Genomic DNA, 57,671 nt, shown 5'->3' with positions numbered 1-57,671 from the left:
GATTTAACACTTTCTTGTAGAGCATTAGATAATTTAATGTATGTAGTAGCTTGTAATCAATGTGGAGTAACAGGAGATGAAAATGATATGTATGCAGGAAAATCTCAAATAGTAAATCCATTAGGACAAGTTTTGGGAACATTGGGAATTGAAGAAGAAACTATTTTATATCAAGATATTCATTTAGATAGAGTTAAATCTGATAGAGCATTTAATACAGTATTGACTGATAGAAATATTGAATCATATCACCAATTAACTGAAAATATAAAAAATATAGAAAGTATGGAAAAATTAGGAGGTTTTTAAAATGGAAGATAGAGGAAAGAATCTAAAATTACGTAAAATGACATTTTTTCCACCATTTATAATTTTATTGGTGTTTGTATTATTAGGAATAGTTAGTGAAGATAAATTTATTAATGCTATTAATACTATTAACAATGGAATTATTAACAATTTTGGATGGTTGGAAAGTATTCTAGCTTTAGCTGTAACAATAGTAGGAATTGTAGCAATGTTTTCAAAATTTGGAGATGTTCGTATTGGAGGAGAAGATGCTAAACCAGAATTATCTGATTTTTCTTGGTTTACAATAGCTCTTACAACAACAATGGCTGCAGGAGTATTATTCTGGGGACCAGCAGAACCAATAGCTCACTTATTAAATCCAGCTACAGATATCACAGGAATAGAACCATTATCAAAAGATGCATTAAAATTTTCTATGGAAACAATGTTTTTACATTGGACTGTAGTTCCATATGCAATCTATACAGTTCCAGCTGTAGTTTTTGCTTTTATGTATTATAATGGTAAAAAGCCATTTTCTATTGCTAGTGAGATGGCACCAGTATTAGGAAAATATGCAGATAATCAAAAAACAGTAAATATAATAGATGCTATTACATTATTCTCAATTTCAGCAGGAATGGCTGGTTCAGTAGCTCAAGGATTTATGAATGTAGCTGGAGGAGTTTCTAAAATGATGGGAATTCCAAGTAATCCAAAATTATGGTTAATTATAGGAATAATAATAGGGATTACTGTAGTTGCCACTTCAATATCTGGAATTCAAAAAGGATTAAAATATGTAGCTGATATAAATGTTTATGGTTATATAGTTTTCTTAGTATTTTTAATTATTTTCTCAAATGCTCCTTTCTTGTTTAATTTAGCAACAGAAGCAATGGGAGGATTTATTGGAGGATTTTTTGAAAAAATGTTAGTTACAGGAGCAGCCCATGAAACTCAATGGCCACAATGGTGGACAACTTTCTATTGGTTCAGTTGGATGTCTTGGGCGCCAACTTCAGGAGCATTTATGGGAAGAATTGCTTATGGACGTAAAATAAAACATGTTTTAGGTTTATATATAGGAATATGTGCTACTGTAAGTGCTTTATGGATGACTCTTGTAAGTGGGACTTCATTATGGTTACATAAAAGTGGGGCTGTTGACTTAGTAGATTCTTACAATAGAGGTGTTGAAAATGTTCCATATGATATGTTAGCAGCGATGCCTTTAGGAAAAATCATAATACCTTTATTTGTTATTTTAATTTTCTTATCAATAGTTACTGCATGTAACTCTAATACAATTGCAATGGCAGGAATATCTACTCATGGAATTGATCCTGATAATCCAGAGGCACCAAATAGATTAAAACTTATTTGGGGAGCTATAACAATGTCCTTAGGATATATTATGATTTCTTTATTTGGAGTAAATGGAGTAAAAGTAATTGCTAACTTTGGAGGAATGTTTGCAGCACTTATTATGATAGGAGCAACAGCAAGTTTGATAATGTTAATAGTAAATCATAAAAAATATGATAAAGTTTCTAAGTGTAATGATTGTTGTGAATAAAATGAGTTGCAGATAGTGAATAATTGAATAAAAATAAAAAGGAACTAAAAAATAGTTCCTTTTTTTATTATTAATATGTAAAAAAACAAAAAAAGATATTTATTTTGTTTTTTAATTTAAAAATAAAAATAAATTATTATAAAAAAGAATTTAAATTCTTTTTTAGAAAAAACAATTGACAACATTTCTTTTTTGATGTATACTTATACTATAAAATTATTGTCTTAATTTTGTACAAAAAAGACTTATTATGTTTTTTAAAATTTAAACTAAAACTTTTAAAAGGAAAAATAAGGAGGGCGAAAATATGCAGTTTACAGCATGGTCAATGTTATTAGATTTTTGTATTATGTCAGGTTTATTATTTATAGCTCAAATGATGAGAAGTAAAATTAAATTTTTACAAAACTATTATATACCTTCATCTTTAGTTGCTGGTTTTTTAGGATTATTTGGGGGACCACAATTTTTAGATATTTTACCTTTTAGTAATCAGACAGGGTCTTATGCTTATTTATTAGTTTGTGTATTATTTGCAGGAATATTTTTAGGAAAACAAGAAAAATTTAATTTAAAAGAAACTGTAAATAAAGTTGGAGATACATTTTTAATAAATATGTCAAGTGAATTTATGTGCTTTGGATTGGCATGTTTATTAGGTGGTATTTTAGTAAAAATATTTTTTCCAAATGTGTTTGTGGAAATATCTGTTCTTTTACCATCAGGATTTATGGGAGGACATGGTTATGCTGCTGCTATTGGAGGAACATTAAACACATTATTGAATAGAACAGACGGAGTAGTAATAGGTCAAACATTTGCTACAATAGGACTATTAGTTGGTATATTTGGAGGTATAATTTGTATAAATTATGCTACTAGAAAAAGAGCAACAAAATTAATAGAGAGTATTGGTTCTCTTCCTGAAGAGTGTAAAACAGGAATGATTCCAGTAGAAAAAAGACAAACAATGGGAGATGAAACAGTTCATCCAATGGCAATGGACCCATTAGCTTGGCATATAGGACTTATACTTATGACAACAGGAATAGGATTTGCTATTTATAGTTTCTATAAACAATATTTTCCAAATATAGAAGTTCCTTTAATGTGTGTGGCTATGTTAGTTGGAGTTGTTATTCAAGGAATATTAAATAAAATAGGTTATGGTTCATATGTAGATAAAAGGGTTATTGATAGAATTGGAAGTGGAGTAACAGATTATTTAGTTGCTTTTGGGGTTGCAACTATTCAAGTATCAGTAGTTTTAGATTTTATAGGCCCTATATTAGTTTTATGTATAATAGGAACAGCTTGGCCAGTAATATTAGTATTTTATGTTGCTAGAAAATTATTTAGAAACTTTTGGTTTGAAAGATCAATATTTATTTTTGGATATATAACAGGAGTTGTGGCAGTAGGAGTTACGTTATTAAGAATAGTAGACCCTGAAATGAAGAGTGGTACATTAGATGATTTTGGAACAGCATATACTTTACAATCAATTATTGAATTATTTTTAATAACAATGGTTCCAGTATTTTGTGTATCTATAGGTGTTATACCTATAGGAGCAGTATTAACAACAATAGCATTAGGAATGTTATTATTATGTAAAATTAAATATGGTTCATATAGTTTACCAATGGATGCTTTAAGACCTGGTGAAGCAGAAATAATAGGAAGAAAATAATCGTATTGTGAAACTTGTATTTATGATAATCCTCTAATTAATTTTAGAGGATTATTTTTTTAGGAGGTTTTAATGGATTTTAATTTAAATATTTTTATTTTTCTAAGTATTTCATGCTTTTTAGCTGCTTTTATAGATGCTATAGCAGGAGGGGGAGGAGTTATAAGTTTACCAGCTTATATATTATCAGGAATGCCAATGCATTATGCTTTAGGTTCAAATAAATTTGCTGTAACTTTTGGTTGTTTAGGGAGTAGTCTAAAATATATATTATCAGGAAAAATTAATCTTAAAGTTTTAAAATATCCTATAATAGTTTCTTTTATTGGGGGAATATTAGGAGCTAAAAGTGCAACATTAATAAAAGAAGATATTTTAGAATATATTGTAATATTTTTATTAATCTTTACATTAATTTATACTTTATTAAATAAAAACTTAGGGGTAAAAAATGAGTTTATAGAAATTACTAAAAAAATAAATTTTTTAGGAACAGCATGGTCTCTTATATTAGGATTTTATTCTGGATTTTTTGGTCCTGGAAGTGGTGGATTAATGATGCTTATGTTTATAAAAATTTATAAGTATGATTTTGTTACTGCTTCGGGAAATGCTAAAATTATTAGTTTTACATCTACATTTGCTGGGTTATTATCATTTATATATTTAGGAAAAATAGATTATTTATATTCTGTTCCAATGGGAATATTTATGTTTTTAGGAGGACAACTAGGAGCAAAATATGCTATAACAAAAGGAGTAAGATTTGTAAAAATAATTTTTTTAATAATTTGTTTTTTTACAATAATAAGTATGGGTATTAGTATTTTTATAAAATAAAATTAAAAAATAAATATTTTCAAATTATAAATAATTAAAAAAGATTGTTTTTTTATAAAAAAAAGAACAAATAAACTTTTTTTAAAAAAAGAGTTGACAGAAAGAATAAAAAAGAGTATAATCATATCATAAAGATAAAAGATAAAAAATAAAACAAAATAAAAATAAAATCAAACAGGAGGAAGTAAAATGAAACAAAGAGAAGTTGTATTTTACAGTGAAGGAGATAAATTAGTAGGAACTATTTATCTACCAGATGATTACAAAGAAGGAGAAAAAAGACCTACAATAATCGCTAACTCAGGATGGACAGGATTAAATATAGTATACCCAGCAATGTTCGCTAGAGACTTAACTAAAAGAGGATATGTATGTATGGGATTCGATTACAGAGGATTCAAACCATCTGAAGGACTAACTAAATATACAACTCTAGAAAGAGAAGTAGAGGATGTATGTGCTGCTATTAACTTCTTAAAAGCTCAACCTGAAGTAGATAGAAATAAAATAGGATTAATCGGATGGGGAGTTGGAGGAGCTGTATGTATTGAAGCAGCTAGAAGAGAAAAAGAAACTGTAAAAGTTGTAGCTACTTTAAACTCTTTTGTTGACGGAGATCGTTGGATGAGAATGGGAATGGGAAATGACAAATACCATAGATCATTAGAATTATTAGAGCAAGATAAAATAACTAGAGCTACTACTGGAGATATCGTATTAAGACATCCATATGTAGTATACCCAAATATTGAAGAATCAGGAGATTTCTATATAGACAGTACATTGAAAAAATTAAATGGAGGAGTTGGAGGAAAAGCTGATGAAGATGCTGGAGAATCATTCCCAACACCAATGTCAACAGCAATAGGAGACTCTTTCTTCAGATTTAATGTTGAATATGCACTATCTAAATTAGAGTGTGGAGTATTTGTAGGACATGGAAGATATAATGAATTACATGATAAAATAGAAGCTGAAGAAGCTTATAGATTAGCAAAAGGACCAAAAGAATTATACTTTGTAGAAGGAAAACACAATGAATGGATGTTTGACAATGATCCAAAACTAGTTGGATTAATGGATGCATTATCAGCTTTCTTTGCTAAATTTATCTAATAGCTATCTAATCCAAATTTGATATAAAAGCTAATTATAAATACCCTAAAAAAACTGCCTCTTTATTTATAAAGAGGTAGTTTTTTTATTATAAAACTATAATTTTTTAATAAAAATTTAAAGAAAAATATAAAAATTGTAGTATAATGTAAAATATAAAATTTTTTATATTATTTTGACTAAAAAATAAAATTTTGTTATACTTTAAAATATAATTATTTGATAGGTGGGAGTATGGAAAAAAATATAGTAGAAGAAATAATGAGAATAAAGGATGTATTACCCAAAAAACAGAGAATGTTGTGTGATTTTATAGTTTTGAAATATACAGAAGTAGGGATGATGACAGTAGCAGAATTAGCTGAGGCTTCTGGAGTTGGAACTACAACAGTAATGAGATTAATGAAGTTACTAAATTATGAAAATTATAGTGATTTTAAACATGATTTATTAGATTATTCTTTAAAAAATAAAACAACATCATATAGTAATATAAAAGAAGGATTTAAAAATATAGTAAATAGTCCAAATACCGATATACTTACTAAAACTTGTTATGAAGCTATTCATACTATAGAAAATTTTATTACACCTAAAAATATTGAAGAAATTTCAAAAGCTGTAGAATTAATGATTAATAGTCAAACTATAAACGTTCTAGGATTACGTTCTTCAAAAGCTGTAGCTTTATATTTTGAATATATGATAGAAAGATTTTATCCAAAAGTTAGACAATTAAGCAATGAATCAGATTTTTTATATGATAGAGCTTTAAGAGCGAAGGCAGAAGATGTTTTAGTTGTTTTTTCTGTATGGCCATGTACAAAAAGAACAATAGAAATTGCTAGAATATTTAAAGAAAGAAATGTTCCTATAATATTAATAACAAATACAACTTTAAATCCTATAGCTAGATATGCAGATGTTGTTATAGATACTAACTCAGTTAATAGTACTTTAGCTAATTTACCATCTATGTTTATTGTTGAAGCAATAGCTAATGAATTAGGAAAAGCTATAGTAAATGAAGCTACAGAAAATATAGAAACTTTAGAAAAAAATCTTGATAATTATGATGTATTCATTTGGGATGCTAAAGTATAATTTAAAAAATTATGATAAATAATTTTTTTAGAAATATTAAAATAAAAAAAGTTAAAGAGAAATTTTCTCTTTAACTTTTTTATCTTAAAAAAATAATTTTTATTAAAAGTTTAATCTTTTAATTTATTTAGCTTTCTTTTTACAAGTTCTTTTTTTCTTAGGTTCTTCTTTTTTTACATTTAATCTATCAGATAAATCTTTACCAACTTTAAATTTTATATAGTTTTTAGGAGTTATTTTAATAGGTTCCCCAGTTCTAGGGTTAATTCCTTCTGCTCTTTTTGTAGTTTTTCTTTCAAAAGTTCCTAGCCCTCTAAAAACTAAAACTTCTTCTTTTGCAAGTGCTTCTTTTAATACTTCTACAAAAACTTCTACTTGTCTTTTTGCTTCTTCTTTACTAGGCAAATTAGCCTTTTTCATGAACAATTCTGCAAATTCTACTTTTTTCATGATTCCTCCCTTTAAAAATATAAATAAATATTAAAGTATATTAAGTTATTATATAAGACTCAAAAAAAAGATAATTTGTTTAATTTTTTTTATTTTTTTTTAATTTATTATTTTAAATTTCTTTTACTTATGAATAATTTTATATCCACGAGGTGTTATTATCTTATTTTTTAAAATGAAACTATTAGAATTCCCTATAATAACTGTAGAAAACATATCTATTTCATAGTCTAACATTTTTTCTAAAGTGGTTATAACAAAATCTTCTCCTTCTCTTCCAACATTTCTAGCTATCAATACAGGAGTATTTTTAGATTTATATTTTAACATTATATCTCTAGCTTCATTTATAAGAAATTCTCTTCCTTTACTTTTAGGATTATAAAGAGTGATTACAAAATCTCCTTGAGAAGCTAAATCAATTCTTTTTTTTATGACTTCCCAATCTGTTAAAAGATTACTAAGAGAAATATTAACACTATCATGGACAATAGGAGCACCCCCTAAACTAGCTGAAGCATTAGAGGAAGTTATTCCAGGAATTATTTCTATATCTATATCACTATTTTTGGCAACTTCTAACATAAGTCCAGCCATTCCATAAACTCCAGGGTCACCAGAACTGATTAAAGATACAATTTTTCCCTCTTCTGCTAGTTTTAAAGATTCTTCACATCTTTCTATTTCCTTTTTCATAAAAGATTTTATCAATATTTTTTCTGGAAATAAATCTTCTATAAGAGAAATATAAGTTTTATATCCTATTATTATATCTGAATTTTTTAGAGTATCATAAGCTCTAAAAGTCATATTTTCTTTATTTCCTGGTCCTATTCCAACCACATAAATTTTACCCATCTTTTCTTGTTTCCTCCTGAAATATAGATATAGTGATTCCATCATATTTTATTTTTTCTGCTATAATTTCTCCTTTTTTTCTAGAAGCTAACATAGCACAAGGACCTGAAACAGCTCCTATACCTAGAGTTTTTTCTACAAATTCTGATTTTTGAAATTTACCTTCTATTTTTTTTATTTCATTTTTTGAAATAATTTTTAAATCAACATTAAAATATTTAGAGGCTTCTATTATTCCAATTTCATCTTTTTTTATATCAACAGTTCCTATAACTTTTAAAGATTTTTCAGAAAGATTATATTTTTCTAAAGAATTTTTTATTGCAGAAATTATTTTTTCTTTAGAAGTTCCTCTTTTACAACCTACTCCAATAGAGATATTTTTAGGAAAAATTTGAGTTATTTCAATATTTTTTTGATTTGAAATAATAATAATTCCCTTAGGATTTTCATTTGAAATGTTTTCTGGAACTTTTATTTCAATTTTTTCTCCTGCTACTATAAGACTTGTAACTTTTTTTGCACTCTCTAAAGATTCTAATTTTCCATTTATCTTCATAGCAATAGTATCAACAGCAATTTTTCCTGAAATATCTGAAGATGTTGTTAAAATAGGAATTGAATTTAAAAGAGAGCCTATCTCTTTTGTTAAATTATTTCCACCACCTAAATGTCCTGAAAGGATAGGAATTACAAAATTTCCATTTTCATCTACCACTAAAACACAAGGGTCAATATCTTTAGATTCTATAAAAGAAGCTATACTTCTCACAGCTATTCCTGTGGCTGTTATAAAAATAAATCCAAAATATTTTTGGAAAATATCTTTTAAAGTATCTTTAATTGAAATTTCTATTATTTCAGTTTCTTTATCAGAGAATTTTTCTAGTGTAAAAATAACAATATCTTTATTATACTTTTCTAGATAAAGTTTTTTTATTTTCTTTCCTAATTCAATACCTTTTTTAGTGACAGTAATAATTCCAATTTTATTTTTAGACATTTTCTTTTCCTTTTCTGTATTCATGAGTAAAGGTTTTATCATATAATTTTGATTTTGAATAATTATTCCCTAAAAAATTTCCAACAAGAATTTGAGCAGTCTTGTTAATATTTTCTTTTTTTACTAATTGAGATATATTTTTTAAAGTTCCTATAACTTTCTTTTCATCTTTCCAACTAGCTCTTTGAACAACAGCTATTGGAGTATCTTCTGGATAATGAATAGAAAGTTTTTTTACAACTTCATCTATCATTTGAACAGATAAAAATATTGCCATTGATGACTGATGAGAAGCTAAACTTTCTAAAGATTCTCTTTGAGGAACGGAAGTTCTTCCAGAAAGTCTTGTACATATAACAGTTTGACTTACATCAGGTAAAGTATATTCTTTTTTTAGAGAAGCTGCTGCTGCTAAAAAAGAACTTACTCCAGGGATAACTTCATACTCTATATTATTTTCATCTAATATATCCATTTGTTCTCTATGAGCTCCAAAAATACTTGGGTCTCCTGTATGAACTCTAGCTACTTTTTTTCCTGATTTAATACCATTTATTGTTATATTCATAACTTCTTCTAAAGTCATTGTTGCAGAATTATAAATTAAAGCCCCATCTTTATGGCATTCTATAACTTCTCTTGGAACTAAAGAACCAGCATATATAATTATATCAGCTTCTTTTATAATTCTTTGTCCTTTAACAGTTATAAGTTCTGGGTCACCAGGTCCAGCTCCTATGAAATAAACTTTTTCCATTTTTCAATTCCTCCTTTTTTTAATATAAGAGTTGAAAAATAAGGAATATCCTCTTTTGTTAAATTCTCTAAATCAAAATAAATTTTTTGTTCAGCTTTTCCTGATTCACATACAAGAGCAATATTCTTCTCATTTCCTGTGATTTTTAAAGCTTCTTTTAATTCATCAAATCTCAATGAAACTTTCATAACAACTATATTATCACTACTTTGAATTTCTTCAGCTATATGTTTTGATGTACATTTTCTTGAAAGAGATATGACTTTTAAAGTTTCATCTCCTACAACTAAAGGAATATTTATTCTTGAAGAAATATCTACAAAAGATGATATACCTGGGATTGTTTCTACTTGATATTTTTCATTAATGTTTTCTAAAAGATAAACATAAGTACTATAAGTCATAGGGTCTCCTATAGTTATAAAACCTACATCTAAATTTTTTTCTAAATATTCTTCAATAATTTTACTATTTTTTATTCTCTCTTCTTTTCTTTTTTCTATATTGGGATTCATAGAAATTTCCATATCTACAAATTTTATATCACTTTTTAAATATTCTCTCACAATCTTGTAAGCAGTACTCTCTATATCTCTTCCAGCATTTGGTAAGATTAAAATATCTAGTTTTTTTAGAATATTAATAGCTTTTAAAGTTATCATTTCTGGGTCTCCAACACCAACCCCTATTCCATAAAATTTACTCATTTATTTTTTAGTCCTTTCTTCCACTTATTATATATATTGGATTTTCTCCAATCATCATATTATAATTTCCTATTTTTTTATTTCTTGATATATTAACATTTATAATCTCTATATCTAGTAATTTTTTTTCTTTTAATAAATCTATAACTTTTCCTAAATTTTCAAGAGTTATTAAATTTATTACAAATCTACTATTTTTTTTAGATTTTTTTATAAAAAAATCTAAGATATTTTCCATATTATTAGAACTTCCACCTATAAAAATTCTATCAAAAGAATTTTCTTCTAAAAAATCTAAATCTTTTGGAGCTAAACCATAAATTAATTTGTAATTTTTTATATTAAATTTTTCTAAATTTTTTTCAATAAGTTCAACAGCTTCTATATTTTTTTCTATACCATAAACGAAACCACTTTTTAAATATGTAGCTCCTTCAATTCCTATACTACCTGTACCTGCTCCAATATCTATTAATATAGAATCTTCAGCAAGTTCTAATTTAGAAATAGAAATAGCACGAACTTCATCTTTTGTCATAGGAACATTTCCTCTTATAAATTCACTGTCTTTTATATGCATTTTTTTATCACCATTACATTTATAGAAAATTCTCTATTATATTTTTCTATATCACTAAGAAAAAATCTACTTATTTTTTCATCATCATAAGATAAATTTTCTCCAACTATAATTTCAATATTTTCTATTTTATTTTCTAATAATTTTTTTCCAATCATGTAGGGATTATTTTTTTTATCTGTAAGTAAAATAACTCCTCTTTTACTATTTTTTAAGATTTCTATTATATCTGACTCTCTTCCATGTAAACTACAAAGAGAATAATCTTCCCATGTATCACAAAGTTTTCCAAATAAATATTGAAAAGAGGAAAGACCAGGGATAACTCTTATTAAATTTTCTGAAAAATTTTTTTTAATAAAAGAAAGTAAACTATAATATCCTGTATCTCCAGAAACTATTATAGAAATTTCTCTATTTATATTTTTGTCTATATACATTTTCATATCATCTAATTTACTTAGATAATATTTTTCTATATTACTATTTAAAAGAATTTCTATATCTTCTAATTGTCTTTTACCACCTATTATAATTTCAGAAGTTTTTAAAAGCTTTTTTCCAGCCTCTGAAAAATAATCTAAATTTCCAACTCCTAATCCAATAACATTTATCATAAATCTTTCACCATTTTATAAAAATTTTCACTTATTCCTATATGGTTTTTAAAAGAAAATATTAAAGCTTCAATTTTTATACTTTCATCTTTTATATATTCATTTGATTTTTTTACAACTTTATTAGCTATCAAATTAAAAAATTCTTTGTTTTCTATATACTCACAAGCTTCTTCAACTGTATTAGAAGAGAGAATTTTATAAAGAATCTCTTTTTTCTCTCCAATTTCAAAAGCATTAGCCAACATTATCTCTATTCTAGCATCGGCAATTTTACTATGAGTATTATATATTCCACCAGCTATTTTTATAGCCTTTCCTATGTGTCCTACAAGAAATATTTTCTTATAACCAATCTCTATAGCACAATCTAACATATATCCAATATAATTACTTATAACAATAAGATTACTAGTGTCTAATCCAAAATCTTCACAATATTTTTTTCCATAGTTTCCAAAAGAAAATATTATCCAATCTTTATTACTATTTTCATGTAAAACTTTTAACTCTAATTTTAGAGAATCTTTTAGAGCTTCTTCGCTCATTGGTTTTAAAATTCCTGTTGTACCAAGAATAGAAATTCCATTTATTATTCCTAATTTCTCATTAAAAGTTTTTTTGGCAATCTCTCTTCCTTTTGGAATATATATTAAAACTTCTATTTTTTCATTTATATTATATTTTCCTAAAAAATTTTTTATATTTTTTATTAAAATTTCCAATGGTTTCGGATTAATGGCATATTTTCCAATAGGTTGTTGTAATCCTTTTTTGGTGATAACTCCAACTCCTCTACCACCTCTTATAAAAATATTTTCATCTTTATATCCTTTACTATCTTCTGTAAAAGATTTAACAATTTTTATTTTAGTAAAAATTTCTATTCCATTGGTTACATCAGGGTCATCACCTGAATATTTAATAACAGATGTGGTTACAAAATTTTTTCTTTTTTTAATTCTATTTATAGGAATTATTAAATTTTTATCATAAGGGAGAGAAATTTCTATATTTTTTAAAAATTCATTATTAAAAATACAATAAAGTCCAGCTAATGTACTAGCTACAACACAACTTCCTGTAGTATATCCTGATTTTAATTCTTTCATCTAAAATCCCTCTCTTTTATATAACTGATATAAAATTCCATGTAATATAGCTACAGTTACTGTACTTCCTCCCTTTCTTCCATTTATTGTAATATATGGAATATCTAAACTTTTAAAAACTTCTTTAGATTCTTTTGCTCCTACAAAACCAACAGGAGCCCCAACAACTAAATATGGTTTTTCAATTTCTTTTGTTTCAATTAATTCTTTTAATCTATAAAGAGCTGTAGGAGCATTACCTATAAGAAAAATTTTAGTATTTTTATCTTTACTAGCTTTTTCAATACCGATTATAGACCTTGTAATTCCCCTTTCCTTACTTTTTTTTGCAACTTCCTCATCAGATATTAATGTATAAGCTTCACAAGAAAATTTTTTTAAGATATTTTTATTAAGTCCATTCAATATCATATTAGTATCGCAATAAATTTTACAACCATTTTTTATGGCAGTTTTACCATTTTCTATGGGATTATTAAGAAATTCTATAATATCAGCATACTGAAAATCAGCTGTTGTATGAATAATTCTTTTTACAATAGGTAATTCTTCCTCTGTAAAATTATTTATTTTTTCTCCAAGTTCTTCTGTTATAATTTCAAAACTTCTTTTTTCTATTGATTGAGGTTCTTTTATATATTCCATTATCTCTTTCCTTTTCTAAAATTAAAAAAATTCATAAAATTAAATCTATTTCTTTTGTCGTGATATTCTTTAGCTTTATCTAATAAGCTATAAACAAAATCTTGACTTGAAAAAAAGTGAATATGAGGATAACCACAGAAAAGATTTTTTTCTGAATATCCACATTCCCATGTTCTTCCATCTTTTTTTGAAATTTTAAATATATTTTCTCCAGATTTTTCTATTATTTCAGAGTAATGAAATTCATGAGCTGGAAAATTTAAAGATTTTTCTTTTTTTAAAGCACAATTTACATTAATATATCCAAATTTTCCAATATTTAATCTCTCTTTCATTTGAAATTTATTATTTGTCAGTCCTACAAATTTAAAAGTTTCATCATTTAAAGTTTTTAATTTTTTAGAAAGATAAATATATCCGCCACATTCACCATAAATAACTCCCCCATCATTATAGAAACTTTTAATACTTTCTATCATAGATTTATTATTTTCCAATTCTTTTCCATAAAGTTCAGGATATCCTCCACCAAAATATAATCCATCAATATCTTCTGGGATTTTTTCATCATTTATAGGGGAGAAATATTTTAATTCAATTCCTAATTTTTCTAAAAAATCTAAATTATCATTATAATAAAAAGAAAAAGCATTATCTTTGGCTATTCCAATTTTTATATCTTTATATTTTTCCTTATCGATAAATTTAAATATTCTTTTTTCTATTTTTAATATTTCTTCATTCATTAAAATATCACTTTTTAGAAGTTTATCACTTATATTATTTTTGGATATTGGAGTATCTATGTTAGAAATTTCTAAGATTTTTTCTATATTAATAGTTTCTTTTATTTTTTCTGTTAAAACTTCTATTTTTTTATCTAACTCTTTAATTTCATCAGCTTGTATAAGCCCTAGATGTCTACTTTCTAAAGAAATTTCATCTACTTTTGGAAGATAACCTACACAAGGAATTTCAGTATATTTTTCTATAGCTTTAGAAAGTATTTCATAAGATTTTTTTGAAGAAACTCTATTTAAAATAATTCCTTTTATTTTTACTCTTTCATCAAAAAGTTTATATCCTAAGATTTCAGCACATATACTTGTACTTCTTTTATCTCCATCAACTACAAGAATAACAGGAATATTTAAAATTCTTGATATATGAGCAGTACTTCCATTGTCTAAGTCATCACCTAAACCATCATAGAGTCCCATAACTCCTTCTATCACTGAAAAATTTTTTTTATTTTTAAAAAAACTATAATATACCCCTTTTTCACCCATTAAAAAATAATCTAAATTATAACTTTTATTTTTTGTTACATACTCATGAAATTTTCCATCTATATAATCTGGACCAATTTTAAAAGGAGAGACATTTTTTAAAACTTTCATAAGTCCGATAGTTATTGTTGTTTTTCCAATTCCACTTTTAGTACTAGCTATAATAATACCTTGCATAAAATATCCTCCTTATATTAATTTTTTTTTCGTTATATAACTAATTTTGAATTTTATCTATATTATACAATATTTTTATAAAAATTTTCCAATATTTCTTTTCTATGGTATAATAATAGCATTAAAAAGAAAAAAGGACTGATATAATGGATTGGATTATAGGTGGTACAAAAGATTCTAGAAATTTTATAGAAAAAATTTTAAAATCAGAAAATTTTTCAAAAGATTTTATTGTAACTGTTGTTACTGATTATGGAAAAAAATTATTAGAAGATTATGGTATAAATATTTTAGTAAAATCTATGGATAAAAATCAGATGGAAAAATTTATTATTTCTAATTCAATAACTAGAGTTTTTGATTTTAGTCATCCCTATGCAATAAATGTATCTGAAAATATAATTGAAGTTTCTAAGAAGTTTAATATTGAGTATTATAGATTTCAGAGAGAAGATATAGAAAAAACTAATATTCAAAATAATTTTTTATATTTTTCAAATATTCAAGAAATAATAGATTATATAAAAAATATTTCAGAAAATATTTTAGTAACTTTAGGAAGTAATCAAATAGAAAATTTTTCCTCTCTTCCAAATTTAAAAAATATATATTTTAGAATTTTGCCAACTAAAGTTTCTGTTGAAAAATTAGAAAACTCTAATATAATGGCAAAAAATATAATTGCATTACAAGGACCTTTCTCAAAAGAGTTTAATAAAGCTATTTTTAAAAATTATAATATTAAATATCTTATCACTAAAGAAAGTGGAAATATTGGTGGAGAACTAGAGAAATTAGAAAGTGCCATTGAAGAAAATATAAAAGTTCTTATATTAAAAAGACCTCTTTTGAATTATCCTTGGATAACTTCAGATATGAGTCAAATAATAAAGGTTTATCAAGAAAGGAAAAATATGAAAAAAAATTTTGTAATAGGAACTAGAGGAAGTATATTAGCTCTTGCTCAAACAGAAATAGTAAAAAATATTCTTGAAAATAAATATCCAAATTATACTTTTGAAATAAAAAAAATAGTTACAACAGGAGATAAAGATTTAACAACTAATTGGGGAAGTGGTGGAACTTCTATAAAAAGTTTTTTTACAAAAGAGATTGAAAAAGAGTTACTTGAAAATACAATAGATTTTGCTGTTCATTCAATGAAGGACATGCCAAGTGAAAATCCAAAAGGACTTGTATTTAGCGGAGTACCTCAAAGAGAGGACAACAGAGATGTTTTTATTTCAAAATCTGGTTTAAAGTTAAGTGAGTTACCAAAAAATCCAATTATTGGAACAAGTTCTTTAAGAAGAGGGGAGTGTATAAAAGTTTTAAGACCAGATGCAATAATAAAACCTCTTCGTGGAAATATTCATACTAGACTTAGAAAATTAGAAGAAGAAAATTATGATGGAATAGTTTTAGCAGGTGCTGGACTTATTAGGACAGGGTTAGAAAATAGAATTACAGAATTTTTTAATATAGAAGATGTTATTCCAGCTCCAGCTCAAGGAGCTTTGTGTATTCAATATAAAGAAGAGAATACAGAAGTAAAAGAGATATTAGATAGTATATCTTGTAAAACTACTACTGAAATCATAAAACTTGAAAGACAATTTTCTAAAATATTTGATGGTGGTTGTCATACTCCAATAGGTTGTAGTATAAAACTTATAACAGATAATGATTGTGAAAAATTTATTGAAGTTATTGGAATGTATTGTTTTAATAATAAAGTTTTAAAGAAAAAAATCAGAGGACCTTTAAGATGTGGAGATATTTTAATTAATAATCTTGCTGAAAGCTTAAAAGGTGATATTGATGAATAAAGGAAAAGTTTTTTTTATAGGAGCAGGTCCTGGAGATTTTGAACTTCTTACTTTAAAAGGAAAAAGATATTTAGAAATGGCTGATTGTGTCATTTATGATAGATTAGTAAATAAAAGAATTTTATCCTTTGTAAATAATGATGCTGAACTTATATATTTGGGAAAAGAAAATACAGAGGGGGGAACTTTACAAAAAATTATAAATGATACTTTAGTTGAAAAAGCTCTTTCTGGAAATTTCAAAAATATAGTGAGATTAAAGGGTGGAGATTCCTTTGTTTTTGGTAGAGGTGGAGAAGAAATTGAAGCTCTTAATAAATATAATATAGAATTTGAACTTGTACCAGGAATAACATCAGCTATAAGTGTTCCTGAATATAGTGGAATTCCTGTTACACATAGAAATATAGCTAGGTCTTTTCATGTATTTACAGGTTCTACTGCTGATGGAGAGGGAATACAAAACTTTGAAATAATCAGTAAATTAGAAGGAACTTTAATATTTTTAATGGGAGTTAAAAATTTAGAAAATATTTGTGATGGACTTATAAAAAATGGAAAAAATCCTAATACTCCCATAGGAATTATTGAAAAAGGAACTACCACAAATCAAAAAACTTATACAACTATTTTAAAAGATATAGATAAGATTGTAGACAAAGTAACTCCTCCAGCTATTGTTATAGTAGGAGAGGTTGTTAATAAAAGAGAAATGTATAATTGGTTTGAGAAGAAACCTCTTTTTGGAAAAAAAATAATTGTTACTAGAGAGAAAACTCAAGGAGAAATTTTTTCAAGGGAAATTGAAAAAAAAGGTGGAGAAAGTATACTTCTTCCTACAATAAAACTAACTGACTCAATGGATAAATTTGATTATTCTACTTTAAAAAATTATCAAGGAATTATGTTTAATTCTCCTAATGGAGTGGATTTCTTTTTTAAACATATTCCAGATATAAGAATTATTTCAAATATAAAAATAGGAGCTATTGGAAGTAAAACAGCAAGTCAATTAAAAAAATATAAAATAATACCAAATATAGTTCCAGAAGAATATTTAAGTGAAAATTTAGCAAAGTCTATGACAGAGATAACAGAGGAAAATGATAATATTTTAATAATTACTTCTGATGTTTCACCTATATCAGAAAAAGAATTATCAGAAAAATATAAAAGAAATTTTAAAAAATTTATAGGATATTTCAATTCTAAAATTGAAATGAAAAGAGAAATATTAGAGAGAAATTTAAAAAATGCTACTCATATTACTTTTTTTAGTGGTTCTGCTGTAGAGAATTTCTTTTCTAATTTAGAAGAGATATCTTTATTACCTAATGAAATAAAAATTATTTCATTAGGACCATCTACAACAAAAGTAATAAAAAAATATATAGATAAAAATATTATTCAATGCGAAGTTTATACAAGTGAAGAAGTTTTAAAAGTTTTAGAAAGTAATTAAAATTAAAAATAGGAAGTGAGGTATTTAGAATGGTTAATGATGTTACTTTAGAAATGATTAAAGAAGCAGCTTACACGATTAAAGATTCAATTAAAAGAACTCAATTAATGGAATGTCCTACTCTTTTTGAAATGACAGGAAATAGAATATTCTTTAAACTGGAAAATTTACAAAAAACAGGTTCTTTTAAAATAAGAGGAGCTATGAATAAGATTATGAATCTTACAGAGGAAGAAAAAGCAAGAGGAGTAATAGCTTCTTCAGCTGGAAATCATGCTCAAGGAGTAGCTTTAGGAGCTACAAGTCTTGGAATAAAATCAACTATTGTTATGCCGGGTACAGCTCCTTTATCAAAAGTAGCAGCTACAAAAAATTATGGAGCTGAAGTAGTTCAAGTAGGAACTGTTTATGATGATGCTTATCAAAAAGCTTGTGAAATACAAAAAGAAACAGGAGCTACATTCTTACATCCTTTTGATGACCCATATGTTATAGCTGGACAAGGAACTATAGGTTTAGAAATTTTAGAAGATTTAGAAAATGTAGATATAGTTATTGTTCCTATTGGTGGAGGAGGAATAATATCTGGTATTGCTAAAGCTATAAAATCCATTAAGAAAAATGTAAAAATTATAGGAGTAGAACCAGCTAATGCTCCATCAATGAAAGAGGCTATAAAATTAGGACACCCTACAACAGTAAAAGTTACTCCTACTATAGCTGATGGGATAGCTGTTGCTAGAGCTGGAGAACTTACTTATAAACTTATTTCTGAATATGTTGATGAGATAGTAACTGTTACAGAAGATGAGTTAGCAAAAAGTTTATTATTTTTATTAGAAAAAAGTAAAGTATTGGCTGAGGGAGCTGGAGCTTCTCCATTGGCTGCTGTTTTGGCTGGAAAAATTCAAGAAAAAGGGAAAAATATTTGTTGTGTAGTTTCTGGTGGAAATGCTGATATAACAGCTGTTGAAAGAATTATAAATAAAGCTTTAGTTCTAGCTGGAAGAAAAGTAGAACTTAATGTTGTTGTGGAAGATAGATTTGGAGAATTAAATAAACTTTTATCTATCTTAGCCCATGAAAAAGCAAGTGTTTTAAGTATAAATCAAACTATGTATAGTTCAAATCTTCCTATAAATTCTCAATTAGCTACAGTGGCTATAGAATGTATGGACGCTGACCATAGAGATAGAATAATAAAAACTATAAAAGAAGCTGGATTCCAAATGAGATAAAAAATAAAAACTGTACAAAATACTTTTATTGTATTTTGTACAGTTTTTTTATCCTATTCTTTTTTTCAAATAAGTTATAGATTTTTTCATTAAATAGAAAGAAACTAAAAGGCAAAGAAATTCAGCTATAGGTGTTGTCATCCAAATTCCTTTTGGACCTATAATATTAGGAAGTATAAAAAGTGGAATAGCTACAAATATTATAGACCTACATAAAGAAACAATAACAGACTCTAAAGGTCTTTCTATTGCTGTTAAAAAAGAAGATGAAACTATATTTAAAAATTCTATTAAATAAGCAAAACTTATAAAAAATAAAGCTTCATTAGCTAGTATAATTAAATCTTGATTATTTTTAGCAAAAATTTTAATTATTTCAATTCCAAAAATATGACTTCCAATATATACAATAACTCCTAAAGTCCCTCCAGAAATAAAAGAAATTTTTAATACTTTTTTTATTTTTTCAAAGTTTTTAGCTCCTACATTGTAAGCTACTATTGGTTGAAGAGCTTGAGATAAACCATAAAGAGAAATATTTAAAATTTGGTTGATATAAAAAACAATAGTAAGAGCAGAAACTCCAAGAACTCCAATTTTTTTCATAATAACTCTATTAAATAGATAATTTGCTACAGTTGAAGCTACAACAGTTAACATCTCTGAACTTCCATTATAGAAAATATTTTTTATATCAGTTTTATATTCTTTTAAATTCTTGGGTTTTTTAAATTTAATATTAGGTATAAGAGCTAAGAAAGAACAGCTAGAAGCCATTATTGTAGCTAAAGCTCCACCTTTCATTCCTAAATTTAATTTAACAATAAATAAATAATCTAAAGAAACATTTACAAGAAGTCCTATTAAGCCACTTAAAAAAACATAATTAGGTTTTTCTTCTATTCTAATAAAAGTTTCTGTAAAAATAGGTGATGTAAAAAAGAAAGTTCCTAATATCATAATTAATAAATAATCTTTTACATAATTATAAATTTCTTTATTGGCTCCTAAAAATTTTATAAAAAAATCTAAATTTAAAATTATAATTATTGATAAAACTTCTAATACAGTAAATAATAATGAAAGAGTAATAGTAGCAATTTCTTTAGAATTATTTAATTTTTTATTTCCCCTATATATACTAGCAATAACTCCCCCACCTATACAAATCATAAGACCAACACTCATTAAAAAATTAACAAGAGGCATTGATAAATTTACACCAGCAAGTCCTAAAGGTCCAAGAGCCCTACCTAAAAAAATTCCATCAATCATAGTTTGAGCTGAAACAATTAACATACCTAATATACCCGGTATAGCGAATTTAAAAAATAAAGTAGTGATATTTTCTGTTTCAAAGTTTGTTTTCATTAAAGTAAATCCTCCAAAAAAATAATGCTTTTTTTATATTTCTATGATATTATAAACTATATACTATAATATATAGTCAAGGAGAATTTATGAAAAATAAATATAAAATTTCAGAATTAGCTAAAATTTTTAATATATCTAGGCAAACTCTTTTGTTTTATCATAAAAAAGATATTTTAGTTCCTAATATTATTGATAAAAGTAACGGATATAGATATTATACTATTGAGCAGATTTGGGATTTATTACTTATTTTAACATTAAAAAAAGCTGGATTTTCTTTAGATGAAATTAAAAAATTTGGAAGTTTAAAAAGTTATAATGAAAATATTTTATTTTTAGAGAAAAAAGTAAAAGAGGTAGAGGAAAGAATAAAAGAATTAAAAAAATCTAAAAAAGAACTTATAAAAAGAATTGAAAATTTAAAAGAATTTTCTGTAGAATTTGAAAATAAAATAGAAATTCAAGAAAAGAAAAATATTAAATGGATATATTATGAGTTAAAAAATTCAAAAGATGAAATAGAGATGATTAGTCTTTATGAAAAATTAAATAAAATGATGAAAAAATATAATTTAGAAGAATCTTCATATATTACAATAACAGATTTAAAGGATATTGAAAATGAAAATAATATTATTCCAGTATTAAAAATTGGAATGGAGATACCTTATGAAATGAATATAAAGGGAAGTGAAGTTTTAGAACTAAATAAAGTTTTAGAAATAAAATTTAATAGTTCTTATAATAATTTATTAAAGACTTATCAAGATGTAAAAAAATATATAAAAGAAAAAAATTATCAATCTTCAAATTATTCAATAGAAATTTCTAAAAATGTAACATTTTCTACTGAAGAGGGAGTAGGAGGATTGATTAAAATTTTGGTTCCAATTATTTAAAAAATATTTATAATACAATTTATAGGAGATGATTATGGAAAAACAATACAAAATGATTATTACAGACTTAGACGATACTCTTTTAAATTCTCAAAAGAAAATATCAAAAATTGATTTAGAGGCGATTTTTAAAGCTCAAGAAAATGGGGTTAAATTTGTTCTTTGTTCTGGAAGACCAACTTTTGCTATGAAATCTTTAGCCAAAGAGGTTAAAGCTGATGAATATGAAAGTTATATTATATCTTTTAATGGGTCAATAATAAATGATTTTAAAAATAATAAAAATCTTTTTGAAGCTTCTTTAGAGAAAGAAGATTTACATTTATTGTATGATTTTTCTAAAAAATATAATACTCATATACTTACATATATCAATGATGAAATTATATCTGAAACAGATAGTGAATATATAGATGTAGAAGTTGATTTAACAAAAATGCCACATAGAAAAGTAAAAAGTTTTAAAGAATTTGTTAATCAAGGGGCTGTAAAATGTATGCTACTTGCTGAACCATCTTATTTAAAAGAAGTAGAAATAGAATTAAAAAAAGAATATGGAGATAAATATAGTATAGCTATTTCTAAACCATTTTTCTTAGAAGTTACTAAATTAGGAATTGATAAAGGTGTAGCTGTAAAAAGATTGGCTACTACTTTAAATATTCCTATTGAAGAAGTTATAGCTGTAGGAGATTCTTTTAATGATTTACCAATGTTAAAAGCTAGTGGATTTTCTATAGCTGTGGAAAATGCCAATCCAGAAATAAAAAAACAAGTTGATTTTATAACAAAATCAAATGATGATGGTGGAATGGCTTACTTAATAGAAAAATTTATTTTTAATAAGAATTAGAAAAATAAAAGAATGGTTTAAGTTTTAAGCTATTCTTTTTGTTTTCACTATAATTATTTGAATATTTTAATATTAAGGATAAATATCATTGGATATTAAAATTTTATTTGTTTTTTAAATATTTGAATATTTTAGTTAGATTTGCAGCTGAAAAAACTCCAATAGCCATTGCACCAGCTATTATAAATGTACTTATTCCTTTTTCTACAGCAATATAATAATTTCTATTAATGAAATAATAGATTGTATAATATATATCTCCTCCTGGTGCTAGAGGAATAAGACCAGCTATTAAAATAGTTGTAACAGGTGTTTTTAACTTTCTTGCTATTATTTCTGAATAAATAGCTAAAGTAAGAGTTGCAAAAAAATAATTAAGTCCATCATTTAGAAAAAAGGATTTTCCTAAAAGAAATATAAACCAACTTATTCCTCCACCAATACTTGTGTAAAAAAGATTTATATTTTTTATATTAAATATTATTCCAAATCCAAATGTTGTAATTATTGCAGCAATTATTTGAAAAAAAAAGTTATTGATCATAACAAATACTCCTTAATTTTGAAAAAAGTTTATTGCAATTCCAGAACCAACAGCTATAGAACTTCCAATCATTAATACTTCCATTAATCTAGAAACTCCTGTTACTAAATCTCCAGCAAAAATATCTCTCATAGAATTTATAAAAGAAACTCCTGGAACTAATAACATCAAAGTAGAAATAATTGTTATACTTGGATTAGAAATAAAGTATATGTGATAGAAAAAATAAGAAATAGAAGTAACAATAAAACTACCTAGTAAATTAGTAAAAAATATTCCTAAATTTATTTTATTTGAAAGTTTTAAAAAAATAGAAATTAAAAATCCAGAAAAAAAAGAAGAAATAAAGTTATAAAAATCTCCTAGAAAGAGAATGGAAAAAAAACTAGCTCCAATACAATTTCCAAAACTATTTATAAAAAATGAATATGAATTTTCAAGTTTTATAATTCTTAAATTATTTTCTAATGTATTAATTTCATATTTATCTAAATTTTTTATTAATGTAGAAACTTTGTAAACCTTATTAAGATTTACTTCTCTTTTTTTAACTCTTCTAACTAAAGAAATTATTTCTTTATTAGAATTTTCAAGAGTTATGATAATACAAGTAAGAGTGGCAAAACATTGAGAAGAAAATCCAAAATATTTAATTAGAGAAGAAATACTATTTTCAACCCTATATACTTCAGAACCATTTTCTAAAAGTAATTCTCCCAAATCTCCAGCAAGATTAAGTATTTTATATTCAAATTGTTTACTCATATTTTATTTCTCCTATGTATAAATATTTAAAATTTTTAATTCAATTTTAATTTTATAGAATACTTTTATTTTTTTCAATGTTTTAAAAAACAAAAATAAGAGAAAAAAATTTTTTATTTTTAGTTTATAAACTTAAATGAGAGAAAAAGCTATTTTTATAATAACAAAATCTGTATATCTTCTCATATCATAACCTGTTTTGTCGTAAAATTTATTTAATTTATATTGAAGAGTATTACTATGACAACAAAAATCTTTTGATATTTTATTTAAAGAACCATTATATTTTTCATATAAAGAGATTATTTTAGAATATTCTTTAATTTCTTCAGGTTTTAGATTTTTAAAAACTTTGTTTAAGTATTTATTTTTTTCTTTTTCTTTGATACTATTTAATACAATTTCTAATAACATTTCTTCATAATAAGTTTCTTTATTATTATTTTTATCGCACCATTCTAATGCAGTTAATGCTTCTTGATAAGAAGCACCTATTTTTTTTATTTCTTCTTTTTCTTCTCCTATTCCAACTTTAGTTTCTATCTTTAATTTATCAATTTTTAATATAAAATTTTTTAGATAAATTTTAGATTTATCAAAAAAAAGAATAATAATTTTATCATGACGTAACATTAATAAGTCTTTCTCTCTTTTTACCAATTCTTTTATTTTTTGAAAAAAATTTTTTATAATACTTGTTTCAGAATTAGCATTTAATTTTATAATTACTATTCTTCCTTTTCCTTTTAGTTCTTGTTTACTATTACCTTCAAAAATAATGGATTCAAGTAAAAGTTTTTCATACTCTTCTTCTTCTTTCTTTTTTAATAAATAAGCTTCCTTTATTAGTATTTCAACCATTTTTTTTATAATAACACCATATTTTTCAACTTCTTTTCTTTCTCCAGAAATTCCAATAACACCAATTATTTCATCTAAAAATTTAATAGGAATATTTATCCCTTTTTTAGCACCTTGATATTGTAATTCCCAGTCAACAATTATAGAATCATTTTTTTCTATGGCTTTTAAGGCCCCTTCATGATAAGAATTCACACGTTTTTCATCAGTACTAGCTATTATAATTCCTTTTGAATTTATAAAATTCAAATCTTTTTGTATTATTTTTTTCATTTCAATGACTATACTATTAGCAAGTTGAGTTGTTATTTCCATATATTTCTCCTCTAAAAATTTTTATTTTAAAGTATATTTTATTTTAGAAAAAAAGTCAATTTTTTGTTTTTTAAACTAAAATTATATAAAAAAAATTGGTTTTAAAAATATTCAAAAGATTTTTTTAAAATTATATACTATTAGCATACAAATTGATAATTTTTTAGTTTATTATTTCGAAAAAATTTTAAGGAGGTTCATAATGTTCACTAAAAAAAAGAAAGAAAATGTTAGTAAAACTTTAAATCCATTTTTAATTTTATTTTCAGTTGTAGTTATATGTGCTATAGCTTCTTATTTTGTAACTCCAGGTGCTTATGATAGAGTTATAGAAAACGGAAGAACAATAGTTGTTGCAGATAGTTATCACTCTGTTGAAAGAAGACTAATTTCATTTTTTGATATTTTTAGATCTATACCATATGGATTAGAAGGAGCAGCTGGAATGATGTTCCTAGTTTTATTAGTTGGTGGGACTATAGAGGTATACAATAAAACTGGAGCAATAGATTTAGGTGTTGTGCAGATATTAAAATTATCTAATAAGATAGGGAGTCAATTTATATTAATAATTATAATGATTCTTTTTTCAGCAATTGGAGGGATATTAGGATGGAGTGAACAAATTATACCTTTTGTTCCAATAATAGTTTCTATTTGTTTAGCCTTAGGTTATGATTCGTTAGTTGGAGTTTTGGTGTCAGGATTTGTATGTATGATAGGCTTTTCAGTTTCTCCTACAAATATGTATACTGTTGCTATTTCTCATCAAATAGCAGAATTACCTCTTTTTTCAGGAATGAGTTATAGATTACTTATACTTTTTATATTTGAAATTATAAGTATGTTTTATATATTAATATATGCAAAAAAAATAAAAAAAGATCCTTCTAAAAGTTTGATGAAAGATATAGATACTAGTGATTTAAAAAGAAATTTTAAACAATATGAAAATGTAAAAATTAGTAATATACAAATCATATCTCTTATAATATTAGCTTTATCTTTTGGAATAACAGTATTTGGTTTATTAAGATTAAAATGGCAAATTAATGAAATGGCAGCAGTATTTTTACTTAGTGGTATTTTAGTTGGAATTCTTAATAAAATGACTGCAGAAGAAATAATTGATAATCTTATTTTTGGAGCGAAAGCTTCTTTTGGGGGAGCTTTAATTATAGGAATAGCAAGATCTATACAATGGGTTTTATCTACTGGTGGGTTAATAGATCCATTAATTAATTTTTTAGCTACTTTATTACAAGGATTATCGCCATGGACAACAGCAATAGGAATATTTTTTGTAATAACTATTATTAATGCTTTTATTCCATCAGGAAGTGGAAAAGCAATGGCTATAATGCCTGTATTAATACCATTAGCTGATATGATAGGAATAACTAGACAAACAGCTATTTTAGCTTTTCAATTTGGAGATGGAATTTCAAATACATTTTGGTTTACAAATGGAACAATGTTAATATTCTTTGGGTTAGCAAAAGTTCCTTTATCTAAATGGTATAAAATAATAATTCCTTTAGAAATAATTTTGTGTTCTTTAGCTATTATATTTTTAATTATAGCAATAGAAATAGGATATGGTCCATTTTAAAATAATTATTAAGAGAGGTGTTAAGGTATGAATACATTAGAAAGTATAAAAAAAGATAAAGATTATATTATTTCATTGAGAAGAGAGTTTCATAAATATCCAGAATTAAGTTGGCAAGAATTTGAAACATCAAAAAAAATAAAAAAAGAATTAGAAAAATTGAATATTCCTTTTTTAGAAGTAGCTATAACAGGAGTTATAGGAATTATAAAAGGAAAAAAAGAAAAACCTGTAATTGGACTTAGATGTGATATAGATGCTTTACCTATAGAGGAGATTAAAAATTTAGATTTTAAATCTCAAAATAAAGGTGTTATGCATGCTTGTGGTCATGATGGACATATTTCTATGTTGCTAGGGGCAGCTAAATTTTTAAGTGAAAATAGAGATAAATTGGATTGTACTGTTAAATTAATATTCCAACCAGCAGAAGAAAATTTTCAAGGAGCAAAAAAAGTATTAGAATCAGGTTATTTAGATGATGTTGATACATTTGTAGGAATGCATATTTTTCCATATTTACCAACAGGAACTATTTCTGTAGAAGAAGGTCCTAGATATACTTCAGCAGATTTTATAAAAATAAAAGTTATAGGAAAAAGTGGACATGGAGCAATGCCTCAATTTGCTATAGATCCAATTTATATAGGAAGTCAAGTTGTTAATGGTTTGCAAAGTATAGTAAGTAGAGAATGTAATCCTAATGAAACATGTGTTATTAGTATATGTACTTTTCATTCTGGAACTTTACCAAATATATTTGAAGAAAGTGCTGAATTAAGTGGAACTGTTAGAACATTTAGTCCTGAATTAAGAAAAGAATTACCAGAAAAAATAGAAAGAGTTATAGATAATATTACAAGAAGTTTTAGAGGTACATATGAATTTGAATATATACATGGTCCAGCAGCTACTATTAATGACAAAAAATATAGTAAAATAGCAATAGAAACTGTAAAAACAATATTAGGAGAAAAAGGACTAACAACATATACAAAAACTCCTGGAGGAGAAGACTTTGCTTTAATGCTTGAAAAGAAACCTGGAATCTATGCTTTTGTTGGGTGTAGAAATGAGGAAAATGATCAATGTTATTCATTACATCATCAATGTTTTGATCTTGATGAAGAAAGTTTAATATATGGAGCAGCTTTTTATAGTCAATATGTTTTAGATGTTCAATATAAAATAGATTAAAAAAGTTATATTAAAAGATACTATAAGGAACTAATCATCTTTATGGTTAGTTTCTATAGATCTTTTTATTTTTTTTGTATTATATTTTCAATACAAATTAAATAAATTTTATAATAAAACAGGTTTTGATATAAGGAGTTACAAAGATTTTGTAATTTTAAAAATTGCTTTTTCATTGAAATGATTATTGTTTTATAAAATATTTTTCGATAGTATTTTTTATGAAAAATTAGTTTTTAAAACATTGTATTTATATTCTAATTATTATAAAATTAAGAAAAAATAATGGAGGATAAATATGAAAATAGTATTAGCACCAGATTCTTTTAAAGAAAGTATGACTGCAAAAGAAGTATGTATAGCTTTAGAAAAAGGATTAAAAAAAGGAAATCCTAATATAGATTGTATTTTTGTTCCTATGGCTGATGGAGGAGAAGGGACAACTCAATCATTAGTAGATGCTACTAATGGAAAATTTTATGAAGTTTATGTAACTAATCCTTTGGGGGAAAAAATAAAAAGTAGTTTTGGAATACTAGGTGATAGTAATACAGCTATTCTTGAAATGGCATCAGCTAGTGGATTAGAGTTAATTCCTAGAGAAAAAAGAAATCCTTTGATTACTACAACTTATGGAACGGGGGAACTTATAAAAGGAGCTTTAGATAAAGGAGTTTCTACAATTTTGATTGGAATAGGTGGAAGTGCTACTAATGATGGAGGAGCTGGAATGATTCAGGCTCTTGGAGGAAAACTTTTAGATAACAATGGAAAAGAAATTGGATTTGGTGGAGGAGAACTTTCGAAAATAGAAAAAATAGATTTATCAGGTATTGATAAAAGATTAAAAAATGTGAAAATAATAGTGGCTTGTGATGTTCAAAATCCTTTAACTGGGCCTAATGGTGCTTCTCATATATTTGGAAAACAAAAAGGAGCTAATGAAAATGAGAGAATTTTATTAGATAATAATCTTAAACATTTTTCTCAAATTATTAAAAGAGATTTAGGAAAAGATATTGAAAATATTTCAGGAGCTGGAGCTGCTGGTGGTTTAGGTGGAGGATTAATTGCCTTTTTAAATTCAAAATTAAGAAAAGGAATCGATATTGTAATAGAATATAGTAAATTAGAAGAAAAATTAAAAGATGCTGATTTAGTTATAACAGGAGAAGGTTGTATAGATGGGCAAACTCGTTTTGGAAAAACTCCATATGGTGTAGCAAAACTTTCTCAAAAATATAATATTCCTGTCATAGGAATTGCTGGTAGTGTAGGAAAAGATATTGATATTTTATACAAATGTGGATTTACTTCTATTTTTTCAATACTTCCTAGAGTAGAAACTCTTGATGAAGCAATAAAAAATGGAAAAGCTAATATGGAATATATTGGAGAAAATATAGGAAGATTAATTTCTATTTATAAAAAATAAATTAGTAATAAAATAAAAAACTCTATTAAAATTATTTTAATAGAGTTTTTTTAAATTCAATGTTTTAGCTTTGTTAGAGTGTTGAATTTGACAAAAGTGTTTAAATAATGTAAAATATATACATTTAAAAAATAAAAATCTTTTATTATCAACAAGTATTACTAGAAAGGAGTTGAAGAAAAATGATAGAATTTAAAAATATAACAAAAAATTTTAAAGGAAATCAAGTGTTAAAAGGAATTAACTTAAAAATAGAAACAGGTGAATTTGTTGCTATAATTGGAGAAAGTGGTTGTGGAAAGACGACTCTTTTAAAAATGATTAATCTTTTAATTGAACCATCTTCTGGAGAAATATTGATAGATAATGAAGATATAACTAAATATAATGTTATAGACCTTAGAAGGAGAATAGGATATGTTATACAACAAACAGGATTATTTCCTCATATGACTATAAAAGAAAATATAGAAATAATACCAAGACTTCAAAAAATTGACCAAAAAATATTAGATGAAAAAACAAATAATACAATGAGTATGGTTGGGTTAGACCCTGAAAAATATCTGAATAGATATCCTACAGAATTGAGTGGAGGACAACAACAAAGAGTAGGAGTAGCTAGAGCTTTTGTAACTGACCCAGAGATTATTTTAATGGATGAACCTTTTTCAGCATTAGACCCTATTACAAGGTCGGATTTGCAAGATGAATTAGTGAGCTTACATTCAAATTTAAAAAAGACTATTGTATTTGTAACTCATGATATGGATGAGGCTGTCAAAGTGGCAGATAAAATATGTATTATGAAAAATGGAAAAATTTTACAATATGATACTCCGGAAAATATTTTGAAAAATCCTGTTGATGACTATGTTTCTAACTTTGTTGGAAAAAATAGAATTTGGGCTTCTCCTGAATTTATAAAAGTTAGAGATATTATGATTGAAAGACCTATAACTACTACAAAAAATTCTACTATAATTCAATGTATGGAAAAAATGCGTCAGAATAAAATTGATAGTCTTCCTGTTATTGATATGAAAACTAGAAAAATATTAGGTATAGTAAAACCTAAAGATATTAGAAGACAAGAAGATAGAACTTTAAAGGCTGAAGCTGTTATGGAAAAAGAATTTCCTAAATTACATTTAGATGAAAATATAATTTCAGCTTTAAAAATAGTTAATGAAAGTCATTCATCTGCAGTTCCTGTTATAGATGATAAGGGAATATTAAAAGGATTAATTACTAAAAGTAGTTTAGTTACTACTCTTAGTCAACAATATATAGATGTAGAGGTGGACTAATATGAATTTCATACAATATATTATTACTAATCAAGAACAAGTTTTAAAACTATTATTAGAACATATTTATTTAACCTTAATTTCTGTTGGATTAGCAGTTTTAATAGGTGTTCCAATAGGGATATTAATTTCTTATGTAAAATCTTTAAATAAACCAGTATTAGGAATAGCTAATATAATGCAAGCTATACCAAGTATGGCTCTTTTAGGATTTATGATACCATTTTTAGGAATTGGAACTGTACCAGCTATTACAGCTGTGGTACTTTATTCTTTACTTCCTATTATAAAAAATACTTACATAGGTATAGATAATATAAATCCTCAAACTATTGAAGCTGCTAAAGGAATTGGACTTACAAAATCTCAAATTCTTATGAAAATACAAATTCCTTTGGCATTACCTGTTATAATGGCTGGTGTAAGAATATCATCAGTTACAGCTGTTGGGTTTATGACTATTGCTGCTTTTATAGGGGCTGGTGGACTTGGATTTTTAGTATTTTCAGGAATAAGACTTATAGATAATGCTCAAATTTTAGCTGGAGCTGTTCCAGCTTGTTTATTGGCTTTAACTGTAGATTTTATAGCAGCTACAATAGAAAAATTAGTAACTCCTATAAGTCTACAAAAAAATGTAACTAAAAAGGATAGACAAAGACAAAAGTTTATTCTTGGAATTTTTGGAATCGTAGTTGCCTTACTTATAGGAAGTAATGTGTTAAAAAGTACAGGAGTAAGCAAAAAAGTTATTATAGTTGGCTCTAAAGATTATACAGAACAACAAATAGTAGGAAATTTAATGTCAGAAATAATAGAAAAGAATACAGATATTAAAGTAGAGAGAAAAATGGCATTAGGTGGAGGACAAATTTGTTATTCAGCTATTCAAACAGGAGAAATTGATTTATATATGGAATATTCAGGAGTAGCTTATGTAAATTATTTTAATCACCCAGCTACTAATGATTTAAGAAAAATATATGATACTTTAAAAAAAGATTTTAAAGAAAAAAATAATATAGAGATTTTTAAAGAGATGACATTTAATAATACTTATACTCTTAGTGTTACAGAAGAAACAGCTGAAAAATATAATCTTGAAAAAATAAGTGATTTAGTTAATATAGCTCCAAAATTAAAATCTGGAACTAGTTTTGAATTTATGAACAGAGAAGATGGATTAGTTGGAATGGAAAAAGTTTATGGATTAAGATTTGGAGAAAAAATAGCAATAGATGGTTCTCCTAAATATATAGCTCTTTTAAATAAAAATGTTGATGTAATTGATGCTTTTTCAACTGATGGATTATTAAAGAAATTTAATCTTAAAGTATTAGAAGATGATAGAAATTTCTTCCCACCATATAATGGTATTCCTTTAGTTAGAACTGAAGTTTATGAAAAATATCCAGAAATTCAACCTTTATTAGAAAAACTAGGAATTGCATTAACTAATGAAGTTATGATAGAATTAAATTATAGAGTTGATGAACTAGGAGAAAAACCAGAAGATGTAGCAAGAGATTTCTTATTAAAAAATGGTTTTATAAAATAAAAGAGGTTATAATTTATGTTGGAATTAGTTTATGAAAATCCAAAGATTTATAGAATATTTGTCCCTCTTCCAGAGAATCCGCTTAAACTTTTAAATTCTTATGTAATTATGACTGAAAATAGGAATTTAATTATTGATACTGGATTTAAAAGAGAGGAGTGTTTGAAAGCTTTATTAGAAGGATTAGTTGAATTAAATCTTCAATTAGAAAAAACTGATGTTTTTTTAACTCATCTTCATTCAGACCACTGTGGATTAATTAATAAATTAACAACAGATAATAATAAAGTTTACATGAGTGAAATTGATTATGATTATCTTGTAGGAAATTTAGTAGGAGATAATTGGCAAAAGATAGAAGAAAGATTTAGAGTAGAGGGATTTCCAGATGATATAGCTTTTAGATTGAAAGAAAGTAATCATGCCAAAAGATTTGCTCCTGATAAAATTTTTGAAACTATAAAATTAAAAGATGGAGATAAAATACAAATAGGTAATATAGAATTAGTAGGGATTCATACTCCAGGACATACTCCAGGTCATATGTGCCTTTATATTCCAAAAGAAAAAATTCTTTTTTCAGGAGACCATGTTCTTTTTGATATAACTCCTAATATAACTTCATGGTTAGGGAAAAAAGATTCCTTAGGTGATTATATGGAAAGTTTAAAAAAGATAAAAAAATTAGAGATTAAGACTACTTTCCCAGGACATAGAGAAACAGGTATTTCCATATATGATAGAGTTGAAACTATTTTAAATCATCATAAAGAAAGACTAGAAGAATTATTAGAAGTACTTTCTAAGAAAGACTCTCAAACAGCCTATGAAATAGCCTCTCAAATGACATGGAATACTAGGGGAAAAGGTTGGAATGAATTTCCAGATAATCAAAAGTGGTTTGCTACAGGGGAAACAATGTCACATTTAGATTATCTATATAGTAGAAATAGGATAGAAAAAGTCTTAGATAAGGATAATTTTTATAAATATTCTATAAAATAAAAAACTTAATTTTAATAAAAATAAAGAATTAAAAAATATAAATAAAAAAATCACTCTTAAAATCAAGGGTTAAATCGTACCTTAGATTAAAAAGAGTGTTTTTTATTTATAAATTAATAGGTTGTATTTTTAATAATTATTTTAGGAAGTTAAAACTTCCGTTTTTTTGACGAAGAAAAATTTTTCGCCAGCCAAAATAAAAAATTTATTATTTACTATAATTATATTTTTTCTTTATAATATCTTCCTTTTTATTTTCTAATAAAAATTTTCCAAAATTTCCAAAAATTTCTCTTATCTCTTTAATCTCTCCTAAAGGAGTAAGATTAATATTAACTATAAAATTATTTTTTTCTAATTCCTCTTTCCATTCAATAGATATATCATTTTTAGCATGTTCTCCAGCTACAAACATAAAAGGAATTAAAGTTACTTTTTTTATATTTTGTTTTTTTAGAATAGATATAGTTTCATCTAAATTTGGAAAACCTTCAATAGTACCAACAAAATAATTATAGCCTAAATATTTACAAATATAATCTATACCAAGATAAGCAGAGTTACTACTATCATGAGTTCCATGTCCTACCATTAAAAGAGCTTTATCTTTAGAAAAATCTCCAAAAGTTTTATTTAAAATTTTTACTACTTCAATATAAATTTCTGGTGAAGATAAAAGAGGAGGAGTAATTCTAAGTTCTTTAAAATTACTTTTAAAATTTTCTATATTTTTTAATAGAGCTTCATATTCAATACCATCAATTATGTTACTAGAGATAACTAAAAGATGAGTAAATTTTTCTTTAATAATTTTTTCAATAGCTTCTATTGGATTATCTTTGAAAATATTTTTACTTTGTAATTTTTTATTGATAATACGAGAAGTATAACATTCTCTAATTTCAAAATCTAGAAACATTTCTTTAATTTCTTTATTGAATAAATCAAGAGTTTTTTCTCTAGTATCTTCATGAGTAGTTCCAAAATGTGCTATAAGAATAACTTTTTTATCTTCCTTTCCAAAATTTTCTAAAAAATTTAAATTTTCATATCCATTTAAAAATAAATTCATAAAACCTCCATATTATTTTATTCTATTAAAGAAATGAGGAGAATCTCCTTTTTTAAAGTAAACAACTTCTTCCCCTATCTCTTTTAAACTTTTTTCAAGGGCTAATTTTCCTTTTAAAGCATCATCGTCAAGATTAGGTTTACCTCTATATAATTGATATTTAGGTTTTATATTTTTAGAAGTTGCATTTGGCATAATAACATTAGCTCCAGCTAAAATTCCTTTTTCTCTTCCAAATGGATGTAAAGCATGAAGAGCAGTTGTAGCAGCAATATTTATATCTTTTAAATAAAGTCTACAAAGAGCTATCATTTTTAAACTAAGAGTCAATCTTTCTTCATCAGATAAAATTTTTCCTAGAGCCTCTTTTCCAAGAGGAGTTTCCTCGTGGATTATATAAGGTCCCATTCCAATCATATCAATATCATTTTCTTTAAAGAAGATTATATCGTTAACTAAATCTTCATAAGTTTGTCCAGGAAGTCCAATCATCACCCCTGTTCCTACTTGATAACCAGTTGTTCTTAAATCTTTTAGAGCTTGTAATCTTTTATCAAAAGAATGTAACTTATCATCAAAATGAATTTTTTTAAAAAGTTCTCTATTAGTTGTTTCAATTCTAAGAAGATAACGACTAGCTCCAGCATTTCTCCATCTTTTATATGTCTCTAAAGTTTGTTCCCCAAGAGATAGAGTAATTCCCAAAGAGTTACTACACTTATTTTGAATTTTAATAAGAGTATCTTCAATAAAATCAACAAACTCTTTATCATTTCTTTCACCACTTTGAAGAGCTAGAGAACCAAAACCATTTTCATATACCCATTGTGAAATTTCTAAAATTTCATCTTGTGAAAGAGAAAATCTGTCTACATTTTTATTATCTTTTCTTATACCACAATATTTACAATTTTTTATACAAATATTAGAACATTCAATAAGTCCTCTATAATAAACTTTATTTCCAATATACTTAAGTTTTAACTTATAAGCTTCATCAAAAAGTAATTTTAAATCTTCTGGATTTTTAATTTGTATAAGTGTAAGTAAATCTTCTTTTGATAAATTTTCTTTTTTTAAAATATCTTTTATCATTTAATCTCCTATTTTAACAATTTTCTGTACATTGGGGATTAGTTAATTCAAATCTATCATCTATATTTTTTTCTCCCCAATCACACATAAGAAGTAAAATATCTTTTAAAGTTTTTCCTTTTTCTGAAATAGAATATTCAACCTTTGGAGGAATTTCAGGGTAAACTTTTCTATTTATAAGTCCATCACTTTCTAATTCTCTAAGTTGATTTGTTAGAGTTCTTTGAGAGATATTATGAATTTCAGAAAGTAACTCATTAAACCTTTTTGTTCCCTGTTGAATAAGTAAAAGAAGAATTAGAGGTTTATATTTTCCACCAATCATTTTTAATGTTATTTCAATTTCACAAATAATTTTAATCTTATCCATTTTTTACTCCTAAATATAAGTGAAAATATTTTCACTTACTTCAAAAAAACTGCGTACTTGTTAGAATACAAATAATATTATATCATATTATTAATAAATAAACTATAAATAAAAGGAGTCAGTAGAAATGAAAAAATTAGTTGTAATAACAGGAGCAAGTTCTGGAATAGGAATGGATTTAGCAAAAAGTTTTTCAAATGAAGGACATCCTGTTTTGATGATTGCTAGAAGAAAAGAAATAATGGAAAATTTAAATTTACCAGAATCAATATCTAAATCTGTAGATGTTGTAGATTATGAAAATATGGAAAAGGCCATAAGAGAAGCTGAAGAAAAATATGGAAAAACAGACTTATTAGTAAATTGTGCTGGAGTGATGTTATTAGGACATCCTGATACTCAATCTTATGAAGAATGGGAAAGAATGATAGATGTTAATGTTAAAGGAATTTTAACAGGAACAAAAGTTGTATTAAAAGATATGATGGAAAGAAATGAGGGAACTATTATAAATATAAGTTCTATAGCAGGAAGAAAAACTTTTGATAACCATTCTGTTTATTGTGGAAGTAAATTTGCTGTTCATGCAATAACAGAAAGTATGAGAAAAGAAGTTTCTGATAAAAATGTAAGAATAATTGTAATTTCTCCAGGAGTTGTAGAAACAAATCTTTTAAGTCACACTACTGATGAAGAGATAAAAGACAATTATAATGATTGGAAAAAGTCAATTGAAAGTGGACTTGATGTAAAACAAATAACTGATTGTGTAATGTTTGCTTATAAACAACCTCAAAGTGTATGTGTAAGAGAAATTGTAATAGCAAAAACAAAACAAGCTGATTAATAAAAATTTTATAAAAATACTATGAATATTTATTATTTGTAGTATTTTTATTTTTTATACTAAAAAGTGGTATAATAAAAATAAAAAGGTGATAATTATGAAATATAATTTAAAAGATGGAAGAGAGTATATAATTAGAAAAGCTAATGAAAATGATGCTGAGCAAGTTTTAAATTCTTTAAATGATTGTGGGAAAGAAACAGATTTTTTAGGTTTTGGAGAAGAGGGAAATGGTCTTACTTTAGAAGAGGAAAGGAATCTATTAAAGAATTTATCAAAAAGTTTTTATTTATTGGTGGCAGAGGTTGAAAATAAAATTGTAGGAACTTGCTCAATATCAGTTAATGAAAAAAGAATAAGAGTTCAACATATAGGAGAAATAGGAATCTGTATAAAAAAAGAATTTTGGGGAAATAGTATAGGTGAAAATCTTATAAAAGAGATTATAAATTATTCAAAAGAAAATGGAATTTTAAAAATTAATTTAACTACAAGATTTGATAATGAAAAAGCAATAAAATTATATGAAAAATTAGGATTTAAAAAAGAGGGAGTAACAACAAGAGGGACATATATTAAAGGTAAATTTTATGATATATTATATATGGGATTAGAATTATAAAAAAGAGAGCTGTTACATTTTCTAATAAAGAATTTGTACAGCTCTTATTTTTTAATTAAAAAAGTCATTGATAAGCATTTCAATAGCAATATTTTCATCTATTAGACCACTTTTAAAATTATATTCAGCTTCTAAGCATTTTAATAATTTTCCTTGAAAGAAATCATAATTAAAATTATCAAGATACTTAAATTTTAAAAATAATGGATACTCACTTATAAACTTAAAAGAATCTTTTTTAAATAAATTTTTAATATTAGGATATATATCAGCTTTAAATTGATTATATGAAATATTTGAAAAAATAATACCTCTTTTTTGTAAATTTTTTAATTTCATAAGAACAGTCAGTTCTTCTGTAAATATATTTAAAAATAACATATAATTTTTTTCTTTTTGTAGATAACTTAAAAGATTTTCTTTTTCTTTTTTGTATAAGAAATCTTCTACTAATTTATTAAGATTATATTCTTTACTTATAGATAAAATATTTATAGCTTTCTCAATACTAAAAGTTTCTCCATTAAAAAAATTTTTTACTTTTTCAATTTCATTTTTTACTTTAAAAAAATCATCACCAATAATCTCTAAAAACTTTTCTGACTCATATTGAGAACAACCAAGTTCTTTTTCAATAAAAAATTCTAAAGACTTTTTTTCTAAAGATTTTCTTGCTGGAATAAGATTAGCTATTTTTTCAATAATTTTTAAACTACTTTTATCTACTTCATTAATAGGTTTATCAAAATCATTTAAAAATTCCTCGTATGTTAAGATTAATATTTTTTGAGAATAATTAAACTCACTTATTCCTTTAAAAAATTTACTTAAATCTTTTAATTTTTCTAATTTTTTTACAACAATTAGAGTTAAAGGAGAGAAAATATTATTAGAAGAAAGTGATGTAAAAATATCATCTATCTCATCTTGAGAAATATCAAAAAAAGTTTCTTGTATCCCTTTATTTTCAAGTCTAATTTTTTTTAATAATTCTTCATATTTTAATTGTAAAGGAATATCTCCGTATAAAAAATAAATCAAAAAATCACTCTCCTAAAAAAAGCTATCTTAAAAATTTTAAGATAGCTTTATTATATCATAATTTATAATTTTTTTGTTTTTAAAATTTTAGAAGCGTTTAATACAGCAATTAAAGATACTCCCACATCAGCAAAAATTGCCATCCACATATTAGCTAAACCAAATATTCCCAAAATCATTACTAAAATTTTTATTCCTAATGAGAAAATTATATTTTGGCTAACTACTTTTTTATTAAGTTTAGCAAGTTTTAAAACTTCTACAACTTTATAAGGGTCATCTTGTAATAAAACAATGTCAGCTGATTCAATGGCAATATCACTTCCTAAACCTCCCATAGCGATTCCCACATCTGATATTGAAAGAACAGGAGCATCATTAATACCATCACCAACGAATATAGCTCCTTTACTATTTTCTTTTATTTTTTCAAAAGTAGTAACTTTGTCTTTTGGTAATAATTCGGAGAAAATATTTTTTTCAGTTAATCCAAGAGATAAACCAATTTTATTTGCAGTATCCTTATTATCACCTGTAAGCATAAATGATTTCATTTTCATTTCTGATAATTCTGAAATAGTCAATTTAGAATTTTCTTTAATTATATTTTCAAAAGTTATATATCCTAATAAAATTCCATTTTCTACTACATATACAATAGAAGATACATTGTTATTAATAGAAAGATTTTCTAGAGATATATTATTTTCAATCATTAATTTTTTATTTCCTATTAAAAGAGAAGAAGTTTTATATGTACAAGATATTCCTTTTCCAGCAATTTCTTTATAATCTTTTATATGAGACTCTAAAATCTTAATATCTCCATAATTAAGAATTACTTTTCCAAGTGGGTGATTAGAAAAAATTTCTCCAGCCTTAGCCAATTCTAAAATATGATTTTCATCAGATTCTAAAACATGTATTTTTTCTATTTTAAAATTATTTTCAGTAAGTGTTCCCGTTTTATCAAAAACTACTGTGTCTATATTTTTTAATCTTTCTAAAAAATTTCCTCCTTTTATTAAGATACCTTTTTTAGAAGCATATCCTATACTACTAAAGAAAGTAAGAGGAACAGAAAGAACCAAAGCACATGGGCAAGAAATAACTAGAAATATTAAAGAACGTCCTAACCAAAGTTTAAAGTTGCCCAATATTAAAGGAACAATAAAGGCTACAATTAAAGCAGATACAACAACTATAGGAGTATAATATTTAGCAAATTTTGTGATAAATTTTTCAGAGTGAGCTTTTTTATCACTAGATTCTTCTATCATTTGAATGATTTTATTTATTGTTGAATTTTTATATTCTTTAGTAGCTTTTATTTCAATAACACCATTTATATTTATACTACCACTTAAAACTTCATCACCTACTCCAACAGAAACAGGGAGAGATTCTCCAGTAAGAGCTGAAAGATTAAGGTCAGAATTTCCTTTTACAATAACTCCATCAACAGGGATATTTTCTCCGACTTTTACAACTAAAATATCATTTAATTTTATTTTATTTGGAGAAATAGTAGTAATACTTCCATCTTCATTTTTTAGATTTGCAGAAACTACTTTTAATTTTAAAAGATTTTCAATAGATTTTTTTGAATTGTTAACAGCTTTATCTTGAAAATATTCACCTATTTTATAAAAAACCATAACTCCAATAGCTTCAGAAAATTCTCCTAAACATAATGCTCCAATAGTAGCAATACTCATTAAAAAGTTTTCATCTAAGAAATTTTTATTTTTAATGTGTAAAAGAGATTTATATAATATATCTCCTCCTACTATAATATAAGTTAAAAATAGATAAATAGTTTTTCCCAATCCTTTTGGTATAAGAAAAGAATTTAAAATCATAATAATTCCTACAATAAAAAGCATATTTTCAAAAGAAAAAGATAAACTTTTTATTTTATTTATATTTTCTTTAAAAGAGATTTCTTTTTTATTAGAATATTTTTGTTCTTTATGATGCTCCTCATGATGAGAATCGCCACAAGAACAATTTTCATGGTGATATTCATCTGAGTGAAAATGTTTATGATTATGAGAATGATTATGAATATCTTTATGGTGATGTTCTTCATGATGAGAATGACCACAAGAACAGTTTTCATCATGACATTCATTAGTATGGGTATTTTCCTCTATATTATTTTCATCTTCGAATGGAATTACCAAAACTCCAGCTTCAATATTTGAAGCTATATTATTAATTTTTTCTAATAATTCTTTTTCAGAGATTTCATTTTTGGTGATAACAGTTAATTTTTTTGAAAGAAAATTTAAATTACTTTCTTCAATATAATCTAATTTACTTATAACATCAGATATTTTTGAAGCACAGTGAGCACAGTTTAAATTTTTTATAATAAAAATAAATTTCATAAATCCCCCTTAAATCAGCAATAATTATAGGGTATACCCCTATATGTCATGATTATAACATATAAAAATAAATATGTCAAAAAATATTAGAAAATAAATAATTTACAAATAAAATAGTTTATGATAGAATTTAGAGTAAAATAAATTTTCAGGAGGAAGGTTGAATGATAGGAATAGGAATAGTAGGATTACCTAATGTAGGAAAATCTACTCTTTTTAATGCAATAACAAAGGCTGGAGCTGCTGAGGCTGCCAATTATCCATTTTGTACAATAGAACCAAATGTCGGAATGGTAACTGTACCTGATAAAAGATTAGAAAAATTAGCTGAAATAATAAATCCTCAAAGAATTGTAAATGCCACAGTAGAATTTGTAGATATAGCTGGACTTGTTAAAGGTGCTTCAAAAGGAGAGGGATTAGGAAATAAATTTTTATCAAATATAAGAAGTACAGCAGCAATTTGTCAAGTAGTAAGATGTTTTGAAGATGAAAATGTAGTTCATGTAAATGGAAAAGTAGACCCACTAAAAGATATTAACATTATAAATGGAGAATTAATTCTAGCTGACTTAGAAACTGTAGAAAAAGCTTTAGAAAAAAATAAAAAATTATTAGTGGCAAAAAATAAAGATGCTATGAAATTAGTTCCAGTTTTAGAAAAATGTTACAAACATCTTATGGAAGAAAAATTATTAAAAACTTTAGACCTTTCAGAAGAGGAAAAAGATTTAGTAAAAGTATATCAATTTTTAACAATAAAACCAATGATATTTGTTACAAATGTATCAGAGGATGATATAGCAACAGGAAATCAATATGTAGATTTAGTAAAAGATTATGCTAAAGAATTAGGGTCAGAAGTTGTTATTGTTTCTGCCAAAGTAGAAGAAGAATTACAAGAAATGGAAGAAGAAGATAAAAAAGAGTTTTTAGAAAGTTTAGGAGTAGAAGATGCTGGACTTAATAGATTAATAAGAGCAGGATTTAAATTACTTGGGCTTCAAACATACTTTACAGCAGGAGTAAAAGAAGTAAGAGCTTGGACTATTAACATAGGAGATACAGCTCCTAAAGCGGCTGGAGTTATCCATACAGATTTTGAAAAAGGATTTATAAGAGCAAAAGTTTGTTCTTTTGATGATTTTATAAATAATAATGGTTGGAAAGGGGCTCAAGAAGCAGGTCTTATGAGACTAGAAGGAAAAGATTACATAGTTCAAGATGGAGACTTAATGGAATTTTTATTTAATGTATAAAACCAAAAAATCTACTTGACAAAATATAAAAAAACATGTAAAATAGATAGGTATCACAATAATAGGAGGCTTTCTGTGAAAATTAAATTAAGCGAAATAGATGTTGTGATTAATAAAAAATTTAACTATACTATTTCAAAATTAGAAGATGTAAATTTAGTTGAAGACATTAAAGTAGAAGGAACTATAAAAAGAGAAAAAAATGAATATATTATTTTTGGAAAATATTCTACTAAAGTTTCAACTAATTGTGTTAGATGTTTATCAGAAATTATTATAGATTTAAATGATAAAGATTTTTTAGGAGTAGCAATTTCTAAAAAAGAGTATGAGGAATATCTTAATAATTTAGATAAAAATATGGCAATGGATGATAAAGATTATTTAGAGATTGAAAATGATGAAGTAGATATAGATGAGGTTGTTAGGCAACAGTTAATATTAGATATGCCCCAATATCCCTCTTGCTATCCAGAATGTGAGGATGAAACTTATCTTAAAAAATATTCAGGAGAAGAGACAGATTCAAGATGGGCAGGACTGATGAATATAAAAATAAAAAATTAAAATATGAATTTGTGAGGAGGGGGAAACTAAATGGCAGTACCTAAGAAAAAGACTTCAAAAGCTAAAAAAAATATGAGAAGATCTCACCATGCAATCGCAGGAACTACTCTAGTTACTTGTGAAAAATGTGGAGCTACTAAAAGACCTCATAGAGTTTGTTTAGAGTGTGGAGATTATAACGGAAAACAAGTACTAAATGCATCAGCAGAATAGTCAAGATAAAAAAAGCAAGTGGAAACAACCAACTTGCTTTTTTTATACTAAAAGAAAAAATAGGTGTAATCTAATAAATATAAAAAAGTTTTTTACAAATCTGATAATTATGATATAATTTAGGAAAGTTGTAAAAAAAGAGGTGTATTTAATGAAAATAGTAGTTGATGGTATGGGTGGAGATAGAGGTAGTGAAGAGATTTTAAAAGGAATATCTTTAGCTCTAAATGAAATACCTGATATACATATTATTGTTGTTGGAAAAGAAGAATTACTGAAAAAAATAATAAAGAAATTGAATATAGATAATAATCGTTTTGAAGTAGTTAATGCAACAGAGACTATAGAAATGGATGATGATCCAGTTCAAGCTGTGAGACAAAAAAAGGATTCTTCTTTAAATGTAGGACTTGAACTTGTAAAAAATGGTATAGGTGATGCTTTTGTATCAGCTGGAAATACAGGAGCACATATATCAGCTAGTCAATTAAAATTGAGAAGAATAAAAGGAATTTTAAGACCAGCTATTGCAACAGTTTTTCCATCTAAAAAAGGAAATTTTGTTTTTATGGATATGGGAGCTAATGCAGACACTAAGGCTGAATTTATAAATCAGTTTGCTATAATGGGTAGTGAGTTTGCAAAAGATATTTTAAAAAAAGAAAAACCAACTGTTGGATTATTAAATATAGGTAGTGAAGAAGGAAAAGGAAATGAAGTTACAAGAGAAGCTTTTAATCTATTAAAAGAAAATTCTTCAATAAATTTTATTGGAAATATTGAAAGTAGAGATATGATGGATGGGAAAGTTGATGTAATAGTAACTGATGGATTTACAGGAAATATGGTGTTAAAAACTTCTGAAGGAGTTGCAAAATTTATTTTTGAAACTTTAAAAGAAGAAATAATGAAGAGTTTTTTAGCAAAAATAGGATTTATTTTTATGAAAAAAGCTTTAAAAAAAATGAAAAATAAATTAGATTCTTCTGAATATGGAGGAGCATTATTCTTAGGCTTAAATGGAATTTCTATAAAGGCTCATGGAAATTCAGATGCTATAGCTTTTAAAAATGCCATAAAAGTAGCTGATAAATTTGCGAAAAATAAATTTGTAGAAAAATTAAGGACAACTTTCGAAGAAAAAGAAAAAAATATATAGAGGAGGAATTATTGTGATAAAAAATGTAGGAATATTAGGTTTTGGAAAATATGTTCCTGAAAAAATAATGACTAATGCTGATTGGGAAAAATTAGTGGAAACTTCTGATGAGTGGATAACATCAAGAACAGGGATAAAAGAAAGAAGATTTGTTGTTGAAGGACAAGGAACTTCAGATTTAGGAGTAGAAGCAGGAAAAGCAGCTTTAAAAGATGCTGGAATGACTCCAGAAGATGTAGAATTAATAATTTTAGCAACTTGTTCTCCTGATTATAGAGTGCAAAATTGTTCATCACTTATTCAAAAAAAATTAGGAGCAGTAAATGCAGCGGCATTTGATTTAGAAGCAGCATGTAGTGGTTTTATTTTTTCACTTGTTGTAGGACAAGCTATGATACAAGCAGGAATGTATAAAAGAATTTTAGTAATTGCAGCTGAGTCAATTTCAAAACTTATAGATATGCAAGATAGAAATACAGCAATTTTATTTGGAGATGGAGCAGCAGCTGCAGTATTAGGTGAAGTTGAAGAGGGGTATGGAATAATTTCTTCATATATGGGAACAGAAGGAGTAGATGATGGAACTTTAAGAATAAAAGCTGGAGGAACATTATATCCTGCTACTGTAGAAAGAGTTTTAAATAGAGAAATATATGTGGAAATGAATGGAACAGATGTTTTCAAATTTGCTGTAAAAGCTTTACCACACGCAACAAAAGAAGCCGCTAAAAAAGGAAATATAGATTTAAAAGATATAGATATATTATTTCCACATCAAGCAAATCTTAGAATAATAGATGCAGCAGCTAAGAGATTAGGAATACCAATGGAAAAAGTATTTATTAATTTACAAAAATATGGAAATACTTCAGCAGCTTCAGTTGGAATAGCTATGGCAGAAGCCTTAGAAGAAGGAAAATTAAAAAAAGGAGATTTAATAGCTTTAACAGGATTTGGTGCAGGACTTACTTATGGGTCACTTATAATGAGATGGTCTAAATAAAAAATAATAGTTGACTATAAAATATTATTATGTTAAAATTACTCGTGTAATTTTAAAAATGGAGGTTAAAGTGTCTAAAATAGCTTTTGTTTTTCCAGGACAAGGAAGTCAATTCGTTGGAATGGGAAAAGATTTATATGAAAATAATCAAGTAGCAAAAAATGAGTTTGATAAAATTTTTAATAATTTAAATTTTGATTTAAAAGATGCAATGTTTAATGGACCAGAAGAATTATTAAAAAAGACTAAATATACTCAACCAGCAATAGTTGCGATGAGTTTAGTTTTAGAAAAATTAGTTAGAGAAAAAGGAATAGTTCCTGATTATGTAGCAGGACATTCAGTTGGAGAATATGCAGCTATGGGTTCTTCAGGATTTTTACCAATAGATGAAGCTGTAAAATTAACTTCTTTTAGGGGAGAAGTTATGAATGAAATAGCTGAGAAAGTTAATGGTGGAATGGCTGCTGTTTTGGGAATGGAAGCTTCAGATATAATAGAAGCTTTAAAAGAAGTAGATGGAATAGTGGAAGCTGTAAACTTTAATGAACCTAAACAAACAGTAATAGCTGGTGAAAAATTAGCTATAGAAAAAGCTTGTGAGATTTTAAAAAATAAAGGTGCTAAAAGAGCTATGCAATTAGCAGTTTCTGGACCATTTCATTCTTCACTAATGAAACCAGCAGGAGAAAAATTAAGAGAAGAAGCAGATAAATATAATTTTAAAGATGCTGAAATCTATTTAGTAGCTAATACAACAGGAGACTTTATAAATAAGGTAGAAGAAATAAAAAATGAAATTTATTCTCAAAGTTTTGGGCCTGTAAAATGGGTGGATACAATAAAAAAATTAAAAGAAAATGGAGTAGATAGAATTTATGAAATAGGTCCTGGAAAAGTATTAAGTGGTCTTATAAAAAAAATAGATAAAGAAATAAAAGTTATTAGTGTAAATTGCATAGAAGATTTGAATAATTTATAAAATTTTAATCTAAAAGTATTGAAAAGTATAAATAAATTTGGTAATATTATTATATAATATAATTTATATAAAGAAAATAAAATTTAGGAGGAAATAAAATGTTAGAAAAAATAAAAGAAATAGTTGTTGAGCAATTAGGTGTAGATGCTGACCAAGTAACACCTGAAGCAAATTTTATTGAAGATTTAGGAGCAGATTCATTAGATACTGTTGAGTTAATAATGGCTTTCGAAGAAGAATTTGATGTAGAAATTCCTGATACAGATGCTGAAAAGATAAAAACAGTACAAGATGTAATTGATTATATCGAATCTCACAAATAGGAGATCTAAAGGGGATTTTTAAATCCCCTTTTATTTTATATAAGTATGAGGTGATTAAATGAGAAGAGTTGTGGTTACAGGGCTAGGACTTATTACAGCTTTAGGAACAGGATTAGAAAAATCTTGGGCTGGAATAAAGGAAGGAAAAACTGGGATAAAAACAATAGAATGTTTTGATACAACAAATACTCCTGTAAAATGTGCTGGAGAAGTAAGAGACTTTTTTCCAGAAGAATTTGGAATAGAAAAAAAAGAAATTAAAAAGTTAGCAAGAAACACACAATTTGCAATAGCTGCATCAAAAATGGCATTGGAAGATTCAAAATTTGTAATAGATGAAACTAATGCTACAAGAGTTGGTGTTATTGTTTCTTCAGGTATTGGAGGAATGGAAGTTTTTGAAGCTCAAATTGAAACTAAATTAACAAAAGGAAATAAAAGAATATCTCCATTTACAATACCTGCTATTATAGCTAATATGGCTGCTGGTAATATAGGAATATATTTAGGAGCAAAAGGACCAAATAAATCAATAGTAACAGCATGTGCTGCTGGAACACATTCAATAGGAGATGCTTATGAAATAATAAAATTAGGAAAAGCTGATGTAATGTTTGCTGGTGGAACTGAAGGATGTATAACAGAATTTGGAATAAACTCTTTTGCAAATATGAAAGCTTTATCAACTAATCCAGATCCTAATACAGCTTCAAGACCATTTACAATTGATAGAGATGGATTTGTAATGGGAGAGGGAGCAGGAGTTTTAATTTTAGAAGAACTAGAACATGCAAAAGAAAGAGGAGCTGAAATTTATGCTGAGGTTATAGGATATGGAGAGACATGTGATGCTCATCATATAACAGCACCAGCTGTAGATGGAGCAGTTAGAGCATTTAAAATGGCATTAGAAGAAGGAAATATAAATTTAGAAGATGTTACATACATTAATGCCCATGGAACATCGACTCCTTTAAATGATAAAAATGAAACAGCAGCAATAAAAGAGGTTTTTGGAGATTTAGCTTATAAATTAAATATTTCTTCTACAAAAGGAGCAACAGGACATGTTCTTGGTGGAGCAGGTGGAATAGAAGGAGTAATTTTAGCTAAAAGTATAAAAGAAGGAATTATTCCTCCAACAGCTAATTATCAAAATCCAGATCCAGAATGTGATTTAAATTATACACCAAATATAGCAGTAGAAAAAGAAATAAGAGTAGGAATGTCTAGTTCTTTAGGATTTGGTGGACATAATGCTGTAATAGCAATGAAAAAATATGAAGAATAATGATTGGGAGAAAATATGGAAGTGGATTTTAAAATAGATTTAAGTTCTTTAGAAAAAAAAATAGGATATAAATTTAAAAATATAAAACTTTTAAGAAATTCACTAGTACATAGATCTTTTGGGAATGAAAATAAAAAATATAAAAAAATAAACAATGAAAGACTAGAACTGCTAGGAGATGCAGTTCTAGATCTTATAGTTGCTGAATATTTATATAAAAATCATTCTAATTATAGTGAAGGAGATTTAGCAAAAATAAAATCTATGGCAGTTAGTGAGCCAGTTTTAGCTAAAGTTTCAAGAAAGTTAAATATGGGAGAGTACTTATATTTAAGTAGAGGAGAATTATTAACAGGTGGGAGAGAAAGAAATTCTATATTAGGGGATTTATTTGAAGCAGTACTAGGGGCTATTTATTTGGATTCGAATTTTGAAACAGCTAGAAAAATAGCCTTACATCATTTAAAAGAATATATAGATCATGTTGAAGAAGATGAAGAGATAATGGACTTTAAAACTATATTACAAGAATATAGCCAAAAAGTGTATAAACAAGTACCAACTTATGAAGTAATTAATGAAACAGGGCCAGATCATAAAAAACTTTTTGAAATTGTAGTGAAAATTGGAGAAGATATAGAAGAAAAAGGTATAGGAAAAAGTAAAAAAATGGCAGAACATGGAGCAGCACAAGCTCTTTGTAAAAAGTTAGGTGTTAAGTACTAATGAAACATTATAATATACCAATATTTATAAGTCACTTTGGATGTCCAAATGCTTGTGTTTTTTGTAACCAAGTAAAAATAAATGGACGAGAAACAGATGTGACAATAGAAGATTTAAAAAAAATAATAGATGAATATTTAGAAATACTTCCAAAAGATTCTTATAAAGAAGTAGCCTTTTTTGGTGGAACTTTTACAGGAATATCTATGGAAAAACAAAAAGAATATTTGGAAGGGGTTAAAGAATATTTAGATAAAGGAATGGTTCAAGGGATAAGATTATCTACAAGACCAGATTATATAAATGAAGAAGTACTAAATCAATTAAAAAAGTATCATGTTACAACCATAGAATTAGGAGTACAATCTTTAGATGAAGAAGTATTAAAAAAGAGTGCTAGGTACTATCCTATTGAAAAAGTATACGAAGCTTCTTCTCTTATAAAATCTTATGGAATTAATTTAGGAATTCAATTAATGCCAGGATTACCAGGTTCTTCCTATGAAAGTGATATAGAATCAGTAAAAAAAGTAATAGAAATAGCTCCACAAAATGTTAGAGTATATCCAACTCTTATAATAAAAGATACAGAGATGGAAAGAATGTATAAAAGAGGAGAATATGAAGTCTTTACTTTGGAAGAAGCGATAAAAAGATGTAGAAAAATTTGTTCATTGCTAGAATTAAATAATATAAATATAATAAGAGTAGGACTTCAACCATCAGAAGATTTAAGAAATGGCGGAGTCAGTGTAGAAGGAGCTTTTCATCCAGCTTTTAGAGAGTTAGTAGATGGAGAGATTTATTTTAATTTTTTGAAAAATTTAGAAGAAATTCAAGGAAAATTAGAAATAGAAGCAAATGAAAAATTAATTTCAAAAATAGTTGGAATAAAAAAGAAAAATTTAAAAAGACTTCAAAAAGTTAAAATAGTAATAAATAATAACCTTTCTACTTCAGAAATTAAAATTAATGATAAAATTTATACTAGGAAAGAAATTTTAAGAAAAGAAATAGGTGAGAGTTGTGAACAAAATAGTAATAAGTGTTAATGACTTTCAAAAAAGAGCTGCTATAATCGAAGATGATAAAGTAGTAGAAATATTTAATGAGAGAAATGATGAATCTAATATAATAAAAAATATTTATAAAGGAAAGGTAGCCAATGTATTACCAGGAATGGAATCAGCTTTTGTAGATATTGGATTAGAAAAAAATTCATTTCTTTTTATAGATGATTTGAGAGAGTTTGAAGAAAAATATTTGAATGGGTTAGTAAATAGTAATAAGACAATAGAAGAATTACTTACAGTAGGAGATAAAGTTGTTGTTCAAGTTTTAAATGTTCCTCGTGGGAATAAAGGAGCTAGGGTAACAACTAATTTTACTATTCCTGGAAAATATTTAGTATTAATGCCTAATAATGATCATTTAGCAATTTCTAAAAAAATAAAAGATGAGGAAGAAAGAAAAAGATTAGAAGAAATTTTTTTAAAGATAAAACCTTCTAAAATGGGGGTGATAATAAGAACAGCAGCTGAAGGAAAAACGATTGAAAGATTTGAAAAAGAAATAAATTACCTTGTGAAAAAATGGGAAGAGATAGAAAAGAAGATTTCCAAAGCTAAAGATGGAGAAATTTTATATAATGATAATGATATTGTAACTACTATATTAAGAGATATATTAAATGATACAATAGATGAAGTAATTGTTGATAATGAAAAAGTTTATTTAGAAATTATAGACTACTTAAACACATTTAATGAAAATAATATAAAAGCTAAAATAAAATTATATTTAAAAGATAAAGATATTTTTGATGAATATAATATAAATATAGAAATAAAAAATGCTTTAGAAAAAGAAGTATGGTTAGATTGTGGTGGATATTTAGTTATAGAAAAAACGGAAGCTTTAGTAAGCATAGATGTTAATACAGGAAAAAATACAGGAAGTTATAACTTAGAAAGGACTGTTTTAAATACTAATTTAGAAGCAGCAAGAGAAATTCCAAGACAATTAAGACTTAGAAATCTTAGTGGAATAATTATTATAGATTTTATAGATATGAAATTGGAAGAGGATAAAGAATTAGTTTTACAACAACTTGGAGCAGAATTAGGTAGAGATAGAATAAAGAATAATATAGTTCATTTTACTGATTTAGGACTTGTTGAAATGACAAGAAAAAGAGTTGGAAGACATTTAAGTTATTTTTATGAAGAAGAATGTCCTTTGTGTAAAGGAAAAGGGAAAATAAAATCTTCGGAAACAATAGTAAAAGAATTACTAAAAGAGTTAAAAGAAATTTCTTTGGACAAAGATATCCAAAAAATATATGTAAAAACTAAAAAAGAAGTTTTAAAAATAATAAGAGAAGTATATATAGATTTTATAAATGAATATATGAAAAATAAAAATAAGCAAATAATTTTTGAAGAAGAAGAAATATTTGAATATGAAATTTCGTTGGAAAAATAGGAGGAAAAATGAAGATTGGGGTATATTCTGGAAGTTTTGACCCAATAACTTTAGGACATCAGGATGTAATAAAAAGAGCAGCTCAGATGTTCGATAAATTAATAGTAGTTGTTTGCAATAATAGTGAAAAAAAATATTGGTTTTCTTTAGAAGAGAGAACAGAAATGGTAAAAGAATTATTAAAAGATTATGATAATATAGAGATTGATAATTATTCAGGACTTATTGTAAATTATTTAATAGAAAAAGATATTACTTTTATTGTAAGAGGAGTTAGAAATCAAGAGGATTGTGCCTTAGAATTATATTTTGCTGATGGAAATTATATGATTTCTGATAAAAAAGTCGATACAGTATTTATTCCAGCTATGAAAGAATATATTCATACAAGTTCTACAGCAGCTAGAGAAATAGCTAGATATGGTGGAAAAGTAGAGTGTTATGTTGATGAAAAAATAGCTAAAAAAGTATTGGAAAGAGGAAAAATATATGCTCCAAAATAAAAGGGGGTATAATGAAAAAAGAAAATTCTATGTATATTTGTAAAGAATGTGGATACAAAAGTGTAAAATGGCTTGGGAAATGTCCAAATTGTGGAGAATGGGGAAGCCTAGAAATTGAAGAAGAAAAAGATATAAATGTTGGAAATAAAAAAATTACAAAACAAATATTTTCAGAAGAAGAAATAAATAAAAAAATAATTTCTTTTAATGAAATTGAAATGGAAGATAACTTTCGATATAAAACTAGAGTCAAAGAATTTGATAGGATATTAGGTGGAGGGCTTGTTCAAGGAGAAGTTATTTTATTGACTGGAAATCCAGGAATAGGAAAATCTACTTTATTATTACAAATGGCTAATGAGTATACAAGATATGGAGAAGTCTTTTATATTTCAGGAGAAGAATCATTAGCTCAAATAAAAAATAGAGGAGAAAGATTAGGAATTAAAAATAATAAATTATTTTTAATTTCAGAAACTAATATTGATAAGATTTATGAGTATGTTGCTATCAAAAAACCAAAAGTAGTTATAGTGGATTCTATTCAAACTTTATTTAGTGAAAATAGTGAATCTACAGCAGGAGCTCCAACTCAGATTCGTGAAGCTACTTTAAAAATAGTAGATGTAGCTAAAAAAAATAATATATGTTTTTTTATAGTTGGACACATAACAAAAGATGGAAAAGTTGCAGGACCTAAAATGTTAGAACATATGGTAGATGCAGTTTTTAATTTTGAAGGAGAAGAGGGACTTTTTTATAGAATACTTAGAAGTGAAAAAAATAGATTTGGTTCAACTAATGAGATAGCGATATTTAGTATGGAAGAAGATGGATTAAAAGAAATTCAAAATTCTTCTGAATATTTTATAAGTGAAAGAAATGAAAAAAATATTGGTAGTATAATAGTTCCTGTTTTAGAAGGAACAAAAGTATTTTTATTAGAAATACAAACTCTTATAACAGAAGGAAATCCTATAGGAATACCTAAAAGGGTTGTTCAAGGATTTGATAGAAATAGAATACAAATTTTAATGGCCATTGGAGAAAAAAGAATGGGGATAAATTTGGGGAATAAAGATGTTTTTGTCAATATTCCTGGAGGCTTATCAATAAAAGACCCATCAGCTGATTTAGGAGTTTTAATATCATTATTATCAGTTTATAAAAATGTAGAAATAAGCCAAAAGATAGCAGCTATAGGAGAATTAGGGTTAAGAGGTGAAATAAGAAAAGTCTTTTTTATTGATAAAAGATTAAGAGAATTAGAAAAATTAGGATTTAAAGGTGTTTATGTTCCAGAAAGTAATAGAAAAGAAATAGAAAAAAAACAATATAATTTAAAATTAATTTATCTTAAAAACTTAGATGAGTTTTTAGAAAGGATTTAGTATATGAATAGAGAGAAAATGTTAGATGTCTTTAATTTAGTTCAACCAGGTACAAAATTAAGAGAAGGATTAGATAATATACTAGATGGAAGTAAAGGAGCTTTAATAGTAGTTGGAATGGATAGTGAAGTTCAAAAGATAATAGATGGGGGATTTTTTTTAGAGTGTGAATATACACCAGAAAGATTATTTGAATTATCTAAAATGGATGGAGCCATAATATTAGATGAAAAAGTTTCTAAAATTTTATATGCTAATGTTCATTTACAGCCTAATATAGAGTATACAACAGATGAAAGTGGAACAAGACATAGAACAGCTCAAAGAGCAGCAAAACAATTAAAAAATAGGTTAGTCATAGCAATTTCAGAAAGAAAAAGAGTATTAACTTTATATAAAGGCGAAGAACGTTATAAATTAAAAAGTTTATTAGAACTTACAAACGAAGCTTCTCAAGCTTTAAATACAGTTGAAAGATATACAAAAGTATTGGAACAAGGGTTAGGAAATCTTACTATATTAGAATTAGATGATATGGTAACAGTAGAAGATGTTTGTGAAGTTTTACAAAAATTTGAGATGTTAAAAAGAATAAAAAAATATGTGTATGAATGTATTCAAGAATTAGGTGATGAAGGAAAATTAATAAATCTTCAATTAGAAGATTTGTTAAAAGGAATAGAAGAGGAAGAAGATGAACTTTTAAGTGATTATTATTTAAAAGGTGACGAAGATGAAGATATAGAAAGAGTAAAAAAAGAATTGGGAGAAATAGAAGATGTAGATATATTCGATACAACAAAAATAGCAGGAATATTAGGTCTAGGAAAAACAGTTTCAAAACTAGATAATACAATAACTCCTAAAGGATATCGTATTCTTAGCAAGTTCGGGAAATTAAATGATAGAGATATAGAAACTTTAGTAGAAAAATTTGGAGAATTACCAAAAATTCAAGAAGCAAGCATAGATGAGCTTGTAGAAATTAAAGGAATAAGTAAATTTAAAGCTAATGCTATAAAAAAAGGGATAGAAAGATTAAAATTTACAGTAGAATTAGATAAATAAGAATAAAAAAGTTAAATAAATTTATTTTGAATAGATTTGTTTAACTTTTTATTTTTATACATTCTTGACATTATATCAAATTGTATGTTAAAATACAGTAGGGGGGTATCCTATAAGGAGGTAAAATGGAAAAGAAATTTAAGTTAAGTGGTGTTGGATGCATAATGTGTGTAAATAAAATCCAAGATAATTTTAAGAATTTTAAAGGGGTATCAAAAGCTACAGTAGATTTAACAACTAAAATAATGGATATTTCTTATGATGAAAATCTATTGACTGTTAAAGATATAGAAGAAAAATTAGTAGAATTAGGTTATGGAATAGAAAATGAAATTGAAGAAGATATAAAAAAAAACTATAAATTAGAAGAAAAAAGAGAAATAAAGACTGAGAATAAAACTTCAATTTTTAAAGAAAATAATATTTCTAAAAAATTATCACAAAAAGTTTTAAAAATAGAAAACATACATTGTCAAGCTTGTGTTTCAAATATAGAAAGAAATATAGGAAAATTAGATGGTATAGAAGAAGTTGTAGTAAATCTTACGACAAATAATGGAAGATTTATTTATGACGAAAATAAAATAAAAATAGATAAGATAATAGAAAATATAAATAAATTAGGATATAATGCTATAAAAGAAGAGGAAATTACAGAAGAATTTTTTGAAAAAAAAGAGTATTTAGAAAAAAAAGAAGTTTTAGAATTTAAAATTTCAATATTTTTAGCTTTAATAGTTTTTTATGTTACAATGGGTCATATGATGGGATTACCCCTTCCAAAAATAATTAGTCCACAATATAATCCTATAAATTATGCTTTAATACAGTTGGTTTTAACAATTCCTATTTTAATAACAGGTAGAAATTTTTATACAGTTGGATTTTCTTCTCTATTTAGAAAATCTCCTAATATGGATTCGTTAATTGCTTTAGGAACAGGAGCAGCTTTTTTATATAGTTTATATGGAACATTTGAAATAATAAATGGAAACTTAGAATATGTTCACAATTTATATTATGAATCAGCTGTAGTTATAATAGCTCTTATAAGATTTGGAAAATTATTAGAAAAAAGAAGTAAAGGAAAAACTTCAGAGGCTATAAAAAAATTAATGGGATTACAAGTTAAAACAGCAACTATTGTAAAAAATAATCAATTAATTACTATTGATATAAAAGAAGTACAAAAAGAGGATATAGTTTTAGTTAGACCAGGAGAAAGCATTCCTGTTGATGGTGAAGTTATAGAAGGTAATACTTATATAGATGAATCTATGCTTACAGGAGAAAGTATAGCTGTAAAGAAAATTATTGGAGATAAAGTTTTTGGAGCAACAATAAATAAAAATGGAGTAATAAAAATAAAAGCAACAGCCATAGGAAAAGATACAATACTTTCAAAAATTATAAAATTAGTTGAAGATGCTCAAGAATCTAAAGCTCCAATAGCTAAAATAGCAGATGAAATATCAAGATATTTTGTTCCAATAGTAATAATCATAGCAATAATTTCTAGTTTAATTTGGTATACACTAGGAAGTTTGGAAATAGTTCATTTATCAATGAGTAAAGAAGTTTTTTCATTAACTATTTTTATTTCAGTTTTAGTAATAGCTTGTCCATGTTCATTGGGATTAGCTACTCCAACAGCTATAATGGTTGGAACTGGTAGAGGAGCTGAATTAGGAATATTAATAAAATCAGGAGAATCTTTAGAAAAAGCTCATAAAATTAATATGATAGTTTTTGATAAAACAGGAACTATAACTGAAGGAAAACCAGCAGTAACTGATTTTATAATTGAAAATTTAAAATACTCAAAAGAAGAAGTATTAAAGTATGTTGGGATATTAGAAAAGTATTCTGAACATCCATTAGGTGAAGCAATAGTAAAAGAATTTGAAAAAAATAATTTTTCTGGAATTACTGAAAAAATAGATGAATTTATTAATATTTCAGGAGAAGGAATTATTGGAGAAATAAATTCTAAAAAAATATATATAGGAAATAAAAAATTATTTTTAAATAAAAAAATAAAAAATTTTAAAAATGAAATTGGTGATAAACTAGCATTAGAGGGAAAAACTCCAATATATATAGGGATAGATGAAGAATTTATAGGAGTTATAGGTGTAAAAGATAAAATTAAAGAAGATTCAAAAGAATGTATAAAAAAATTAAAAGAATTAGGAATAAAAGTTGCAATGATTACTGGAGATAAAAAAGAAACTGCTGAAATAATAGGAAAAGAAGTAGGTATAGATATTGTATTATCAGAAGTTAGTCCTGAAGATAAATATTTAGAGGTTAAAAAATTACAGGAAAAAGGTTATAATGTAGCTATGGTAGGAGATGGAATAAATGATTCACCAGCCTTATCACAAGCTGATATCGGGATAGCTATTGGAACAGGGACAGATATAGCTATAGAAAGTGCTGACATTGTTCTTATTAAAGAAAGTTTAAATAATGTAGTTTTGGCTATAAAATTAAGTCAAGCAACAATAAAAAATATAAAAGAAAATTTATTTTGGGCGTTTTTATACAATAGTTTAGGAATTCCTATAGCTGCTGGAGTATTGTATCTTTTTACAGGACATTTATTAAATCCTATGATAGCTGGGGGAGCTATGGCAATGAGTTCTGTTTCTGTAGTAACTAATGCTTTAAGACTTAAAAATTTTGGAAAGTAAGGAGATAAAAATGGAAAAGAAAGATAAATGTGGTAGTTGTGGAAATATAGGATGTAATTTAGAAAAGAAGGGATATTATTGTACTTCTGATATAAAAAAGAAACTAAAAACAAGATTAAATAGAATAGAAGGACAAGTAAAAGGAATAAGCAATATGATAGAAAAAGACGCTTATTGTGATGATATTTTAAATCAAATTTCTTCAGTAAGAGCTGCTTTAGGGGGAGTTTCTAAATTAATTCTTGAAGGACATTTAAAGCATTGTGTTGTAGATGATATAAAAGCAGGAAAAGAAGAAAAAATAATAGGAGAGTTAATTCATACTTTAGATAAAATGTTAAAGCTTTAAAATATAAAACTTCCTTGATTAATTTTAGTAAATAATATATAATTAAGGAAGTTTTTTTATTTCTAGGAGGAAATTTATGAAGTATTTTTTATTTTTAAATCACCCAAAAGGAAAAGAAGTTTATGAAATGTCAACAGAAGCAGAAGAAAAAGTAAGAAAATATTTTAAAAGTAAAGATATATTAAAAACAACTTTAGAAATAGAAAATAAAGAGTATACAGCTTATATAGATTATGAACTTTTTGAAAAAGAAGTCAATTTTGATTGCTTTAATTGTACTAATGATTGTTGTGCAGATAGTCCTTCATTTTTAAAAGATAAAACTCGTAAATTTATTTTTGAAAATATAAAAGATTTCAATAAAATAACAAAAAATATAGATATTGTTGAAGAATTAGGTTATGAAGAAAAAGAACTTTATGATGAGTTGAATTTAGAAGAAAAAAGAGAAATAATTCAAGAAGTAGAAGAAGAAACTGAGATGTGTTTTTATGGATATAGAAGAGGAGATAGAGCTACACTTTGTGGAATACATTCTTTATGTTTAGAAAAAAATATGTCTTATAAAGAAGTTTGTCAATATAAACCATTAGTTTGTCTTTTATGGCCTCTAGAAATATTTATAGAAGATAATGAAAATACTTTATATATAACTTTACCTGATGATTTTACAAATGGCTTTACAATAGAAGATTATTATATAATACCATGTATTAATAAAGAATTTTCACTTACAAATATATTTAGAAAGAAAAATCCAATAGGATTTAATGAAGAAAAATATATACCATTTATTGAATCTTATAAAGAAACATTAATAAATATTTTTGGAAAAGAAGCATATGACGAAATAAAAAATAAAATAGAAAGTATTGAAAAATAAAGAAAAACTATAAATTCGTAAAAATAATAAAAAAATATGTTGACATATTTTAATTTCTAAGGTATAATTAATCTTGTCCGTGAGATACGGAACTAAGGACATTAACAACAGAATAGAGATATATGACAAGCAAACAACCATATTTTGGTGTTTAATAACGGTAAGTGTTAATAATTGACCTAGTCAATAAATATAAAGTTTTAATGAAGAGTTTGATCCTGGCTCAGGATGAACGCTGACAGAATGCTTAACACATGCA

The 57,671-nt window shown here is 25.6% G+C and carries 55 protein-coding genes (1 of these 55 running past the window's edge); 36 read left to right on the top strand and 19 right to left on the bottom strand.

Annotated features, from left to right (window positions below):
- From T364_RS10585 to T364_RS0106185, 6 genes are all read left to right on the top strand, one after another.
- Positions 1 to 309 carry the end of a carbon-nitrogen hydrolase family protein gene (locus T364_RS10585; protein WP_051532671.1) on the top strand. It extends 552 nt beyond the left edge of the window, so 309 of the gene's 861 nt are visible here — the last part of the coding sequence; its start codon lies off the left edge, out of view; the stop codon is at positions 307 to 309.
- A 1-nt stretch (position 310) separates the two neighbouring features.
- Positions 311 to 1,870, top strand: a complete 1,560-nt coding sequence (locus T364_RS0106205) for a BCCT family transporter (RefSeq protein ID WP_027128814.1) — start codon at positions 311 to 313, stop codon at positions 1,868 to 1,870.
- A 307-nt stretch (positions 1,871 to 2,177) separates the two neighbouring features.
- On the top strand, positions 2,178 to 3,563 hold the full coding sequence (locus tag T364_RS10580) for a sodium/glutamate symporter (RefSeq protein WP_051532670.1): 1,386 nt from the start codon (positions 2,178 to 2,180) through the stop codon (positions 3,561 to 3,563).
- A 72-nt stretch (positions 3,564 to 3,635) separates the two neighbouring features.
- On the top strand, positions 3,636 to 4,403 hold the full coding sequence (locus T364_RS0106195; protein WP_027128813.1) for a sulfite exporter TauE/SafE family protein: 768 nt from the start codon (positions 3,636 to 3,638) through the stop codon (positions 4,401 to 4,403).
- Positions 4,404 to 4,592: 189 nt separating this feature from the next.
- Positions 4,593 to 5,519 (top strand): alpha/beta hydrolase, encoded by a 927-nt coding sequence (locus tag T364_RS0106190; protein WP_027128812.1) that lies wholly within the window; start codon positions 4,593 to 4,595, stop codon positions 5,517 to 5,519.
- A 234-nt stretch (positions 5,520 to 5,753) separates the two neighbouring features.
- Positions 5,754 to 6,623 (top strand): MurR/RpiR family transcriptional regulator, encoded by an 870-nt coding sequence (locus tag T364_RS0106185; protein WP_027128811.1) that lies wholly within the window; start codon positions 5,754 to 5,756, stop codon positions 6,621 to 6,623.
- A 123-nt stretch (positions 6,624 to 6,746) separates the two neighbouring features.
- Here the strand turns inward: T364_RS0106185 and T364_RS0106180 are convergent, their stop codons facing one another.
- The 10 genes from T364_RS0106180 to T364_RS10575 form a co-directional block, all read right to left on the bottom strand.
- The gene (locus tag T364_RS0106180) at positions 6,747 to 7,073 is read right to left on the bottom strand and encodes an HU family DNA-binding protein (RefSeq protein ID WP_027128810.1); all 327 of its coding nucleotides are present in this window, start codon (positions 7,071 to 7,073) and stop codon (positions 6,747 to 6,749) included.
- A 123-nt stretch (positions 7,074 to 7,196) separates the two neighbouring features.
- Entirely contained in the window at positions 7,197 to 7,931 is a 735-nt protein-coding gene (cobJ, locus tag T364_RS0106175) for a precorrin-3B C(17)-methyltransferase (RefSeq protein ID WP_027128809.1), read from the bottom strand.
- Complete coding sequence (cbiG, locus tag T364_RS0106170; protein ID WP_027128808.1) at positions 7,924 to 8,934, bottom strand: cobalt-precorrin 5A hydrolase; 1,011 nt, start codon at positions 8,932 to 8,934, stop codon at positions 7,924 to 7,926. Before cbiG ends, cobJ begins: the two co-directional genes overlap by 8 nt.
- A complete protein-coding gene (gene cobM / locus T364_RS0106165) occupies positions 8,927 to 9,691 on the bottom strand; it encodes a precorrin-4 C(11)-methyltransferase (RefSeq protein ID WP_027128807.1) in 765 nt (254 codons plus the stop codon). Before cobM ends, cbiG begins: the two co-directional genes overlap by 8 nt.
- On the bottom strand, positions 9,670 to 10,398 hold the full coding sequence (gene cobI / locus T364_RS0106160) for a precorrin-2 C(20)-methyltransferase (protein WP_027128806.1): 729 nt from the start codon (positions 10,396 to 10,398) through the stop codon (positions 9,670 to 9,672). The genes cobM and cobI overlap by 22 nt, the downstream gene beginning before the upstream one ends.
- A gap of 7 nt (positions 10,399 to 10,405) precedes the next feature.
- Entirely contained in the window at positions 10,406 to 10,978 is a 573-nt protein-coding gene (gene cbiT, locus T364_RS0106155) for a precorrin-6Y C5,15-methyltransferase (decarboxylating) subunit CbiT (protein WP_027128805.1), read from the bottom strand.
- The gene (gene cbiE / locus T364_RS0106150) at positions 10,969 to 11,595 is read right to left on the bottom strand and encodes a precorrin-6y C5,15-methyltransferase (decarboxylating) subunit CbiE (protein WP_027128804.1); all 627 of its coding nucleotides are present in this window, start codon (positions 11,593 to 11,595) and stop codon (positions 10,969 to 10,971) included. Before cbiE ends, cbiT begins: the two co-directional genes overlap by 10 nt.
- On the bottom strand, positions 11,592 to 12,707 hold the full coding sequence (gene cbiD, locus T364_RS0106145; RefSeq protein WP_027128803.1) for a cobalt-precorrin-5B (C(1))-methyltransferase CbiD: 1,116 nt from the start codon (positions 12,705 to 12,707) through the stop codon (positions 11,592 to 11,594). The genes cbiE and cbiD overlap by 4 nt, the downstream gene beginning before the upstream one ends.
- The gene (locus T364_RS0106140) at positions 12,708 to 13,352 is read right to left on the bottom strand and encodes a precorrin-8X methylmutase (protein ID WP_027128802.1); all 645 of its coding nucleotides are present in this window, start codon (positions 13,350 to 13,352) and stop codon (positions 12,708 to 12,710) included. It abuts the gene before it with no gap.
- Complete coding sequence (locus T364_RS10575) at positions 13,352 to 14,818, bottom strand: cobyrinic acid a,c-diamide synthase CobB (RefSeq protein ID WP_081775680.1); 1,467 nt, start codon at positions 14,816 to 14,818, stop codon at positions 13,352 to 13,354. Before T364_RS10575 ends, T364_RS0106140 begins: the two co-directional genes overlap by 1 nt.
- A gap of 146 nt (positions 14,819 to 14,964) precedes the next feature.
- Here T364_RS10575 and hemC point away from each other — a divergent pair, with 146 nt between their 5' ends.
- Genes hemC through ilvA form a run of 3 tightly spaced genes read left to right on the top strand, consistent with a single transcriptional unit; the run spans position 14,965 to position 19,347 of the window.
- A complete protein-coding gene (hemC, locus tag T364_RS11370) occupies positions 14,965 to 16,647 on the top strand; it encodes a hydroxymethylbilane synthase (protein WP_425402502.1) in 1,683 nt (560 codons plus the stop codon).
- On the top strand, positions 16,640 to 18,109 hold the full coding sequence (cobA, locus tag T364_RS0106125) for a uroporphyrinogen-III C-methyltransferase (protein WP_027128800.1): 1,470 nt from the start codon (positions 16,640 to 16,642) through the stop codon (positions 18,107 to 18,109). Before hemC ends, cobA begins: the two co-directional genes overlap by 8 nt.
- A gap of 29 nt (positions 18,110 to 18,138) precedes the next feature.
- Positions 18,139 to 19,347 carry a threonine ammonia-lyase gene (gene ilvA / locus T364_RS0106120; RefSeq protein ID WP_027128799.1) on the top strand — a complete coding sequence of 403 codons (1,209 nt, stop codon included), beginning with the start codon at positions 18,139 to 18,141 and terminating at the stop codon, positions 19,345 to 19,347.
- 48 nt (positions 19,348 to 19,395) lie between these two features.
- Here the strand turns inward: ilvA and T364_RS0106115 are convergent, their stop codons facing one another.
- Positions 19,396 to 20,718, bottom strand: coding sequence for an MATE family efflux transporter (locus T364_RS0106115; RefSeq protein ID WP_027128798.1), 1,323 nt, complete (start codon positions 20,716 to 20,718; stop codon positions 19,396 to 19,398).
- Positions 20,719 to 20,807: 89 nt separating this feature from the next.
- On the opposite strand from T364_RS0106115, the gene T364_RS0106110 reads away from it, so the two are divergent.
- Positions 20,808 to 21,620, top strand: coding sequence for a MerR family transcriptional regulator (locus T364_RS0106110; RefSeq protein ID WP_027128797.1), 813 nt, complete (start codon positions 20,808 to 20,810; stop codon positions 21,618 to 21,620).
- A 34-nt stretch (positions 21,621 to 21,654) separates the two neighbouring features.
- Positions 21,655 to 22,473, top strand: a complete 819-nt coding sequence (locus T364_RS0106105; RefSeq protein ID WP_035945454.1) for a Cof-type HAD-IIB family hydrolase — start codon at positions 21,655 to 21,657, stop codon at positions 22,471 to 22,473.
- Between the two features lie 103 nt (positions 22,474 to 22,576).
- On the opposite strand, the gene T364_RS0106100 is transcribed toward T364_RS0106105, so the two are convergent.
- From T364_RS0106100 to T364_RS0106090, 3 genes are all read right to left on the bottom strand, one after another.
- Positions 22,577 to 23,017 carry a threonine/serine exporter family protein gene (locus T364_RS0106100; protein ID WP_027128795.1) on the bottom strand — a complete coding sequence of 147 codons (441 nt, stop codon included), beginning with the start codon at positions 23,015 to 23,017 and terminating at the stop codon, positions 22,577 to 22,579.
- 12 nt (positions 23,018 to 23,029) lie between these two features.
- Complete coding sequence (locus T364_RS0106095) at positions 23,030 to 23,782, bottom strand: threonine/serine exporter family protein (RefSeq protein WP_027128794.1); 753 nt, start codon at positions 23,780 to 23,782, stop codon at positions 23,030 to 23,032.
- Positions 23,783 to 23,914: 132 nt separating this feature from the next.
- On the bottom strand, positions 23,915 to 24,958 hold the full coding sequence (locus tag T364_RS0106090) for a CdaR family transcriptional regulator (protein ID WP_027128793.1): 1,044 nt from the start codon (positions 24,956 to 24,958) through the stop codon (positions 23,915 to 23,917).
- A gap of 202 nt (positions 24,959 to 25,160) precedes the next feature.
- Here T364_RS0106090 and T364_RS0106085 point away from each other — a divergent pair, with 202 nt between their 5' ends.
- From T364_RS0106085 to T364_RS0106060, 6 genes are all read left to right on the top strand, one after another.
- A complete protein-coding gene (locus T364_RS0106085; protein WP_027128792.1) occupies positions 25,161 to 26,570 on the top strand; it encodes a YfcC family protein in 1,410 nt (469 codons plus the stop codon).
- Positions 26,571 to 26,597: 27 nt separating this feature from the next.
- Positions 26,598 to 27,767, top strand: coding sequence for a M20 metallopeptidase family protein (locus tag T364_RS0106080; protein WP_027128791.1), 1,170 nt, complete (start codon positions 26,598 to 26,600; stop codon positions 27,765 to 27,767).
- A gap of 298 nt (positions 27,768 to 28,065) precedes the next feature.
- Complete coding sequence (locus tag T364_RS0106075; protein ID WP_027128790.1) at positions 28,066 to 29,202, top strand: glycerate kinase family protein; 1,137 nt, start codon at positions 28,066 to 28,068, stop codon at positions 29,200 to 29,202.
- 182 nt (positions 29,203 to 29,384) lie between these two features.
- Positions 29,385 to 30,512, top strand: coding sequence for a betaine/proline/choline family ABC transporter ATP-binding protein (locus T364_RS0106070; RefSeq protein WP_027128789.1), 1,128 nt, complete (start codon positions 29,385 to 29,387; stop codon positions 30,510 to 30,512).
- Between the two features lies 1 nt (position 30,513).
- Entirely contained in the window at positions 30,514 to 32,070 is a 1,557-nt protein-coding gene (locus tag T364_RS0106065) for an ABC transporter permease/substrate-binding protein (protein ID WP_027128788.1), read from the top strand.
- Between the two features lie 15 nt (positions 32,071 to 32,085).
- Entirely contained in the window at positions 32,086 to 33,075 is a 990-nt protein-coding gene (locus T364_RS0106060; RefSeq protein WP_027128787.1) for an MBL fold metallo-hydrolase, read from the top strand.
- Between the two features lie 208 nt (positions 33,076 to 33,283).
- Here T364_RS0106060 and T364_RS0106055 read toward each other — a convergent pair whose 3' ends face one another.
- Genes T364_RS0106055 through T364_RS0106045 form a run of 3 tightly spaced genes read right to left on the bottom strand, consistent with a single transcriptional unit; the run spans position 33,284 to position 35,612 of the window.
- Positions 33,284 to 34,147, bottom strand: a complete 864-nt coding sequence (locus tag T364_RS0106055; protein ID WP_027128786.1) for a sirohydrochlorin cobaltochelatase — start codon at positions 34,145 to 34,147, stop codon at positions 33,284 to 33,286.
- A gap of 12 nt (positions 34,148 to 34,159) precedes the next feature.
- Positions 34,160 to 35,242 carry a [FeFe] hydrogenase H-cluster radical SAM maturase HydE gene (hydE, locus tag T364_RS0106050; RefSeq protein WP_035945452.1) on the bottom strand — a complete coding sequence of 361 codons (1,083 nt, stop codon included), beginning with the start codon at positions 35,240 to 35,242 and terminating at the stop codon, positions 34,160 to 34,162.
- 13 nt (positions 35,243 to 35,255) lie between these two features.
- Positions 35,256 to 35,612 (bottom strand): winged helix-turn-helix transcriptional regulator, encoded by a 357-nt coding sequence (locus T364_RS0106045; RefSeq protein ID WP_027128784.1) that lies wholly within the window; start codon positions 35,610 to 35,612, stop codon positions 35,256 to 35,258.
- Between the two features lie 127 nt (positions 35,613 to 35,739).
- Between T364_RS0106045 and T364_RS0106040 the strand changes: the two genes are divergently transcribed.
- Positions 35,740 to 36,459, top strand: coding sequence for an SDR family oxidoreductase (locus T364_RS0106040; RefSeq protein ID WP_027128783.1), 720 nt, complete (start codon positions 35,740 to 35,742; stop codon positions 36,457 to 36,459).
- Between the two features lie 97 nt (positions 36,460 to 36,556).
- Positions 36,557 to 37,081, top strand: a complete 525-nt coding sequence (locus tag T364_RS0106035; protein WP_051532669.1) for a GNAT family N-acetyltransferase — start codon at positions 36,557 to 36,559, stop codon at positions 37,079 to 37,081.
- 51 nt (positions 37,082 to 37,132) lie between these two features.
- On the opposite strand, the gene T364_RS0106030 is transcribed toward T364_RS0106035, so the two are convergent.
- Entirely contained in the window at positions 37,133 to 38,122 is a 990-nt protein-coding gene (locus tag T364_RS0106030) for a DNA polymerase III subunit delta (protein WP_027128781.1), read from the bottom strand.
- 62 nt (positions 38,123 to 38,184) lie between these two features.
- Complete coding sequence (locus tag T364_RS0106025; RefSeq protein WP_027128780.1) at positions 38,185 to 40,515, bottom strand: heavy metal translocating P-type ATPase; 2,331 nt, start codon at positions 40,513 to 40,515, stop codon at positions 38,185 to 38,187.
- A gap of 164 nt (positions 40,516 to 40,679) precedes the next feature.
- On the opposite strand from T364_RS0106025, the gene ychF reads away from it, so the two are divergent.
- The 17 genes from ychF to T364_RS0105940 all read left to right on the top strand — a co-directional run bounded on the left by ychF (position 40,680) and on the right by T364_RS0105940 (position 57,412).
- Entirely contained in the window at positions 40,680 to 41,774 is a 1,095-nt protein-coding gene (gene ychF, locus T364_RS0106020; protein ID WP_027128779.1) for a redox-regulated ATPase YchF, read from the top strand.
- 75 nt (positions 41,775 to 41,849) lie between these two features.
- Positions 41,850 to 42,341 carry a YceD family protein gene (locus T364_RS0106015; RefSeq protein WP_027128778.1) on the top strand — a complete coding sequence of 164 codons (492 nt, stop codon included), beginning with the start codon at positions 41,850 to 41,852 and terminating at the stop codon, positions 42,339 to 42,341.
- Positions 42,342 to 42,371: 30 nt separating this feature from the next.
- Complete coding sequence (gene rpmF / locus T364_RS0106010) at positions 42,372 to 42,554, top strand: 50S ribosomal protein L32 (protein ID WP_027128777.1); 183 nt, start codon at positions 42,372 to 42,374, stop codon at positions 42,552 to 42,554.
- 151 nt (positions 42,555 to 42,705) lie between these two features.
- Positions 42,706 to 43,713: a phosphate acyltransferase PlsX gene (gene plsX, locus T364_RS0106005; protein ID WP_027128776.1), complete on the top strand. Its 1,008-nt coding sequence runs from the start codon at positions 42,706 to 42,708 to the stop codon at positions 43,711 to 43,713.
- A gap of 16 nt (positions 43,714 to 43,729) precedes the next feature.
- A complete protein-coding gene (locus tag T364_RS0106000; RefSeq protein WP_027128775.1) occupies positions 43,730 to 44,716 on the top strand; it encodes a beta-ketoacyl-ACP synthase III in 987 nt (328 codons plus the stop codon).
- A gap of 70 nt (positions 44,717 to 44,786) precedes the next feature.
- Positions 44,787 to 45,698 carry an ACP S-malonyltransferase gene (fabD, locus tag T364_RS0105995; protein WP_027128774.1) on the top strand — a complete coding sequence of 304 codons (912 nt, stop codon included), beginning with the start codon at positions 44,787 to 44,789 and terminating at the stop codon, positions 45,696 to 45,698.
- A 98-nt stretch (positions 45,699 to 45,796) separates the two neighbouring features.
- Positions 45,797 to 46,021, top strand: coding sequence for an acyl carrier protein (locus T364_RS0105990; protein WP_027128773.1), 225 nt, complete (start codon positions 45,797 to 45,799; stop codon positions 46,019 to 46,021).
- Positions 46,022 to 46,079: 58 nt separating this feature from the next.
- Positions 46,080 to 47,312, top strand: coding sequence for a beta-ketoacyl-ACP synthase II (gene fabF / locus T364_RS0105985; protein ID WP_027128772.1), 1,233 nt, complete (start codon positions 46,080 to 46,082; stop codon positions 47,310 to 47,312).
- Between the two features lie 15 nt (positions 47,313 to 47,327).
- Complete coding sequence (gene rnc, locus T364_RS0105980; protein WP_035945449.1) at positions 47,328 to 48,038, top strand: ribonuclease III; 711 nt, start codon at positions 47,328 to 47,330, stop codon at positions 48,036 to 48,038.
- Positions 48,038 to 49,090 carry an elongator complex protein 3 gene (locus T364_RS0105975; RefSeq protein WP_027128770.1) on the top strand — a complete coding sequence of 351 codons (1,053 nt, stop codon included), beginning with the start codon at positions 48,038 to 48,040 and terminating at the stop codon, positions 49,088 to 49,090. Before rnc ends, T364_RS0105975 begins: the two co-directional genes overlap by 1 nt.
- Positions 49,065 to 50,522, top strand: coding sequence for an Rne/Rng family ribonuclease (locus T364_RS0105970; RefSeq protein WP_027128769.1), 1,458 nt, complete (start codon positions 49,065 to 49,067; stop codon positions 50,520 to 50,522). The genes T364_RS0105975 and T364_RS0105970 overlap by 26 nt, the downstream gene beginning before the upstream one ends.
- 8 nt (positions 50,523 to 50,530) lie before the next feature.
- Positions 50,531 to 51,025: a pantetheine-phosphate adenylyltransferase gene (gene coaD / locus T364_RS0105965; protein WP_027128768.1), complete on the top strand. Its 495-nt coding sequence runs from the start codon at positions 50,531 to 50,533 to the stop codon at positions 51,023 to 51,025.
- Positions 51,026 to 51,036: 11 nt separating this feature from the next.
- Positions 51,037 to 52,416 carry a DNA repair protein RadA gene (gene radA / locus T364_RS0105960; RefSeq protein WP_027128767.1) on the top strand — a complete coding sequence of 460 codons (1,380 nt, stop codon included), beginning with the start codon at positions 51,037 to 51,039 and terminating at the stop codon, positions 52,414 to 52,416.
- A 3-nt stretch (positions 52,417 to 52,419) separates the two neighbouring features.
- Positions 52,420 to 53,484, top strand: a complete 1,065-nt coding sequence (gene disA / locus T364_RS0105955; protein WP_027128766.1) for a DNA integrity scanning diadenylate cyclase DisA — start codon at positions 52,420 to 52,422, stop codon at positions 53,482 to 53,484.
- A gap of 125 nt (positions 53,485 to 53,609) precedes the next feature.
- The gene (locus tag T364_RS0105950; protein WP_027128765.1) at positions 53,610 to 56,180 is read left to right on the top strand and encodes a heavy metal translocating P-type ATPase; all 2,571 of its coding nucleotides are present in this window, start codon (positions 53,610 to 53,612) and stop codon (positions 56,178 to 56,180) included.
- Between the two features lie 10 nt (positions 56,181 to 56,190).
- Positions 56,191 to 56,529, top strand: coding sequence for a metal-sensitive transcriptional regulator (locus tag T364_RS0105945; protein WP_051532668.1), 339 nt, complete (start codon positions 56,191 to 56,193; stop codon positions 56,527 to 56,529).
- Positions 56,530 to 56,605: 76 nt separating this feature from the next.
- Positions 56,606 to 57,412: a DUF3109 family protein gene (locus tag T364_RS0105940; protein WP_027128763.1), complete on the top strand. Its 807-nt coding sequence runs from the start codon at positions 56,606 to 56,608 to the stop codon at positions 57,410 to 57,412.
- Positions 57,413 to 57,671: the final 259 nt, after the last annotated feature.

The sequence above is a fragment of the Fusobacterium perfoetens ATCC 29250 genome, from assembly GCF_000622245.1.
GTDB lineage: Bacteria > Fusobacteriota > Fusobacteriia > Fusobacteriales > Fusobacteriaceae > Fusobacterium_B > Fusobacterium_B perfoetens.
The sequence above is the reverse complement of the archived record's forward strand: the minus strand, read 5'-3'. Positions and strand labels throughout refer to the sequence as shown.

Coding starts and splice junctions, on each gene's coding strand:
- disA (WP_027128766.1), top strand. CDS start 52,420: ATGAATAGAGAGAAAATGTTAGATGTCTTTAATTTAGTTCAACCAGGT.
- cobI (WP_027128806.1), bottom strand. CDS start 10,398: ATGAGTAAATTTTATGGAATAGGGGTTGGTGTTGGAGACCCAGAAATG.
- rpmF (WP_027128777.1), top strand. CDS start 42,372: ATGGCAGTACCTAAGAAAAAGACTTCAAAAGCTAAAAAAAATATGAGA.
- T364_RS0106185 (WP_027128811.1), top strand. CDS start 5,754: ATGGAAAAAAATATAGTAGAAGAAATAATGAGAATAAAGGATGTATTA.
- cobJ (WP_027128809.1), bottom strand. CDS start 7,931: ATGGGTAAAATTTATGTGGTTGGAATAGGACCAGGAAATAAAGAAAAT.
- T364_RS0106075 (WP_027128790.1), top strand. CDS start 28,066: ATGAAAATAGTATTAGCACCAGATTCTTTTAAAGAAAGTATGACTGCA.
- T364_RS10575 (WP_081775680.1), bottom strand. CDS start 14,818: ATGCAAGGTATTATTATAGCTAGTACTAAAAGTGGAATTGGAAAAACA.
- cbiT (WP_027128805.1), bottom strand. CDS start 10,978: ATGCATATAAAAGACAGTGAATTTATAAGAGGAAATGTTCCTATGACA.
- T364_RS0106100 (WP_027128795.1), bottom strand. CDS start 23,017: ATGATCAATAACTTTTTTTTTCAAATAATTGCTGCAATAATTACAACA.
- T364_RS0106060 (WP_027128787.1), top strand. CDS start 32,086: ATGTTGGAATTAGTTTATGAAAATCCAAAGATTTATAGAATATTTGTC.
- coaD (WP_027128768.1), top strand. CDS start 50,531: ATGAAGATTGGGGTATATTCTGGAAGTTTTGACCCAATAACTTTAGGA.
- fabF (WP_027128772.1), top strand. CDS start 46,080: ATGAGAAGAGTTGTGGTTACAGGGCTAGGACTTATTACAGCTTTAGGA.
- T364_RS0106115 (WP_027128798.1), bottom strand. CDS start 20,718: ATGAAAACAAACTTTGAAACAGAAAATATCACTACTTTATTTTTTAAA.
- T364_RS0106035 (WP_051532669.1), top strand. CDS start 36,557: ATGAAATATAATTTAAAAGATGGAAGAGAGTATATAATTAGAAAAGCT.
- T364_RS0105940 (WP_027128763.1), top strand. CDS start 56,606: ATGAAGTATTTTTTATTTTTAAATCACCCAAAAGGAAAAGAAGTTTAT.
- T364_RS0106040 (WP_027128783.1), top strand. CDS start 35,740: ATGAAAAAATTAGTTGTAATAACAGGAGCAAGTTCTGGAATAGGAATG.
- T364_RS0106085 (WP_027128792.1), top strand. CDS start 25,161: ATGTTCACTAAAAAAAAGAAAGAAAATGTTAGTAAAACTTTAAATCCA.
- ilvA (WP_027128799.1), top strand. CDS start 18,139: ATGGTTAATGATGTTACTTTAGAAATGATTAAAGAAGCAGCTTACACG.
- cbiE (WP_027128804.1), bottom strand. CDS start 11,595: ATGATAAATGTTATTGGATTAGGAGTTGGAAATTTAGATTATTTTTCA.
- T364_RS0106090 (WP_027128793.1), bottom strand. CDS start 24,958: ATGGAAATAACAACTCAACTTGCTAATAGTATAGTCATTGAAATGAAA.
- rnc (WP_035945449.1), top strand. CDS start 47,328: ATGGAAGTGGATTTTAAAATAGATTTAAGTTCTTTAGAAAAAAAAATA.
- ychF (WP_027128779.1), top strand. CDS start 40,680: ATGATAGGAATAGGAATAGTAGGATTACCTAATGTAGGAAAATCTACT.
- T364_RS0106205 (WP_027128814.1), top strand. CDS start 311: ATGGAAGATAGAGGAAAGAATCTAAAATTACGTAAAATGACATTTTTT.
- T364_RS0105950 (WP_027128765.1), top strand. CDS start 53,610: ATGGAAAAGAAATTTAAGTTAAGTGGTGTTGGATGCATAATGTGTGTA.
- T364_RS0106190 (WP_027128812.1), top strand. CDS start 4,593: ATGAAACAAAGAGAAGTTGTATTTTACAGTGAAGGAGATAAATTAGTA.
- hydE (WP_035945452.1), bottom strand. CDS start 35,242: ATGATAAAAGATATTTTAAAAAAAGAAAATTTATCAAAAGAAGATTTA.
- cbiG (WP_027128808.1), bottom strand. CDS start 8,934: ATGTCTAAAAATAAAATTGGAATTATTACTGTCACTAAAAAAGGTATT.
- T364_RS0106070 (WP_027128789.1), top strand. CDS start 29,385: ATGATAGAATTTAAAAATATAACAAAAAATTTTAAAGGAAATCAAGTG.
- T364_RS0106110 (WP_027128797.1), top strand. CDS start 20,808: ATGAAAAATAAATATAAAATTTCAGAATTAGCTAAAATTTTTAATATA.
- T364_RS10580 (WP_051532670.1), top strand. CDS start 2,178: ATGCAGTTTACAGCATGGTCAATGTTATTAGATTTTTGTATTATGTCA.
- cobA (WP_027128800.1), top strand. CDS start 16,640: ATGAATAAAGGAAAAGTTTTTTTTATAGGAGCAGGTCCTGGAGATTTT.
- radA (WP_027128767.1), top strand. CDS start 51,037: ATGAAAAAAGAAAATTCTATGTATATTTGTAAAGAATGTGGATACAAA.
- cobM (WP_027128807.1), bottom strand. CDS start 9,691: ATGGAAAAAGTTTATTTCATAGGAGCTGGACCTGGTGACCCAGAACTT.
- plsX (WP_027128776.1), top strand. CDS start 42,706: ATGAAAATAGTAGTTGATGGTATGGGTGGAGATAGAGGTAGTGAAGAG.
- T364_RS0106105 (WP_035945454.1), top strand. CDS start 21,655: ATGGAAAAACAATACAAAATGATTATTACAGACTTAGACGATACTCTT.
- T364_RS0106055 (WP_027128786.1), bottom strand. CDS start 34,147: ATGAATTTATTTTTAAATGGATATGAAAATTTAAATTTTTTAGAAAAT.
- hemC (WP_425402502.1), top strand. CDS start 14,965: ATGGATTGGATTATAGGTGGTACAAAAGATTCTAGAAATTTTATAGAA.
- T364_RS0106140 (WP_027128802.1), bottom strand. CDS start 13,352: ATGGAATATATAAAAGAACCTCAATCAATAGAAAAAAGAAGTTTTGAA.
- T364_RS0106180 (WP_027128810.1), bottom strand. CDS start 7,073: ATGAAAAAAGTAGAATTTGCAGAATTGTTCATGAAAAAGGCTAATTTG.
- T364_RS0106065 (WP_027128788.1), top strand. CDS start 30,514: ATGAATTTCATACAATATATTATTACTAATCAAGAACAAGTTTTAAAA.
- T364_RS0106195 (WP_027128813.1), top strand. CDS start 3,636: ATGGATTTTAATTTAAATATTTTTATTTTTCTAAGTATTTCATGCTTT.
- T364_RS0105990 (WP_027128773.1), top strand. CDS start 45,797: ATGTTAGAAAAAATAAAAGAAATAGTTGTTGAGCAATTAGGTGTAGAT.
- T364_RS0105945 (WP_051532668.1), top strand. CDS start 56,191: ATGGAAAAGAAAGATAAATGTGGTAGTTGTGGAAATATAGGATGTAAT.
- T364_RS0106045 (WP_027128784.1), bottom strand. CDS start 35,612: ATGGATAAGATTAAAATTATTTGTGAAATTGAAATAACATTAAAAATG.
- T364_RS0105975 (WP_027128770.1), top strand. CDS start 48,038: ATGAAACATTATAATATACCAATATTTATAAGTCACTTTGGATGTCCA.
- T364_RS0106080 (WP_027128791.1), top strand. CDS start 26,598: ATGAATACATTAGAAAGTATAAAAAAAGATAAAGATTATATTATTTCA.
- cbiD (WP_027128803.1), bottom strand. CDS start 12,707: ATGAAAGAATTAAAATCAGGATATACTACAGGAAGTTGTGTTGTAGCT.
- T364_RS0106025 (WP_027128780.1), bottom strand. CDS start 40,515: ATGAAATTTATTTTTATTATAAAAAATTTAAACTGTGCTCACTGTGCT.
- T364_RS0106095 (WP_027128794.1), bottom strand. CDS start 23,782: ATGAGTAAACAATTTGAATATAAAATACTTAATCTTGCTGGAGATTTG.